General features: G+C 70.7%; 57 protein-coding genes and 2 pseudogenes (2 of these 59 only partly in view). 31 read left to right on the top strand and 28 right to left on the bottom strand.

The annotated features are described in order from the left end of the window. Window positions 1-199: the 3' portion of an isocitrate lyase/phosphoenolpyruvate mutase family protein gene (locus OG448_RS28740; RefSeq protein WP_405558116.1), read on the top strand. It extends 563 nt beyond the left edge of the window; 199 of the gene's 762 nt are visible here — the last part of the coding sequence; its start codon lies off the left edge, out of view; its stop codon occupies window positions 197-199. Window positions 200-300: 101 nt separating this feature from the next. On the opposite strand, the gene OG448_RS28735 is transcribed toward OG448_RS28740, so the two are convergent. Then, on the bottom strand, window positions 301-2745 hold the full coding sequence (locus OG448_RS28735) for a hypothetical protein (protein ID WP_405558114.1): 2445 nt from the start codon (window positions 2743-2745) through the stop codon (window positions 301-303). Between the two features lie 184 nt (window positions 2746-2929). Here OG448_RS28735 and OG448_RS28730 point away from each other — a divergent pair, with 184 nt between their 5' ends. Further along, window positions 2930-3451, top strand: a complete 522-nt coding sequence (locus tag OG448_RS28730) for a hypothetical protein (RefSeq protein ID WP_405558112.1) — start codon at window positions 2930-2932, stop codon at window positions 3449-3451. Between the two features lie 117 nt (window positions 3452-3568). Here the strand turns inward: OG448_RS28730 and OG448_RS28725 are convergent, their stop codons facing one another. Continuing rightward, window positions 3569-4153 carry a GNAT family N-acetyltransferase gene (locus tag OG448_RS28725; RefSeq protein ID WP_405558110.1) on the bottom strand — a complete coding sequence of 195 codons (585 nt, stop codon included), beginning with the start codon at window positions 4151-4153 and terminating at the stop codon, window positions 3569-3571. Between the two features lie 184 nt (window positions 4154-4337). Between OG448_RS28725 and OG448_RS28720 the strand changes: the two genes are divergently transcribed. Further along, window positions 4338-5267, top strand: coding sequence for an ornithine cyclodeaminase family protein (locus tag OG448_RS28720; protein WP_405558108.1), 930 nt, complete (start codon window positions 4338-4340; stop codon window positions 5265-5267). Between the two features lie 10 nt (window positions 5268-5277). Then, window positions 5278-5658 carry a hypothetical protein gene (locus tag OG448_RS28715; protein ID WP_405558106.1) on the top strand — a complete coding sequence of 127 codons (381 nt, stop codon included), beginning with the start codon at window positions 5278-5280 and terminating at the stop codon, window positions 5656-5658. 219 nt (window positions 5659-5877) lie between these two features. Here OG448_RS28715 and OG448_RS28710 read toward each other — a convergent pair whose 3' ends face one another. Further along, complete coding sequence (locus OG448_RS28710) at window positions 5878-6633, bottom strand: helix-turn-helix domain-containing protein (RefSeq protein ID WP_405558104.1); 756 nt, start codon at window positions 6631-6633, stop codon at window positions 5878-5880. Between the two features lie 232 nt (window positions 6634-6865). Between OG448_RS28710 and OG448_RS28705 the strand changes: the two genes are divergently transcribed. From OG448_RS28705 to OG448_RS28695, 3 genes are all read left to right on the top strand, one after another. After that, window positions 6866-7531, top strand: coding sequence for a DUF4097 family beta strand repeat-containing protein (locus OG448_RS28705; RefSeq protein WP_405558102.1), 666 nt, complete (start codon window positions 6866-6868; stop codon window positions 7529-7531). 40 nt (window positions 7532-7571) lie between these two features. After that, a complete protein-coding gene (locus OG448_RS28700; RefSeq protein WP_405558100.1) occupies window positions 7572-8387 on the top strand; it encodes an alpha/beta fold hydrolase in 816 nt (271 codons plus the stop codon). A 196-nt stretch (window positions 8388-8583) separates the two neighbouring features. Continuing rightward, a complete protein-coding gene (locus OG448_RS28695; protein WP_405558099.1) occupies window positions 8584-9336 on the top strand; it encodes an MgtC/SapB family protein in 753 nt (250 codons plus the stop codon). 142 nt (window positions 9337-9478) lie between these two features. Here the strand turns inward: OG448_RS28695 and OG448_RS28690 are convergent, their stop codons facing one another. Together OG448_RS28690 and OG448_RS28685 are read right to left on the bottom strand one after the other, a co-directional pair. Further along, window positions 9479-10417 (bottom strand): SDR family oxidoreductase, encoded by a 939-nt coding sequence (locus OG448_RS28690; RefSeq protein ID WP_405558097.1) that lies wholly within the window; start codon window positions 10415-10417, stop codon window positions 9479-9481. Between the two features lie 92 nt (window positions 10418-10509). Beyond that, window positions 10510-11142 carry an NADPH-dependent F420 reductase gene (locus tag OG448_RS28685; RefSeq protein ID WP_405558095.1) on the bottom strand — a complete coding sequence of 211 codons (633 nt, stop codon included), beginning with the start codon at window positions 11140-11142 and terminating at the stop codon, window positions 10510-10512. Between the two features lie 269 nt (window positions 11143-11411). Between OG448_RS28685 and OG448_RS28680 the strand changes: the two genes are divergently transcribed. Further along, entirely contained in the window at window positions 11412-12323 is a 912-nt protein-coding gene (locus OG448_RS28680; protein ID WP_405558093.1) for a LysR family transcriptional regulator, read from the top strand. A 438-nt stretch (window positions 12324-12761) separates the two neighbouring features. Here the strand turns inward: OG448_RS28680 and OG448_RS28675 are convergent, their stop codons facing one another. Further along, on the bottom strand, window positions 12762-13373 hold the full coding sequence (locus OG448_RS28675) for a TetR/AcrR family transcriptional regulator (RefSeq protein ID WP_405558091.1): 612 nt from the start codon (window positions 13371-13373) through the stop codon (window positions 12762-12764). Between the two features lie 144 nt (window positions 13374-13517). Here OG448_RS28675 and OG448_RS28670 point away from each other — a divergent pair, with 144 nt between their 5' ends. Genes OG448_RS28670 through OG448_RS28660 form a run of 3 tightly spaced genes read left to right on the top strand, consistent with a single transcriptional unit; the run spans window position 13518 to window position 15833 of the window. After that, window positions 13518-14252, top strand: coding sequence for an SDR family NAD(P)-dependent oxidoreductase (locus OG448_RS28670; protein WP_037738440.1), 735 nt, complete (start codon window positions 13518-13520; stop codon window positions 14250-14252). A gap of 32 nt (window positions 14253-14284) precedes the next feature. After that, window positions 14285-14908 (top strand): NADPH-dependent F420 reductase, encoded by a 624-nt coding sequence (locus OG448_RS28665; protein WP_405558090.1) that lies wholly within the window; start codon window positions 14285-14287, stop codon window positions 14906-14908. Between the two features lie 34 nt (window positions 14909-14942). Further along, on the top strand, window positions 14943-15833 hold the full coding sequence (locus tag OG448_RS28660; protein WP_405558088.1) for a TIGR03619 family F420-dependent LLM class oxidoreductase: 891 nt from the start codon (window positions 14943-14945) through the stop codon (window positions 15831-15833). Window positions 15834-16044: 211 nt separating this feature from the next. Here the strand turns inward: OG448_RS28660 and OG448_RS28655 are convergent. The 3 genes and pseudogenes from OG448_RS28655 to OG448_RS28645 all read right to left on the bottom strand — a co-directional run. Continuing rightward, window positions 16045-16530: pseudogene (locus tag OG448_RS28655) on the bottom strand (amino acid permease); the annotation flags it as partial. Between the two features lie 122 nt (window positions 16531-16652). Continuing rightward, window positions 16653-17060 (bottom strand): (2Fe-2S) ferredoxin domain-containing protein, encoded by a 408-nt coding sequence (locus OG448_RS28650; protein ID WP_405558086.1) that lies wholly within the window; start codon window positions 17058-17060, stop codon window positions 16653-16655. Then, window positions 17057-19046 (bottom strand): annotated as a pseudogene (locus OG448_RS28645) (heavy metal translocating P-type ATPase). Before OG448_RS28645 ends, OG448_RS28650 begins: the two are co-directional and overlap by 4 nt. 94 nt (window positions 19047-19140) lie before the next feature. Between OG448_RS28645 and OG448_RS28640 the strand changes: the two are divergent. Both OG448_RS28640 and OG448_RS28635 read left to right on the top strand, forming a co-directional pair. Beyond that, window positions 19141-19521, top strand: a complete 381-nt coding sequence (locus tag OG448_RS28640) for an ArsR/SmtB family transcription factor (protein ID WP_405558085.1) — start codon at window positions 19141-19143, stop codon at window positions 19519-19521. 52 nt (window positions 19522-19573) lie between these two features. Then, window positions 19574-19975, top strand: coding sequence for a phytanoyl-CoA dioxygenase family protein (locus tag OG448_RS28635; RefSeq protein ID WP_405558083.1), 402 nt, complete (start codon window positions 19574-19576; stop codon window positions 19973-19975). On the opposite strand, the gene OG448_RS28630 is transcribed toward OG448_RS28635, so the two are convergent. Next, window positions 19880-20911 carry a sodium-dependent transporter gene (locus OG448_RS28630; protein WP_405558081.1) on the bottom strand — a complete coding sequence of 344 codons (1032 nt, stop codon included), beginning with the start codon at window positions 20909-20911 and terminating at the stop codon, window positions 19880-19882. The two genes, OG448_RS28635 and OG448_RS28630, sit on opposite strands and share 96 nt — an antisense overlap. Before the next feature lie 158 nt (window positions 20912-21069). Here OG448_RS28630 and OG448_RS28625 point away from each other — a divergent pair, with 158 nt between their 5' ends. Continuing rightward, window positions 21070-21909, top strand: a complete 840-nt coding sequence (locus tag OG448_RS28625; protein WP_405558079.1) for a hypothetical protein — start codon at window positions 21070-21072, stop codon at window positions 21907-21909. A 103-nt stretch (window positions 21910-22012) separates the two neighbouring features. Beyond that, entirely contained in the window at window positions 22013-22249 is a 237-nt protein-coding gene (locus OG448_RS28620; RefSeq protein WP_405558077.1) for a hypothetical protein, read from the top strand. Here OG448_RS28620 and OG448_RS28615 read toward each other — a convergent pair. From OG448_RS28615 to OG448_RS28590, 6 genes are all read right to left on the bottom strand, one after another. Further along, window positions 22230-23594, bottom strand: coding sequence for a sensor histidine kinase (locus OG448_RS28615; protein WP_405558075.1), 1365 nt, complete (start codon window positions 23592-23594; stop codon window positions 22230-22232). The genes OG448_RS28620 and OG448_RS28615 overlap by 20 nt on opposite strands. After that, window positions 23591-24253 (bottom strand): response regulator transcription factor, encoded by a 663-nt coding sequence (locus OG448_RS28610; protein ID WP_405558073.1) that lies wholly within the window; start codon window positions 24251-24253, stop codon window positions 23591-23593. The genes OG448_RS28615 and OG448_RS28610 overlap by 4 nt, the downstream gene beginning before the upstream one ends. Then, complete coding sequence (locus OG448_RS28605; RefSeq protein ID WP_405558071.1) at window positions 24235-24936, bottom strand: phosphatase PAP2 family protein; 702 nt, start codon at window positions 24934-24936, stop codon at window positions 24235-24237. Before OG448_RS28605 ends, OG448_RS28610 begins: the two co-directional genes overlap by 19 nt. Before the next feature lie 112 nt (window positions 24937-25048). Continuing rightward, a complete protein-coding gene (locus tag OG448_RS28600; RefSeq protein ID WP_405558069.1) occupies window positions 25049-25717 on the bottom strand; it encodes a DedA family protein in 669 nt (222 codons plus the stop codon). A 260-nt stretch (window positions 25718-25977) separates the two neighbouring features. Beyond that, a complete protein-coding gene (locus tag OG448_RS28595) occupies window positions 25978-26595 on the bottom strand; it encodes a phosphatase PAP2 family protein (RefSeq protein WP_405558068.1) in 618 nt (205 codons plus the stop codon). After that, entirely contained in the window at window positions 26595-26810 is a 216-nt protein-coding gene (locus OG448_RS28590) for a hypothetical protein (protein WP_405558066.1), read from the bottom strand. The genes OG448_RS28595 and OG448_RS28590 overlap by 1 nt, the downstream gene beginning before the upstream one ends. 150 nt (window positions 26811-26960) lie before the next feature. Here OG448_RS28590 and OG448_RS28585 point away from each other — a divergent pair, with 150 nt between their 5' ends. The 5 genes from OG448_RS28585 to OG448_RS28565 all read left to right on the top strand — a co-directional run bounded on the left by OG448_RS28585 (window position 26961) and on the right by OG448_RS28565 (window position 31245). Then, entirely contained in the window at window positions 26961-27332 is a 372-nt protein-coding gene (locus OG448_RS28585) for a BlaI/MecI/CopY family transcriptional regulator (protein ID WP_405558064.1), read from the top strand. Beyond that, window positions 27329-28270, top strand: coding sequence for a M56 family metallopeptidase (locus OG448_RS28580; protein WP_405558062.1), 942 nt, complete (start codon window positions 27329-27331; stop codon window positions 28268-28270). The genes OG448_RS28585 and OG448_RS28580 overlap by 4 nt, the downstream gene beginning before the upstream one ends. Window positions 28271-28455: 185 nt before the next feature. Further along, window positions 28456-29397: an ATP-binding cassette domain-containing protein gene (locus OG448_RS28575; RefSeq protein ID WP_405558061.1), complete on the top strand. Its 942-nt coding sequence runs from the start codon at window positions 28456-28458 to the stop codon at window positions 29395-29397. Further along, a complete protein-coding gene (locus OG448_RS28570; protein ID WP_405558059.1) occupies window positions 29394-30233 on the top strand; it encodes an ABC transporter permease in 840 nt (279 codons plus the stop codon). The genes OG448_RS28575 and OG448_RS28570 overlap by 4 nt, the downstream gene beginning before the upstream one ends. A gap of 187 nt (window positions 30234-30420) precedes the next feature. Continuing rightward, window positions 30421-31245: a hypothetical protein gene (locus tag OG448_RS28565; protein ID WP_405558057.1), complete on the top strand. Its 825-nt coding sequence runs from the start codon at window positions 30421-30423 to the stop codon at window positions 31243-31245. 132 nt (window positions 31246-31377) lie between these two features. Here OG448_RS28565 and OG448_RS28560 read toward each other — a convergent pair whose 3' ends face one another. Continuing rightward, a complete protein-coding gene (locus OG448_RS28560; RefSeq protein WP_405558055.1) occupies window positions 31378-32661 on the bottom strand; it encodes a serine/threonine-protein kinase in 1284 nt (427 codons plus the stop codon). Between the two features lie 755 nt (window positions 32662-33416). On the opposite strand from OG448_RS28560, the gene dhaK reads away from it, so the two are divergent. Genes dhaK through OG448_RS28545 form a run of 3 tightly spaced genes read left to right on the top strand, consistent with a single transcriptional unit; the run spans window position 33417 to window position 35470 of the window. After that, on the top strand, window positions 33417-34409 hold the full coding sequence (dhaK, locus tag OG448_RS28555) for a dihydroxyacetone kinase subunit DhaK (protein WP_405558053.1): 993 nt from the start codon (window positions 33417-33419) through the stop codon (window positions 34407-34409). A 46-nt stretch (window positions 34410-34455) separates the two neighbouring features. Continuing rightward, complete coding sequence (dhaL, locus tag OG448_RS28550; protein WP_405558051.1) at window positions 34456-35067, top strand: dihydroxyacetone kinase subunit DhaL; 612 nt, start codon at window positions 34456-34458, stop codon at window positions 35065-35067. After that, complete coding sequence (locus OG448_RS28545) at window positions 35060-35470, top strand: PTS-dependent dihydroxyacetone kinase phosphotransferase subunit DhaM (protein ID WP_405558049.1); 411 nt, start codon at window positions 35060-35062, stop codon at window positions 35468-35470. Before dhaL ends, OG448_RS28545 begins: the two co-directional genes overlap by 8 nt. A 43-nt stretch (window positions 35471-35513) precedes the next feature. Here the strand turns inward: OG448_RS28545 and OG448_RS28540 are convergent, their stop codons facing one another. Next, on the bottom strand, window positions 35514-36200 hold the full coding sequence (locus OG448_RS28540) for a glycoside hydrolase family 75 protein (protein WP_405558047.1): 687 nt from the start codon (window positions 36198-36200) through the stop codon (window positions 35514-35516). Window positions 36201-36577: 377 nt separating this feature from the next. Here OG448_RS28540 and OG448_RS28535 point away from each other — a divergent pair, with 377 nt between their 5' ends. Then, window positions 36578-37552 carry a fibronectin type III domain-containing protein gene (locus tag OG448_RS28535; protein WP_405558045.1) on the top strand — a complete coding sequence of 325 codons (975 nt, stop codon included), beginning with the start codon at window positions 36578-36580 and terminating at the stop codon, window positions 37550-37552. A gap of 151 nt (window positions 37553-37703) precedes the next feature. Beyond that, entirely contained in the window at window positions 37704-38237 is a 534-nt protein-coding gene (locus OG448_RS28530; protein WP_405558044.1) for a hypothetical protein, read from the top strand. Between the two features lie 4 nt (window positions 38238-38241). On the opposite strand, the gene OG448_RS28525 is transcribed toward OG448_RS28530, so the two are convergent. The 4 genes from OG448_RS28525 to OG448_RS28510 all read right to left on the bottom strand — a co-directional run bounded on the left by OG448_RS28525 (window position 38242) and on the right by OG448_RS28510 (window position 42419). Then, window positions 38242-38796: a PadR family transcriptional regulator gene (locus tag OG448_RS28525; protein WP_405558042.1), complete on the bottom strand. Its 555-nt coding sequence runs from the start codon at window positions 38794-38796 to the stop codon at window positions 38242-38244. A 26-nt stretch (window positions 38797-38822) separates the two neighbouring features. After that, entirely contained in the window at window positions 38823-40838 is a 2016-nt protein-coding gene (locus OG448_RS28520) for an FAD-dependent oxidoreductase (RefSeq protein ID WP_405558040.1), read from the bottom strand. 239 nt (window positions 40839-41077) lie between these two features. Next, a complete protein-coding gene (locus OG448_RS28515; protein WP_405558038.1) occupies window positions 41078-41452 on the bottom strand; it encodes a hypothetical protein in 375 nt (124 codons plus the stop codon). Window positions 41453-41537: 85 nt separating this feature from the next. Beyond that, window positions 41538-42419 carry a hypothetical protein gene (locus OG448_RS28510; RefSeq protein WP_405558036.1) on the bottom strand — a complete coding sequence of 294 codons (882 nt, stop codon included), beginning with the start codon at window positions 42417-42419 and terminating at the stop codon, window positions 41538-41540. A gap of 307 nt (window positions 42420-42726) precedes the next feature. On the opposite strand from OG448_RS28510, the gene OG448_RS28505 reads away from it, so the two are divergent. Beyond that, window positions 42727-44808 (top strand): SpoIIE family protein phosphatase, encoded by a 2082-nt coding sequence (locus OG448_RS28505; RefSeq protein ID WP_405558034.1) that lies wholly within the window; start codon window positions 42727-42729, stop codon window positions 44806-44808. A 23-nt stretch (window positions 44809-44831) separates the two neighbouring features. Here OG448_RS28505 and OG448_RS28500 read toward each other — a convergent pair whose 3' ends face one another. Then, on the bottom strand, window positions 44832-45629 hold the full coding sequence (locus OG448_RS28500; protein ID WP_405558033.1) for a putative protein N(5)-glutamine methyltransferase: 798 nt from the start codon (window positions 45627-45629) through the stop codon (window positions 44832-44834). A 247-nt stretch (window positions 45630-45876) separates the two neighbouring features. Continuing rightward, window positions 45877-46941: a hypothetical protein gene (locus OG448_RS28495; protein WP_405558031.1), complete on the bottom strand. Its 1065-nt coding sequence runs from the start codon at window positions 46939-46941 to the stop codon at window positions 45877-45879. Window positions 46942-47073: 132 nt separating this feature from the next. On the opposite strand from OG448_RS28495, the gene OG448_RS28490 reads away from it, so the two are divergent. Continuing rightward, window positions 47074-47502, top strand: coding sequence for a MarR family winged helix-turn-helix transcriptional regulator (locus OG448_RS28490; RefSeq protein ID WP_135786775.1), 429 nt, complete (start codon window positions 47074-47076; stop codon window positions 47500-47502). An 8-nt stretch (window positions 47503-47510) separates the two neighbouring features. Here OG448_RS28490 and OG448_RS28485 read toward each other — a convergent pair whose 3' ends face one another. Then, the gene (locus OG448_RS28485) at window positions 47511-48281 is read right to left on the bottom strand and encodes a GNAT family N-acetyltransferase (RefSeq protein WP_405559017.1); all 771 of its coding nucleotides are present in this window, start codon (window positions 48279-48281) and stop codon (window positions 47511-47513) included. Between the two features lie 172 nt (window positions 48282-48453). On the opposite strand from OG448_RS28485, the gene OG448_RS28480 reads away from it, so the two are divergent. The 3 genes from OG448_RS28480 (at window position 48454) to OG448_RS28470 (ending at window position 50482) form a co-directional block, all read left to right on the top strand. Further along, window positions 48454-49059, top strand: coding sequence for a sulfite oxidase-like oxidoreductase (locus OG448_RS28480; RefSeq protein ID WP_405558029.1), 606 nt, complete (start codon window positions 48454-48456; stop codon window positions 49057-49059). A 52-nt stretch (window positions 49060-49111) separates the two neighbouring features. After that, window positions 49112-49831, top strand: a complete 720-nt coding sequence (locus OG448_RS28475; protein ID WP_405559015.1) for a ferredoxin reductase — start codon at window positions 49112-49114, stop codon at window positions 49829-49831. Window positions 49832-49900: 69 nt separating this feature from the next. After that, window positions 49901-50482, top strand: coding sequence for a hypothetical protein (locus OG448_RS28470; RefSeq protein ID WP_405558027.1), 582 nt, complete (start codon window positions 49901-49903; stop codon window positions 50480-50482). A 15-nt stretch (window positions 50483-50497) separates the two neighbouring features. Here the strand turns inward: OG448_RS28470 and OG448_RS28465 are convergent, their stop codons facing one another. From OG448_RS28465 to OG448_RS28455, 3 genes are read right to left on the bottom strand one after another with little or no spacing between them, the layout of a single operon-like run. After that, entirely contained in the window at window positions 50498-51211 is a 714-nt protein-coding gene (locus OG448_RS28465; protein ID WP_405558026.1) for a class I SAM-dependent DNA methyltransferase, read from the bottom strand. 30 nt (window positions 51212-51241) lie between these two features. Beyond that, window positions 51242-52081, bottom strand: a complete 840-nt coding sequence (locus tag OG448_RS28460) for an alpha/beta fold hydrolase (RefSeq protein ID WP_405558024.1) — start codon at window positions 52079-52081, stop codon at window positions 51242-51244. A gap of 49 nt (window positions 52082-52130) precedes the next feature. After that, window positions 52131-53018, bottom strand: coding sequence for a hypothetical protein (locus OG448_RS28455; RefSeq protein ID WP_405558022.1), 888 nt, complete (start codon window positions 53016-53018; stop codon window positions 52131-52133). A gap of 291 nt (window positions 53019-53309) precedes the next feature. Between OG448_RS28455 and OG448_RS28450 the strand changes: the two genes are divergently transcribed. Next, window positions 53310-54400, top strand: the 5' portion of a protein-coding gene (locus OG448_RS28450) for a D-alanyl-D-alanine carboxypeptidase family protein (RefSeq protein ID WP_405558020.1). 94 nt of this gene lie beyond the right edge of the window; 1091 of the gene's 1185 nt are visible here — the first part of the coding sequence; its start codon is at window positions 53310-53312; the stop codon falls past the right edge of the window.

The raw sequence follows: 54400 nt of genomic DNA, 5'->3' as shown, positions 1-54400 counted from the left end.
CCGCATCCAGGACGACGACGACCTGCTCACGGCGGTGACCAGCGCCGTCTCCATCCCCGTGAACTCCACCGCCCACCCCGTCAAGCACGATCTCGACCGCTTCCGCCGCCTCGGCGTCGGCCGTGTCACCTACGGCCCGCTGCTGCAACTCGCGCTGACGGACACGATGAAGGACATGCTCAAGCCCTGGGCACCGTAGGACAGTCCTGCCCGACGTGGCGGACTGGTTCACTGCGGCAGCACGTGTCCCGGCCCCGCATCCGAGGTGGATGCGGGGCCGGGGTTCTTGCCGTGTGCCGGTTACTCCCGGCCGGCCCTGCGGCGCTTGGCCCAGAGCAGGCCGAGTCCGGCCGCGAGGAGTGCGGCGGCGAGCCCGGCGACGGTGAGCACCTGGGTTCCGGTGGCGGCGAGACCGCCGCCACTGTTGCCGTCCGAGGGCGGGGTGGCCGGTGGCGTGAGACCGCCGGCCGGGGTGGAGGGACTCGGCGACGGGGTGTGGTTCGCCGGAGGCGTGCTGCTGTGGTCCGTCGGAGACGTGGTGGGCCGATGGGTCGGCTCGGACGAATGCGTCGGAGTGGGTGTCGACCCGCCTCCGCCACCGGCGGACGCGCTGCCGCCGCCGAGGAGGGCCAGCGCCGGGTTGTCGGCGCTTTCCGTCTGCCCCTCGGTGGCGATCTTCGTCGTCTTCTCCAGGTTCGGGTGCTGGGCCTTGAACTCCACCCGGCTGATGTTCTGCTTGGGCGCCTTGCCGAAGTCGACGCCTCCCATGACGCACATCTTCTGCTGGCCGCCCACCTCGCAGGGCAGGGAGTAGTCGCCCTTGGTGAAGGACTTCATGTAGTCGTCCCAGGTCTGCTTGGGCGTCCACGTCCGGTTGGGCGAACGTACGGGCCAGCGGGAGATGTCACCGCTGTTGATGACCGAGTGGTAGTCGCCGGCCTGCTCCGCGTCGCTCTGGCGGACGTACTCGGCGGCCACGCGGGCGCTGTAGACACGGCGCAGGTCGGCGTAGTCGGCGGAGGTGTTCACCTTCTTCTCGACGCCCGGGATGATGTACTGCTTGAGCAGGCCGTTGGCGGTGTCGCGCTGTGCCTCGGTCAGCTTGCAGTCGTTGCCGTTGGGGTCGGGGGTCTCACGGTCGATGTGGTCGACGTTGACCTTCAGCGGGGTGTCGAGGATGTAGAGGCCGCCGTCGTCGGCGCGGACCTTGGCCGTCTTCGGCGTGATCCACAGCCGGATGGTGTCGCCGCAGGGGATGTTGGCGGCGCGCATGGCCTCGGCGTACTGCTTGCCCGGGTCCTTGCGGTAGTCGACGTCCTTGGCGTAGTCGTGCTTCATCTGGAGGTCGGCCTGGAGCAGGACACGGCCGGCGTCGGTCCTGCCGAAGGTCTTGTCCATGATCTTGTCGGGCTGGTCGGGGTTCAGGTTGACCCAGAACTTGTCCGGCGTGAGCGCGAGCCAGGTGAAGAAGGAGTCGGAGATGAGCTGGGCCTTGGCCTTGCCGCCCCAGCCCTTGTCCTCGGTCTCGTCCCGCACCTTGTCGGCGGAGAAGGCGTACGGCAGTCCCTTGCCCTTGACCGGCTTGCCGACGTAGGCGAGGTCGAGGGTGGAGAAGTCCACGCCGCCGGGGCCGCGGACGCCGAAGCGCGCGGGGCCGCTGCCGCCGAGGCGGCGGATGCGGTCGGCCATCTCCTTCGGTGTCTCCGGGGACTGGCCGATGGTGCGTGAGGCCGCCCCGCCCAGACGGTTGTTGCCGTTCGCGGCGAAGTTCGGGTCCGGCCTGGTGGAGCCGGAGACGTTCTTGTAGCTGACGGACTTGTACTTGGGGACGTCCGTGGAGAGGTGCTCGTAGGCGCGTACCCGGGGCTGTCCGTCGGTCCCCTTGTACTGCTCGGCCATTCTGCCCAGGTACTTGGTGGTGGCCGAGTCCTTGGACTGGCCGTTGACGTAGGAGATGCGGCCGTTCCTGGCCAGCTCGCCGTTCTGGAAGCGCGGGTCCTCCAGGAATCTCCTGTTCGCCAGGTCCTGGCCGGTGTCGCGGCCGGGCCCGGCCTTGAACTCCAGGAACTGTCCGGTCTTGTAGTTCACGGCGTCGAACTTGCGCACGAGCGGCTTCTGGCCGCCCTTGCCATCACTGACCATGACGGGCTTGCCGTTCTTGTCCTTGATGGCGATCTCTTCCTGGCAGAGCCAGTCCTCGCCGACCAGGCCGAGATCGTTGATCACCTTCGTCTCGAAGGCCGCGCCACGCTTGTTGTTGTTGTGCGGCATGATGTAGCCGCCCTCGAGCCAGTCCGCGAACGTCTTGTACTTCGGGTTGCCGTTGTTCAGATAGCTCTTGTACCGGGCGAAGACACGCTCCTCACTGTTCTCCGGGTAGGAGGTGTAGGGCTTGTCGAACTTCGCGAGGAACTTGGCGCGTTGCGCCGCCTGCTCGTCGGTGGGGTTCTCGGCGTCTCCGGGCAGCGTGAGTCCGTCGAAGCTCTGCCGGGGCGCGTCGTAGGTGTAGGAGTCCCGGTCACTCGGGGCACGGACCTGGAGGCCGCGGTCCCACGGCAGGTTGTTGGTGCCCGGCCGGGTACTGGTGACGCCCGGGAGGCTGTCGCAGCGCTTCCCCTTGGCCGCGTACGCGAGGTCGTCGTGCAGACCCGGCAGGCCGGTCAGCGTCAGAACGCCTGCCGCGGTTAACGCGAGCGCGGCACGCGGCCACACCCGGCGGCGCGACACCGTTATCACTTGAGTCACGAGGGTTCTCCGAACGGGAGCCCTGCGAATACGGGTTCACGGTCGGCGCCAGGGCCCCCGTGACTGTGGCGCCGATTTCCTCACTCTAGCCACCGCGTCGCGTTGCATGTCTGCGTCAACTCCCGCCGCACACAGGATCGTTACATCCGGTCGTACGGGTCGTACGGGTCGTAGAGTCATGGTCATGCGCAGCATCGACGACCCCGCCTGGCACCACAACCCGCGCCTGAACGCATGGCTGGAAGCGGCGCGCACCGCCTTCGACTCCCTGGCCGCCGAGAGCGGCGGCGAGTGGGACTACTCCCCCGCGTCGCTCGACCGCCTCGAACGGCTCCTGCTCTCCCGCTACGGCACCTGGGAGGACATCTACCACCATCAGGACGACCCCGTCCTGATGGCCGCCGCCTGGTACCTGGGCGAGATCGCCGTCCGCCATCACGGTGCCCTCTGGGCCTGGTCCCCCGACGGCCCCCACCCGGGCGAGGACTGGCCCGGCTCCCCCCGCCTCACCTACCCGCGTGACGCCCTGACGGCTTCTGAGACGGACGCACTGGCCGCCGACGAGGAAGCGGGCGAAGACCCGTTGCCCACGGTCGTCCCCCTCTCCCACGTCGGTTCCCTGTACGCCGAGGGGGAGCACCATCTCTCCACCATGCTGGAGCACTTCACGGCGTTCGAACAGTGGCGGGACGGGGTGTCCGGCTGATCCCTCTCGGGCCGGCACACCGGGGCACCGCGTGATGGGGTCCGCAGGGCCGGTCCGTCCGGCAGAGCCCGCGACTCACCCGCGTCAGCCTGGACGCGGCCTCTGCCGGTGACGGACTCAGCGCCGCTCTTCGCGGGCTGGGGTCGGCACGGCCGCCGGCCGCCACTCTCGCCTGATCAACCCGAACACCCAGGAGTCGGATACCTCGCCGTTCACGACGCAGTCCTCCCGCAACGTCCCTTCACGCATGAATCCGATCTTCTCCAGGACCCGGGCGGATGCCACGTTGCGCGTATCGGTCTCGGCCTGGACTCGATTCAGGTCCAGGGTGTCGAATCCCCACCGCAACAAGGCGCGCGCGGCCTCCGTCGCGTAGCCATGTCCCCACATCGCTTCGGCGAGGACGTAGCCCAACGACGCGCTGCGGTAGTCCGGATTCCATCCCGACAGACCGCACCAGCCGACGAAGGCCCCGTCAGAAGCGCGTTCGACGGCCACCCGGGCCCCGGTGCCCTCGTCCGCCATCTTCCCGCACATGTCGATGAAGCGTTGGGCGCGGGCCCGGTCCCCCCACGGCGGGGAGTCCCAGTAGCGCATCACGAAGGTGCTGCTGTGAAGGGCGAAGAGCACGTCCGCGTCGGCGTCGGTGAAGGGGCGCAGCCGCAGGCGAGCGGTGTGCAGCATGGGGGTGGCCAAAGTCATGCGCCCCATCCTGTGTCCTCATGCGGCGGGCAGAACACCGAATATCCGGGCCAAGGTCGCTCGCCTCGGTCATCGGTCGTCGGTCACGCGACGGACCCGGCCTACGGCTGCGGACGGAGGTCTCGGCGGAGTCACCCTTGGCAGACTGACCTCTTCTGCCGTCCGAGGTGAACGGGGTACGCCTGTGCCTGTCCGACTGTTCGACGACAACGACGTCCGTGCCCGGCTCGATGCCAGGACGGCCGTCCGGGCCATGCGGACGGCAATCCTGGCGCACCACGAAGGCACCGTGCAGGCTCCCCCGCGTGTGCGCGCCGATCTTGGCGGCGGGCATCTGGTCTTCACGGCCGGGCATCTGCGCGAGCAGGGACTGTTCGGCTTCCGGGCGTACGACACCCTTGTCGGCGCGGAGCAGTTGGTGGCCGTATGGGATGCCCGGGACGGTGAGCTGGCCGCACTGGTGCATGGTGCGGAGCTCGGCGCACGGCGGACCGGCGCCATCGGCGCTGTCGCCATGGAGGTGGCGGCCAGACCCGGCCCCGTCCGCGTGGGCATCGTGGGCGCGGGTGCGCAGGCGTGGGCTCAGCTATGGGCCATGCTCGCGGTACGGGCAGTCGAGGAGGTCCTGGTCGCGGCTCGTCGTCCCGAACGTGCCAAAGCTTTCGCCCACAGAGCCGCCCATGAGCTGGGAGTCAGGACGCGCGCGGCAGAAACGGTCGAGGACGCCGTACGCGATCGGGATGTGGTAATCGTGGCCACGAACAGTGCGGTGCCGGTCCTCGACGCCGGCTGGATCGCCCCCGGGACGCATGTGAACACCATCGGCCCCAAGACTGTCTCCCGGCATGAAGTGCCCGCCGCCCTGGCCCACCACGCCTCGGTGGTCCTCACCGACTCCCACGCCCAAGCGGCTGGTTACCCCGAACCGCACATCTTCGCCGTCGACGCCATGGTCGACCTCGGTGCTGTCCTCGCCGGGGCGGTGGATGTCCGTACCGGCCCCGATCAGATCACGGTGTTCAGTTCCGTCGGTCTGGCCGGGACCGAAGTCGCCCTCGCCGCCGCACTAGTGTGTCGTCCGCCCCGCCCGTCCAGTGCTGTCGTGACTGCGTAGGTACGTCGAAATGATCACACGAACCGTCAAGCGAGCAGCCACCCTTGTCGTTGCCGCGGCCCTGATGAGCGGTTGTTCGTCGGACGATCCGGCGCAGGCCAAGGAGTGGCAACAGGATTACTGCGCCAAGCTGGGGTCCTGGCAGGACATGGCGCACGCCACGACCAGCGGCGAGAGCGCCGGGTCTCCCGACCTCGGCGACACCGAATCAGCAAGGCACGCGGTCATCGATGCGGCGAAAAGGCTTGACCGGGCCAGCCTGGAACACGGTGGCACCCACATCCTCGATGACACCGCCGACGCGGTCGGCGGCGACATCGGGGCCGAGGCTCGCGCGGTGTCCTACTGCGACGACTCAGGCTTCGAGACCTTGGTCAGGTCGGCCGGCTAGGCACGGTCGACGCTCCACTCGGTGCTACGACGCCGCCGGCGACCAGCGGAAGGGGCAGGCGGCCCCGCTCCGGGCCGGGCTTGCCGGAGCGAGGCGCCGGGAACTCACGGGCGGGACGCGATGGTCAGCCCGTGCACGCCTCCCGCTCGGACAACTGCGTAGGAGGCACAACCAGAGCCATCCCAGGGAGACTTGGCTGGTGGACCACCGGACGCCTCGCTACCCCTGGTCCGGATTCGGCCGGGTCGTGTCCCGCGTGGTCGCTTCGGGTTTGGTGTGGAGGACTTCGCGGGCCTGTTCGGCGGCGCGGGTGATGCTTTCGCTGATGAAGTCGAGGAAGCGGGCGATGTTCTCCAGGCGGGTGGCGGCGGGGGTGTGGGGGCCGAGGACGGCGACGCCCCGGCGTGCTGTCTCGACCAGCCGGTCGTTGGCCCGGGCGCTGGCGATCGTCGCCTGGTAGAAGAGTTCGTTGTCGACGACGTAGCGGTCGCGGCGGCGTTCGTCGCGTTCCCTGCGGACCAGGCTCTGGCTCTCCAGGAAGGCGATCGCCTTGGAGATGGACGCCGGGCTGACCTGGAGCCGCTGGGCGAGCTGCGACGCGGTCAGGCTGCCGGCGTCGGTGGTGAACAGGCACGTCAGTACGCGTGCCGACATCTTGGTGAGGCCCGAGGCCATGAGGACGGTGGCGAACGTCTCCTCGTACTCCGCCATGGCCTCGGCGTCACGTCCGTGCGGCTGCGGGGCCGACTCCGACCCCTGCGAGGCGGGAGACCTGCGCCGGTGGGCACGGCGTTCGGTGGCGCGGTGAGCCAGGTCGGCGCGGTAGGCGGTGGGGCCGCCGTTGCGCATCACCTCGCGCGTGACCGTCGAGGTCGGACGGTCGAGGCGGCGGGCGATCTCGGCGTAGGGGAGGCTGTCGGCCAGCCCCAGCGCGATCTGCTGGCGCTCCTGGTGGGTGAGCCTGCCTCCCGGCATCGCTGTCTCCTCAATGATCCCTCGTGCGGTCCCTGGCCCCACAGTAGCGTTCACTTGTGACTCATTGCAATGACGGCGAGCATCGCCGTTGCATTGTAATCAGAACCATTGCAACGAATTACCGGCCTCTACCTGCACTGACCCCTCGACTATGCAACAAGGATATTGCCCGATCCTTGAACGCAACGTAGCGTTTTCGATGTCAGAAACAACGAGCACTCGGGAGAAGACGATGCAGAAGTTCGACACCCCGGCCCCCGTCTCCGCCGTCCTGGAGATCCCCGCCGGACGCGTCCAGTTCATCGCGGCGGACCGCGCCGACACCACCGTCGAGGTCCTGCCCACCGACCCCGCCAAGAGCCGGGACATCAAGGCCGCCGAGCAGACCTCCGTCGCCTACGCCGACGGTGTCCTGCGGATCTCGGCCCCGGCGCCGGACAGCAAGCTCTTCGGTCCCTCCGGGTCCCTGGAGGTCACCGTCCGGCTCCCCGCCGGCTCCCGCGTCGAGGGCAGGGCCGCGGGCGCCGAACTCCGCGGCGTCGGACGCCTGGGCGACGTCGCCTTCGAAGGCGCGTACCGCCACATCAAGATCGACGAGGCCGCCGGCGTCCGCCTCACCGCGATCGACGGCGACGTCGAGGTCGGCCGCCTGGGCGGCCCCGCGGAGATCAGCACCACGCGAGGCGACATCCGCATCGCCGAGGCCCTGCGCGGCACGGTCGTGCTCCGTACCCAGTCGGGCGACATCGCGGTCGGCGCGGCCGCAGGCGTCTCGGCCGCCCTGGACGCCCGCACCGACCACGGGCGCGTCAGCAGCGCCCTCAAGAACGACGGCACCACCGCACTCGAGATCCGCGCCACCACCTCCCGGGGCGACATCACCGCCCGCAGCCTCTGACGGACCAGAGCCAGGACTTTCCAGCGACCAGGGGGAACACATGACGAAGAACGGCACTTCCGCGAACGGTTCGACGTGGACCGGCATGGTGCAGGTCGAGGACACGGCCCTGGCCGTCACCGACACCGGCGGCCCCGGCATCCCGGTGCTCTACCTCAACGGCCAGTTCGCCACGCAGGGGTACTGGCGACGGGTCATCGCCGGACTGGGTTCGGAATGGCGGCACATCACCTACGACGAGCGGGCCCGCGGCAGATCGAAGCGTTCGGCGGACTACTCCTTCGAGGCAGCCGTCCGGGACGTCGACGCCGTCCTCGCGGCCAGGGGGGTGGACCGGGCACTGGTGGTGGGCTGGTCCTACGGGGCGGTCGTCGGGGCGCACTGGGCCGGCCGCAATCCGGAGCGTGCCCTGGGCGCGGTCCTGGTCGACGGCGCCTTCCCCTACGACTGGCTCGACGAGGCCATGGAACAGCGGATCCGCAAGCTGTTCCGCCGACTGAGCTGGTTCCTGCCGCTGCTGCGCCCGACCGGCCTGGCCCCACGGATGACCGCCGCACAGCAGGCGGACAGCAACATCGAGCTCGGCAGGCTGTCCCGCGAGCGCGAGCTGGGCCCGGTGCTGGACGGCATCACCGTCCCGGTGCGGTACGTGGTCGCTTCGGGGACGTCGTTCGGAAGCCGCGGTGACGAGCAGGAACGCATCCGCGCCGGCCTCGACGCGGTGACCGCGCGCAACCCGAACATCCGGATCGGCGCGAAGGTCGCCAGCAACCACGGCGCGCTCCTCAAGAAGGACTTCCCGGCCATCGCCGAGGCCGTACTCGAGGTCGCCGCCTCCACGCGGGGAGAGCGCTGACCGGAGCCGACCACCAGGCATCCGCCGGGACCGGCATGCTGCTGTCCTTCCCGCAATCCCTATCAGGCTGGTCAAGAACATGCCCGCTCCGTGGAGGTGCGGCCCCAGGTGGATCTGCCGTGCCAGGGTGGCACGGGTGCGGCCTTTTCGAGGGCCGGGCGCGTCGGATGGCCGGACGGACTGTGATGGAGAGACCGTGCACTGGAGTGCGTCGCTTCTGTGGAACCCGAGCACCGGCCAAGGGCTGCGGCAGCTCGCCGAGCTCGGCCTGGCCCTGGTGCTGTCGACGGTGATCGGTCTGGAGCGGGCGTTTCAGCAGAAAAGCGCCGGCCTGCGCACCCACGCGCTGGTGGGGCTGGGGGCGGCGCTGTTCATGGAGGTCTCGCAGCACGGCTTCGACAACGTGCTCGGTCTGTCGCACGTCGACCTGGACCCGTCCCGGGTAGCGGCGCAGATCGTCTCGGGCATCGGTTTCATCGGAGGCGGGCTGATCTTCGTACGACGGGACATCGTGCGCGGGCTGACCACGGCCGCGACGGTCTGGCTGACGGCGGCCGTCGGCATGGCGTGCGGTGGCGGGCTCTGGCTCCTGGCCCTGGCCGTGACCGGGGCCTACCTCCTCATCGTGCGCGGCTACCCCCTGCTCACCCGTCGCGTCCCGGCCATTTCCACCGTAGAGGAGACCGATCTACGCCTGTCCTACCTGCCAGGACGCGGGGTTCTCTCCCGCGTCCTGGAACGCTGCACGGCGGAGGGCTTCCTCGTGGTGAATGTTCGGGTCGATCGCACGGAGCGGGACGGCGGCGGGGAAGCCGGGCTGGCGACAGGCAACACCCAGGTGGACCTGTCCATCGAGGGCACCGGCGACGTATACCAACTCATGGCGCAGCTGGCCGAACTCGACGGAGTCGTCGGCCTGTCGGGCCCCGACACCGAAGACACCTACTGAACGGTCATGCCTGGCGCCCGGCCCCGACGGCGCGTCGCGCGACGGTCCTGCCGATGAATCCCGCAGTCGTCATTGGCTCAACGTCCTCCAGATAAACCGAACTTGCCGGTTTCCGGACGCGTTTCGGTCCCGGTTCCCGCCGTCAGCCGGTGCGGAAATAGTGGCCGTTGTCCATATCGGCGAGCAAACCGGGCTGGGCGGGTTCCCAACCGAGGGTCCGGCGGGTGATGAGGTTGGAGGCGGGGTAGCTCTGCGTGACGATGTTCGTGAGGAAGCCGAAGTAGCCCGGCGTCATCAGGGCATCGTCGGGAACGCTCACGGCGGGCAGGCCCAGACGGCCGGCGAGGGCCTCGGCGATCTCGCGGAACGGGATGCCCTCGTCCGCAACCGCGTGCCAGTATCTGCCGGCTGACCCCTTTTCCAGCGCCAGGCGGAACAAGGTGGCGGCATCGCGGATGTGCACGGCGTTCCACAGGTTCGCGCCGTCGCCGTGGTAGCCGACGAACCCCTTTTCCTTCGCGAGCGCGATCAGTGTGGGGAGGAAGCCGGCACGATCGGTCGTGCTGTGCGCGATGGTGGCGATCCGCACGACCGAAGACCGCACCCCCTGCTCGGCGAGGTCGACTACGGCCCTTTCCACGACGTTACGGATTCGCAGGGTGCCTTTGTGCTCATCGCCGGCCGGTAGGGCCGGGTCCTCCTCGGTGGCCGGCCGTCCCAGGTGCTGCCCGGGTGAGCCAATGCTCCCCGCCGTGACCAGCGGCTTTCCGGTTCCTGCCAGTGCCTCGCCGTATGCGAGCATGATCGGGAGCTCCGCGGCGGCCACGGCGTTCATCCCACCGGAGGGCAACAGATCCTGCCTGTGGGCCACGTGGATGACGCCATCGGAACCCGAGGCTGCCTCCTTGAGCCCGTCGAGATCCTGAAGGTCGCCGCGACGCACCTTCGCGCCGAGCGCGGACAGGGCCGCCGCGGCCGCGTCCGACCGGGCCAGGCCGGTGACCTCGTGTCCGGCGGCAATGAGCTCGGGGATGATGTACGAACCGGAATGGCCGGTCCCCCCAGCGACGAATACGCGCATCTGATTGTCCTTATGAGGGTAGGTGCAGAGTCTTTTCGTGCCGCGAGTGAACTGGCGTAACGCGGCACTAAAGGTAGGGGTAAAGGGTGTGCTCAGCCGAGAAGGGTGATACCGAGGGAGAAATTGGTGTGATTGACGGAGTGGTTCATGAGGCCCAGCTCCAGCAGGCCGACATTCTCCAGTGCCCGCGCCATGACCAGTTCCCCGATGTCCCAGGGGCGCAGCCCCAGGCTCTCGACGAACGCCGACACGCGTGCCTTGGCCTGCGCGTCGTCACCGGCGACGAACACGTCCAGAGGACGATCCTCGGCCGGGTCGGCCGCGAGAACGTGCGAGAACACCGTGTTGAAGGCCTTGACGACATACGCGTCGTCAGGAGCCGCCTTGGCGATCTCCTGTGCGCCAGAACTGTCGTCGGGGACGACGAAACCCCGCAGGTCGGGGGCTACGGGGTTGGTGATGTCGACGATGGTCTTGCCGCGCAATGCGTCCCCGTACTCCCTCACCACCGCCGCCGCGCCGGCGTACGGCACGGCGAGGACAACGATGTCCCCGGTCGGGGCGGTGCCGGCCGTCCCGACCGTGGCACCACCGAGCGCGGCGGCCAATTCCATGGCCCTGGCCTGGTCGCGGCCGATGATCTCGACGGCGTCACCGCCGGCGAGCGCCCGGCCGGCCAAAGCACGGGCCATGTTCCCCAGGCCGACAATGCTGACGCTGCTCATGGAGTTCCTGCTTTCTGGAGCTGGACAGGACGTCATGCCCACCCCGTCGTTGTCAACGGTTGTGTCGTCGACGCCGCCGAATGACGCGATGGACGCGTTCAATTCCCGATGTGCTCATTCTGGGCCTGCGCCCTCCGATGCCGAATTCTTGTGCCGAATTCGCTCGGACCATTAGGTACCTATTCAGGTTGCCATTGGCCTGAGTGGGCGTCCAATACCTCTTTCAGCCCTGGTGATACCCTGGAGGCATCACCAGGGCTGGGGGCGCAATGGATCTGGACCTGCGCAAGCTGCGTTACTTCGTCACTGTGGCCGACCAATTGCACTTCGGCCGCGCCGCCGATGAGCTGCACATCGCTCAGCCGGTGCTCAGCCGGCAGATCCGTGCGCTCGAACAGGATCTCGGCGCCTCGCTGTTCACCAGGGACCGCCACGGCGTGGAGCTGACAGATGCGGGCCGGCAACTGCTGGCCGACGCCGGTCCGCTGCTCGCCTCAACCCACGCGGTCCGCCGCCGGGTGTCCGCGGCCGCCGGCGGCAAGCGGCGGCTGATGGTCGGTTTCCGGGCCGGCGTCGCCGTCACCCCGGCGGCCCGTGCGTTCGAGGACCGGCACCCGGACGTGGTCGTGGATGTGCAGCGGATCGAAGGGGACGACCAGGCTGCGATGCTGCTCGACGGCCGCATCGACGTCGGCTACGTGCGGCTGCCCATCGACGAGGCCGGCCTGCGCGTCACCCCCCTGTACACCGAGCCACGGGTAGCGGTACTGCCCGCCGGGCACCGGTTGGCCGGCAAGAAGGAGGTCACGGAGGCCGACCTGGCCGGCGAATCGCTGGTCTGGCACGGTGACCCGAGCACACAACCCACCGAGCGCCCGTTCCCCAATGCCGGGTACCCGGTGCGCGGGGTGGATGAGACGCTCGAGCACGTCGCGGCGGGCCGGGGCATCTCCTTCCTGGCCCGTTCGGCGTCGGTGTTCTACTCGCACCCGGACGTCGTCTATGTGCCCATCCCGGATCTGGCGCCCGACCAGGTGTGCCTCGCGGTGGCGGCATCGCGCACCTCACCCGTAGTGGATGACTTCGTCACTGCGGCCCAGTCGGCGGCCGAGATCACGGCAGAATGCGGGAACTACGAGATGTGGCGGCTCGGAGGCGACGCCGCCACAAGGCACGCTTGAGCAGTTCGACTGCCCCCTGCCGAGCGGGACAGAGTGGTGCTGTTGCGGCTGACCTCTGAGCCGGTTCCGTTCTTCGGCCGGCAGTTGCTCCGAGGGGCCCCGAAGCACCTGAGGGTGACTGGAAGTTCGCGCTGCGGACGCGGCTCAAGTCGGCTGATCTCCGCCTGTCGGCCTTCGTTTCGGGCTGGCGTTGCCCAGATGGGCCACCCGCATCCTCACAACCTCCCGGCCCCGCACGCGTTCTTCATGCGCCACAACTCCTGAAGCCCGCGCGGGTCGCCGGTCTCCCCGGCGACTTCTGCCGCGGCCTGCAACACGCGGGCGACCAGTTCGGTGAAGCCGGCAGGTCCGGGCCAGGTGCGGGGCGGCTGGTGTCGCGTACCAGCGGGTGCAGCCGCGCGACCGGCAGCGCGTCCAGCCCGGCCGCGGAGTGCCAGGTCAGCTCGACACTTGCTCCCGCCGCCGGTCATCGCCGGCTGTGGCGGGAATGGCGTTGTCGATGAGGACGGCGGCGATGGCGGCGGCGGTGGGGAAGGCGTCGGCGTCGAGGACACGGGTCCGGGCCGCGGCCCCGTCGATGAGCAGCGCGAGCTGCTCGCCGAGCTGTTCGGGGTCGGCGGCGCCGGCTTCGCGGGCGGTGTCGGCCAGTCGCGCGGCGACGGCCTTCTTGTAGTCGCGCGCGCACTGGGACGCGGGGTGCTCGGGGTCGTGGAGTTCGACGGCCGCGGCGATGTAGGGGCACAGGGGGGTGGTGGGGGGGATGTCGAAGGCGGCGAGGAGCCGTTCGCGGGGCGTGAGGTCGGTGCGGTCGAACACGCCGGACAGGACTGCGGGGTCGAACCGGCGCAGGTATTCGGCGACGAGTTCGTCCTTGCCGCTGAAGTGCTGGTAGGCCGTGCGTTTGGACACCTCGGCCACCGCGCAGAGCTGGTCCATGCCGGTGCGGTTGATGCCCTGCTCGCGGAACAGCTGCTGGGACGCGCTGAGGATGCGCTCGCGGGCGCCCCGGCCGCGGCGGCGGCCCGTGGGGCCCTTCTCCAACTCCGTCATGGGTCCATCGTACCGCAGCTAGGTAACGACCGGTGTACATAGTTTGCGTCCCGGCCACCCGCCCCGTAGCGTAAGAACACAGGGCGGTGTACATAACGCCGCTTCCCCAGGTGCACACGGCACCACCGACCCCAGGGAGCAACCATGGGAAAGCTCGATGGAAAGGTCGCGGTCATCACCGGCGGCACCACCGGCATGGCGCTGGCCGGCGCGAAGCTGTTCGTCGACGAGGGAGCGCACGTCTTCATCACCGGCCGCCGCCAGGACGCCCTGGACGAGGCCGTGAAGCAGATCGGCCGCAACGTCACCGGCGTCCAGGGCGACGCCGCCGACCTGGACGACCTGGACCGCCTGTACGACACCGTCAAGCGGGAGAAGGGAAGCCTCGACGTGCTGTGGGCCAGCGCCGGCGGCGGCGAGCCCGCCCCGCTCGGCGAGATCACCGAGGCCCAGTTCGACACCTGGTTCGGGCTCAATGCCCGCGGCACCCTGTTCACCGTCCAGAAGGCCCTCCCGCTCTTCAACGACGGCGGCTCCATCCTCATGACCGGGTCCAACGCCTCCCTCGGCGCCTTCCCCGGCTGGAGCGTCTACGCCGGCAGCAAGGCCGTCCAGCAGGCATGGGCCCGGATCTGGCTCAACGAACTCAAGGACCGCCGCATCCGCGTCAACGTCCTGACCCCCGGCCAGGTCGCCACCGCCAAGCAGGAAGAGCTCTTCGACGAGGCCACCAAGCGCCAGTTCGAATCCCTCATCCCCCGCGGCCAGATGGGCCGCCCCGACGAAATCGCCACCGCCGCACTCTTCCTCGCCTCCGACGACTCCAGCTACGTCAACGGCATGGAACTCGTCGCCGACGGCGGCACCACCGCCATCTGAACCGAACGACCACAACCAGGGCAGGACATCTCATGAGCAGCATCAGCATCATCGGTACCGGGAACATGGCCCGCACCATCGGCGCGCGGGCGGTAGCGGGCGGCAACACCGTCGAGGTCATGGGCCGCGACCGGTCCAAGGCCACTGACCTGGCCAAGGCTCTCGGCGACGGCGCCACGACGGGAGAATGGGGCACCGCCCCGGCCGGGGACATCGTCATCGTGGCCCTGCTGTACGACGGCGTCGTGCCGGCCATCGCCCAGTACGGAGACGCTCTCGCGGGCAAGGTCATCGTCGACATCAGCAACCCCTTCAACTCCACGTTCGACGGGCTGGCCCACCGCGAGGAGACCTCGATCGCGCAAGAAGTCGCCAAGGTCGCCCCGGCCGGCGCCGGCGTGGTGAAGGCGTTCAACACCGTCTTCCGCCAGGTCCTGGAGAAGGGCCGGCCCGACGTCTTCCTCGCCGGCGACGATGCGCAGGCCAAGGCACGTGTGGAGGCGTTCATCGAGACCCTGGGGATGCGCCCGCTGGACGTCGGCGGCCTGAAGATGGCCCACTGGCTGGAAGGAGCGGGCGTGGTCACGGTGGGCCTCGCCAACCACGGGGTCGGGAACTTGGACTTCGCCCTCAGCATCACCGAGCTTCCCGTCTGAGCAAACGGCCGGGGGATCGCCGAGAGGACTCCTCATGAAGCTTGGTTTCACACTTCCCATAATCGGGCCCGCCATCAGCAGCGCAGTTGGCCTGAGCGCGTTCTGCCGCGGGATCGAGGACCTTGGCTACGACACCCTGTGGGTCGGCGATCGCCTGGTCCAGCCGGTCGATATGCACAGCGTCTATCCGGGCAAAGAGCAGCCGTACCCGCCGCAGATGAAGCGTTACCTCGACCCGGTGCTGCTGTGGACCGTCGCCGCGACGGCGACCAGCCGGGTGCGGCTGAATGCCAGCACGCTCAGCACCTTCTACTACGAGCCGCCGCACCTGGCCCGGATGCTGACCACGCTCGACGTGCTCAGCGACGGCCGTCTCGAGGTCGGCGTGGGACTCGGATGGATGAAGGACGAGCACGACATCTCCCGCAGCGCGGACTGGCGCCGGCGCGGGCGGATGCTCGATGACCTGCTGGCGTTCCTCCACGAGTGGTGGACGGCCAACCCGGTGTCCTGGGACAGCGAGTTCTTCTCGCTGCCGCCGGTCCACGCCGACCTGCGCCCGGTGCAAGCGGGCGGGCCGCCCATCTGGATCGGCGGCGCCAGCGAGGCCGCCATGCGCCGGGTCGGCCGCAGCGCCACCGGCTGGCTCGGGGTCGATTTCCTGCCGGCCGAGGTCGCCGACCAATTGTGGTCGCTCGCGCGCCAGGCGGCGCAGGAGGCCGGCCGCGATCCCGACGCGCTGAAGAAGGCCATACGTATCAACCTCGAACCGGGCACGACCGTCGATTCGCTGGCCGACAAGCTCAAGCGCTTCGCCGAGTCCGGTGCGGACGAGGCGTTCGTGGACGCCTTCGCACTGTTCCCCGGCCTTGACCAGATGCTTGACTTCGCCGGCCAGGTGATCGCGCGCACCGGTCGGTTGTGACCACCCAGGAGTTCGAGGCCGTGACCGGGGCGTGTACCGGCGGTTCTTGATATCGGTGAGGCCTCTCCCAAGCGTTGGAGGGGCCTCACCGCGTTGTCCGAGCCCGTCATCTGCCCAGTGCTTCCGCCGACCCGTACTCCGTCCGCGGGATGATCGTCCGGCTCACGGAGGACGCGACGCCCGACGAGGTCGCGGGACTCGTTGAGAAGTGTCAGCGGCTGAAGCCGTGGGTCGCGCCTTTCCGAAGGCCGTAGATGGCGGCCCCCAGGGTGAGGACGGCGGTGCCGGAGATGACGGTGGTCAAGGGCAGGGCGAAGGCGAGGGCCGCGCAGCCGGCCATGCCGAGTACGGGGACGAGCCGGTTCGGCCGGCCCTCTGCCGGGGTGAGGGCCCAGGCGGAGGCGTTGGCGACGGCGTAGTAGGCCAGGACTCCGAAGGAGGAGAAGCCGATCGCGCCGCGGACATCGGTGGTCCCGGCGAGCACGGCGACCACCGCGCCGACGAGCAGTTCGGCGCGGTGCGGGACACCAAAGCGGGGGTGGACCGCGGCCAGCGGGTGCGGCAGGTGCCGGTCCCGGGCCATGGCAAGAGTGGTGCGGGAGACCCCGAGGATCAGCGCGAGCAGTGAGCCGAGCGCGGCGACGGCGGCACCCACGCGGACGACCGGCACCAACCAGTTCGCCCCCCCTGCCTCCAGACGGGGCAGCGAGAGCGTCAGCGCTCGCCAGCGATGACAGCCACGTCTGTCGTCTGCCACGGGAATGTCAGTCGTTCCGCCCTGAGCGGTGTCAGTGTGTCGGAGGCAGACGGGACGGTCGGTCAGTCGTCGAGTTCGTGACGGACGCGTCGAGACGGGCTGAACGTGTAGAGGTCGAGGATGTCGGGTGCCTCGGCGAGGCCGGGGCCGCCGTTCTTGACCCAGGCGGTGATGTCGGCGGCGGCACCGGGGCTGTTGACCTCGCCGAGCCAGACCGGGCGTCCGCCGGCCCTGCGGCCTTCGGCGGAGGGCTGGATGACGATGACGTTGGCGCGCTCGCACGCGTCCAGGCAGTCGGTTCGCCGGACCATCGCGACTCCGGCAAGTCGGGTGCGCAGGTCGTTGAGCTGGGCTTCGTGGTCCAGGTGCGGCACCTGGGCCGGGGTGCCGCAGCAACAGCCGCGGCAGACGGTGACGGTGGGCCGGGCAGCCCCCGAAGCGGAGGCTGCCTTCCTGGTACGGCGGCTCACCGCATGTCCTTCGCGGCGCGGTTCCAGGCCGCTTCGCGCAGCAGACGCAACCCGTTGAGGCCGACGATGACGGTCGAGCCCTCGTGGCCGAGAACACCGAGTGGCAGCGGCAGACGGCCCACCAGGTCCCAGACGACCAGGCCGGAGATGAACACTGCGGCGATCACCAGGTTCTGCACCACCAGACGCCGGGCCGCGCGCGAGAGGGCGATCACGGTGGGGACGGTGGCGAGTTCGTCGCGGACGATGACCGCGTCGGCGCTCTCCCGGGCGAGGTCGGACCCGGCGCGGCCCATCGCGATGCCGGTGTGGGCGGCGGCCAGGGCCGGGGCGTCGTTGACGCCGTCGCCGAGGACCAGCACCTTGCGCCCCCGGGCAGCCAAGCGCCGTACAGCTTCGACCTTGTCCTCGGGCAGGAGACCGGCGTGGACCTCGTCGCCGGTGATGCCGACCTCTGCGGCCAGGCGGGCGGAGGCGCGCGGGTTGTCGCCCGTCGCCAGCACCGGAGTGCTGCCGGTCAGCGTGGTCAGGGCGGCGACGGTCGCGGTGGCATCGGGACGCAGCCGGTCGGCGATGCCCAGCACCCCGACGGGAACGCTGTCGCGCAGGACCAGGACGGCCGTGCGGCCACCGTCCTCCAGGTCGGCCGCGACCTCGGCGGCGCGGGCCGCGCCGATGGTCTCGTTGCCGTCGAGGAGGCGGGCCGGTGCGCCGACCGCGACCGAGTGACCGCCGACGACGGCGGTGACCCCGAAGCCGGGAGCGGAAGTGAACTCGCGCATGTCGGCGATGGCCAGGTTGCGAGTGTGGGCGGCGTCGACCACGGCTCGGGCCAGGGGGTGTTCGCTGGGGTGCTCGGCGGCGGCCGCCAGCGCCAGCAGGGTGTCTTCCGTCAGCCCAGAGCCGTCCACGGGGCGGATGTCGGTGACGCGGGGGGTGCCCTCGGTGAGGGTGCCGGTCTTGTCGAGTGCGACCGCGTCGACCTGTCCGAGACGCTCCATCACCACGGCGGACTTCACCAGCACGCCGTGACGCCCGGCGTTGGCGATCGCCGACAGCAGCGGCGGCATCGTCGCCAGAACCACCGCGCACGGCGAGGCCACGATCATGAAGGTCATCGCCCGCAGCAGCGAGCCGGTCAGGTCTCCGCCGAACGCGAGGGGGACCAGGAACACCGCCAGGGTCGCGAAGACCATGCCCAGGCTGTAACGCTGCTCGACCTTCTCGATGAAGAGCTGGGTGGGCGCCTTGGTCTGACGCCTCCTCGACCATGGCCACGATCCGGGCGATCACCGAGTCCGAGGCGTCCCGCTCGACCTTCACCCGCAAGGCGCCGGTGCCGTTGAGGGTGCCGGCGAAGACCTCGTCCCCGGCCTCCTTCGCGACCGGCAGCGGCTCGCCGGTGATGGTGGCCTGGTCCACCTCGCTGACCCCGGAAAGGATGCGGCCGTCCGCGCCGACCCGCTCACCGGGGCGGACCAGGATGGTGTCCCCGACCACGAGATCCTCCGTCGGGACCGTCGCCTCGCTCCCGTCGTCGGCCAGGCGGTCGGCAACGGTCGGCGCGAGGTCGAGCAGACCGCGCACCGCGTCCCGGGTACGCGCGGTGGCCAGGGCCTCCAGCGCGCCGGAAGTGGCGAAGATGACGATCAGCAGCGCGCCGTCCATCACCTGCCCGATCGAGGCCGCGCCGATCGCGGCCACGATCATCAGCAGGTCCACATCCAGGGCCTTCTCCTGCAGCGCCGCCAGCCCCGCCCAGGCCGGCTCCCACCCGCCGGCGACGTAGGCGGCGGCGTACAGCGGGCCCCACGCCCAGGCGGGAGCGCCGGTCAACTGGAGCGGCAGCGCGATCAGGAACAGCACCAGCGCCGCGGCGGCCCAGCGCGCCTCGGCCAGGGCGAACACCCGCGTACGGCGCTTCGGCGCCGTACGCGGGGCGGCCGGAGTGTCCCGTCCGGACCGCTGGCGCAGGTCAGAAGGCATGACAAAAGAACCCTTCAGGGCGAAGCAGGGCGACACATCCACCGTACAGGAACATCTGAACAGGTCTTCATATGTGCCCGGTAGGATGGACGCCATGGGTCACGGAGCCGACAAGAACCACGCCACCCCCCGCGAGCGCCTGGACACGGCGGGGGCCACCGACGTCGCCGCCACCCTCCAGGCCCTGGCCACCCCCTCGCGGCTGTACATCCTGGCCCGCCTCCAAGAAGGCCCCTGCGCGGTCGGCGACCTCGCCGAAGCCGTGGGCATGGAAGCCTCCGCCTGCTCCCACCAGCTCCGCCTGCTGCGCAACCTCGGCCTCGTCACCGGAGAACGCCGGGGCCGCTCCATCGTCTACGCCCTCTACGACAACCACGTCGCCGAACTCCTTGAGCAGGCCCTCTTCCACGTCGAGCACCTTCGTCTGGGCCTGCACGACACATCCACCGAGACGGGCAAGTCCCTGGTCCCGTAGCAGGCCAGTGTCACCTGCTGCCCGCTGACTGCCGCTGACCGCTTTCGAGCTGATGCGGAACGCGGGATGTCCGCAGTTCCTCGAGATCGGGCATGTGGTTGTAGAGGGTCCCCACCGTCACTGGCCGTGTCATCGAAGGCACCCTCCCCTCGCCATCAAGGCCGCGTACTTCCTGACCGATCCCGGTCCGGATGCCGGCTTCACCATGTTCGTCCCCGGCAGCCACCCCCACCCCGGCCCCGCACGGCCCATCTCGCCCCATGCGCTGTACACCCATGCCGGCGTCCTCAACAGCCTGTCGATCGAGGCGAGTACGGCGCTGCGACCACGATCGCCTGCCGCGGTGGCTGCGCGGGCTTCAGACCCTTCGATGTCGGACGAGTCGGTTCGCGGCTGTCTTCTGCAGCAGCCCGTAGGCGAGGACAGGCAGCAGAAGTTGGGGCTTGTGGGGTAGGGCCGTGGTGATCAGGACCGCCCCGGCGCTGCTGTTGTTCATGCCGCAGGCGAGAGTCAGCGACGCGGCGGAGGAAGGGGCGAGTCGCAGCAGTTGGGCAAGTACGCGCCCGATACCGAAGGACAGAAGGCAGACCGTTCCCGCCGTCAACACTGCGGCCACAAGCAGCAGGGGGCGTGGGTGGGTCAAGAAGGAGCCCAGCGCCCCGCTGGCGTTGAGATAGGTCAGCACCAGGGAGCCGCTCATGGCTGTGGGGAGGGCGACGACCACGCTGCGGGAAAGCCACGGAGCGGGCAGAAGCAGTCGAGACAGGATGCCGGCCGCGCACGGCATGACGACCGTGGTGAGAGTCGATCCGCCGGCATGGATGCTTCCGGTGAGCGCGTTCACGTGAGCGCCGGTGAGAAGCGGGCTGAGGCCGTTGATGACAAGAGGCACGGTGAGTGGGCTCAGGAGCGTGGAGACGAGTACGAGGCCCACCATGGTCGGCTGATCTCCCATGCCTTTGCCGGCCCACACCGTGGCTCCGGCAGCGACCGGCATGGCCACGATCACGATCATCGCGGTGACCAGGCCACCGCCCCCGTCCGTGTCCGGGGTCTGGCGCAGCAGGAATGCGATGACCGGGATGGTCAGAGCGGGGACGGCAAGGCGCAGGAGAAGTCCGGCGAGCAGAGCACGCGGGCGCCGCACCAGCTCGCCCAAGGCCTCGACGGGTACTTGCAGCCCGGCGGTGAAGAGGACAAGGCCGAGGAGGATCTGGGTGCTGGAGAGGGTGAAGCCGCCGGTGAACGGCAGCCGGTGGGGGTGGCGCAGCCACAGACCGGGGGCAGGCAGCAGCGCGGCCGCCGTGTAGGACACCGAGACAGCCCAACCGAGGCGCTGTTGCAGCCACATCGTCGCACGCGATAACGGGCCGAGTACGAGGTTGGGCATTCGTGGATTCAGGGGGAGATCCTTTTCCGTCCAGCGATGCGGAGTTGGGGCGGAGAAGGAAGCATGGCTGCCACGCGGCGCCGGAGCGGAGCGGCGCGAGGACGGTGGCGCGCGCCAGTCAGGATGTGTTCAGGAGCCCGCTGGCACGGTAGGGCGGCATGACGTACGAAAAGTTCGGGCCTTCGCTGCCCGATGCCGCTGGAAACGAGGCGTACCCGTCTGGTTTCCGGCCGCGCTGGAACAAGGTCCCAGAGGTCACCGCCTACTTCTGGATCATCAAAGTGCTGTGCACGACAGTCGGCGAGACGGCTGCCGACCTGCTGAACGAAAAGGCCGGACTGGGCCTGACCGGTGTGTCGTTCCTGATGAGTGCTCTACTGGCCGTCGCACTCGTGGTCCAGTTCCGCACCCGGTCCTACCAGGTGGGCGTTTATTGGCTCGCGGTCGCTCTCATCAGCGTTGTGGGGACTCTGATCAGTGACAATCTCACGGACAACAGAGGCGTGCCGCTGGAGACCAGCACCACGGTGTTCGCCATCGTTCTGGCGATCGTCTTCGCGGTCTGGTATCGGCGCGAGCGGACGCTGTCGATCCATCACATCGACAGTGTCGGCCGAGAGTCGTTCTACTGGCTCGCCGTGTTGTTCACCTTCGCCCTCGGCACGGCGGCCGGGGACTTGCTCTCCGAGCGCATGAGCCTGGGCTACTGGCTGTCCGCCGTCCTCTTCGCCTTGGCCATCGCGGCGGTCGCCATCGCGCGCTTCGCGCTCGGCGCGAACGCCGTCTGGAGCTTCTGGATCGCCTACATCCTGACCCGGCCGCTCGGCGCGTCCGTCGGCGATTATCTCTGCCAGCCGACCGGTGACGGCGGACTGGGGCTCGGCACCGTGATGACCAGCGTCCTGTTCCTCGTCGTCATCCTCGGGCTCGTGGTTTATCTGACCGTGACACGCAAGGACGTCACCCCGAAAGAGCCTGCCGCTTTCCACTCGGACTGAGCCACAGGACGAGCGTTCGGCCGTTCGGGCGAACTACGCCGGCGCCGCTCTGCTGGTGGTCGGACCACTCATGGTCCTCGTCGCCTTGATGAAGGTGCCCACGGTGCCGAATGTGGCGCAGTTCTGGATCGCCTTCGTCCTCACGCGTCCACTGGGTGCCACCGCGGGCGACTTCCTCACCAAGCCCGTCGCCAAGGGCGGTCTCGACCTCGGCACCCTGGGCTCTTCCCTCGTCCTGCTCGTGGTCCTCTTCGGCATGATGATCTACGCCCACCGGCAGGAGCGCAGAGGTGAAGCCACCAAGGCACAGCCCGAGGAGGTCAGCCGGCGGGCAGAGTGACCGTGAAGCGGGCCCCGGACACGTTCCCCGCATCGAACGTCACGTCGCCTCCCACGGAGAGGGCCAGACGCCTGGCGAGCGGCAGCCCGAGGCCCGCTCCGTCGTGCCCGTCACCCGGCTCCGCCCGCCGCCCCGGGACGAAGAGGTACCTGACGAACGCCTCGGGTACCCCGGGGCCGTCGTCGGTGACATCGATACGGACGGCGTCGGCCGTGCGCCGCACGGCCACCGTCACGGTCGTGCGTGCATAGCGGACCGCGTTGGCCAGCAGTGGACTCAGAATCCGTTCGAGCAGGGCGGGTGCGGTGGCCGCTTGGATGACCGGGGCACCCGTCTCCAGGGTCGTCCTGATCCGGTCCGGCGTGCTGGACTGCAGCAGGCGCTCGAGGCTCGGCACGACGTCCGTGGTACCGGGAACGGCCGTGTGGTCCAGCGCCCGGTCGCGAGCGTCGTTGAGCAGCGTGTCGCAGATGGCGCGCATCGACTGGGCCGCTTCGGTCAGCACCCGATGGGTATCCCGCGTCTCCTGCACGGAACGCGGGCGGATCTGCCACCAGTCGAGTTCGACGATCATGCGCGTGAGCGGCGTACGCAACTCATGGGACAGCTCGCCGGTCAGTTGCCGCTCGTGTCTGAGTACGGTCCGTATCCGGTCCAGCAGTACATCCAGTGAACCTCCCAGCCTGGCGAGTTCAACCGGCTGGTGCTCGGCTCCGAAACGGGCCTCGGACCCGACCGCGCTCCACTGAGCGGCCCTGTCGGTCATGGACTGCATGGGGCGCAGTGCGCGACCGAGCGACAAACGGGTGAGGATGTACGTGCAGGCGAGCATCGCCGCGTCCAAGGCGAGAGATGCCAGGAGCAACGTGTCGGCGGAGCTGCGGTACGGACCCAGGCTCATGGCCGTGACGACGCCGGCGGCGTGGTTACCCGGCAACGGCAACGCGCACTCGCGCATGGGCGGTTGGCCCGCGTCAGTGGTGCACGTCTGCCTTCTCTGGTCGGCCAGATCGTCGGCCGCGTCGGACAGCGGGCTGTGGATTGGTGCCGAGGGGGGCCTTTCCAGCAGGCGCCCGTCGGCGTAGATCCATACGTTGGTGTCCAGCAGATGGTCGTTGGCGGTCTCGAGCACGCGCGCCCGGGAGCCGCTGGTGTCGATGGTGGTGGCGACCGCCTCCGCCCGGTTGCGCAGCTCCGCGTCCACCTGATGCTGCAGGTGACGGGTGATGGCGAGATTGAAGACGAAGGTCAGGAGCGTCATGATCAGCGCCGCCGTGGTCAGCGCCACCAGGGACAGGCGGCCTCGCAGTGTCCGGGGAACGAGGCGCTGGGCAAGGCGTTTCATGACAGACGGTGCCCGACTCCGCGCGTTGTGGTGATCGTCAGGCTGCTGCCCGCGTCACGCAGCTTGCGCCGCATCCGGGTGAGGTACTGGTCCAGAGTGTTGTCGCTGACCTGCGCGCCCTCGGGCCAGCCGGCCCGGATGAGGTCGCGGCGGCGCACGATACTGCCGGCCGCGGCGACGAGTGGGGCCAGTAGCCGGAACTCCGTGGGCGACAGGGCGACGGGGGCACCGCCTTCGACGGCCATGCTGTGATTGACAGCGTCCAGCACAAGATCGGCGTAGGAGGCGGCCGGACGGGATGCGGAGCGCTTCAGCATGGCTTTCAGACGTGCGGTGAGTTCAGTGAGGTGGAAGGGCTTGGGCAGGTAGTCGTCCCCGCCGGCAGAAAACCCGGACAGGCGGTCCGTGATCCGATGCCGGGCGGTCAGGAAGATCACGGGAGCGCGGACCCCGTTGGCCCTCATGGCCTGGCACACATCCCGTCCGTCCGCGTCCGGAAGGCCGATGTCGAGGACGACGGCCTCGACGCCGTCCCCGGCCAGCCGCAGCGCCGTGGCGCCGTCGGCGGCCAGGACGACTTCGAAGTCCTCCGACAGTCCGCGGCGCAGAGCGTCCCGCAGCGCGTGGTCGTCCTCCACGATCAGGATCTTGGGTCGCATGATCCTTCCTGGTTGTTCAGGGAGGCGTCTGAAGCCGGGAAGAAGGCGCCCGGGCACCATCGGGCAGCGCCCCACAGGCATGCGGTCAGCCATGCTGTCGCGAACAGCCAGCCCCCGGCTACGTCGGTGAACCAGTGGACGCCGAGGTAGGCACGACTCAGTCCCACCGCCGCACCCCAGCAGCCGATGAGCAGCCGTAGCGCCGTGGCCCCTCGTGGAGCCCGCAAGGACACCGCGACGATCAGCAGACCGGCTATGAGCGCGCTCGTCGTGCTGTGTCCGGACGGGAAGGCCCAGCCGGATGCGTGTGTCGCCCAATCCGCAAGCGGTGGACGGGGGCGATGAGCCAGTTCCATCACCGCGTAGCGGAGAGCCTGGCCCCCGCCAAGACAGGCCAGGCCGAACGCGACTGCGGCCAGCCTCTGCCGCGGTGTGCGCCCGGCCACCGCGGCTGCCAGCGCCACCAGGGCGTAGGGAAGTGCACCCGTGCCGGTGGATGTGACACCGCGGGCCAGCGCCAGCGCCATAGGCGGTCGGTGATCGACGGCCCAGGCCAGAACGTCATGATCCAGCTCCCGTGGCGCGCCTCCCCTGCCCAAGGCCACGGCGGCCAGCACCCCGAGCGCGGCCCAGACGCCGAGGCTCACGCTGCCGGCGAGCTCCGCGACTTCCTGGCGCTTCATGCGGCGAGCAGCGGAGCGTCAGGCCTCCGCGAATCGAACAGCGGCATCATGGCCGCGGCAGTGCAGGTGCGCGTGACTCGCGGCCAGTCACGTGAACCGTCGAAAGCGAAAGTCACCGCGGCTCCCCTTTCGCCTTCGCTTCCCTGCGGCTGCGGAGGGCCTCCGCCAGGAGGGGAGTCAGGGACACCACCACGATCAGGGCGACGAGCGGCAGCAGGTAGCGGTCGACGTTCGGGATCGATGAGCCCAGCGCGTACCCCGCCAGGATCACGCCTGCGGACCACACCAGACCGCCGACGACCTGCCAGAGCGTGAAGGTCCGTACGGGCACCTCCAGGACCCCGGCCAGCGGATTGAGCACCGTCCGCACCACCGGAACGAACCGGGCCAGCACGATCGCCTTCGCGAACCCGTAGCGCTCCAGCAGCTCTTCCGCTCGCTTCGCGCCGTCATGCAGCCGCTGTGATCGGCTGCGAGCCAGCAGTGATCCGCCCGCTCGGCGGCCGATCAGGTAGCCGCACTGCGCTCCGGCCAGCGCGCCGACCGCGGCGGAGATCAGCAGCGGGGCCAGCGAGAGGTGCACCGCCCCCTCCGCCGATCCGGTGGCCAGCAGACCGGCCGTGAAAAGCAGCGAATCGCCTGGAAGGAAGAAGCCAAGGAGCAGACCCGTCTCGGCGAACAGGACCACGCCCACACCGAGCACCCCGAACGCGGTCAGCAGCGATCTGGCATCCAGCACGTTCACAGCGAGCTGAGAAGCCAGATGCATCGATGTCGTCATGAATTCGGAGCCTCTCCCCTTGCGGATCACCGAGTGAGTACGCGATCCGCCATCGGCGACTACATCACAGTAGACGGTCTACAGCACAGTAGACGATAGGCGTCGCAGAGACGTTCCCGAGCACGTCCGGGGCATGCAGTCGTCGGACGGTCACGCCTACCGACTCGAATCCACCGGACTACCCCGATCAGCGTACTTGCGGCCACACGCCTGAGCCTCTGACGGGTCCGCTCCGGAGGCTCGGGCGCCGGCGGCATCGCTCAGGAAACGATCAGCGGGCGCAGACGTCCCCGGCCGAGCAGTTCGGCCACGGCCACGGCGTATCGCGCCAGCAGCATGGCCAGCGAGGCAGCGACCAGGGCTCCGACGACGAGACCGGCGATGATGTCGTGCGGATAGTGGGCGCCGACCCAGACGCGCGAGGCCGCCATTGCCAGGGCACCGAGGGCGGCGAGCACCCCGAGGCGGACCGAGACGAACCACAGGGCGACCGCCGCCGCCGCGGCCAGCGCGGAATGGTTGCTGGGGAACGACCAGTCGCCGACCGCGGGACACGCCTCCAGCGTCATCACGTGCAAGGACTGGCACGGCCGGTTCTCATGCACCGCCTGCTTGAGCACGGCGCTGACCGCGAAGGCCACCATGGTCAGCACCGGGGCGGCCAGGGCCTTCACCGCCCGGGCAGCGTCCTGGCGGCGGGCCCGCCACCAGCCGATCAGCATCAGAACGGCGAACAGTGCGAGCCCGTATGTGGAGTAGCCGGAGACAAGGTTGTCCAGCCAGGCGGGCGCGTGGTGCGCGGCGTCGACCACGTCGAGGTAGGCGGCCCCGTCGAGGCCGGAGCCGTCGTACGACTGTGCGGTGGTCATGGTGTGCATCACGCCCCTCCGTTCGCACCGTGCGGGCGCCGGGACCACACGAGCTCCAGCCCGACCGGAACGAGCGACACGAGGAAGAACCCGATCAGCAGGCCGGTCTCGGCGAACATGACGGCGGCGGTGCCGAGCGTACCGAAGGTGGTCGGCAGTGACTGCGCGTCGAGAGGGTCCGCGGCTGGTTGAAGCGGGGGTGCTGCTTGGTGCGCGAGCGTCATCGGCGCTGGCCCCTTCGATAATGGCTGTCGGGTATACCGGATGCGGACGGGCCTGGAGCGCTGCGGAGACACGACAGCGGGCCACGAGTTGCGTCTACAAGACAGTAGTCGGTCTACTTCACTGTAGACGATCAGTGGGAGGGCAGTTCCATGACTGATGCAGCGGGCGAGCGCAGGCCCGCCGGCGAGCTGGAGGCGAGCGTGCTGGCGGCACTGTGGGCCGCGAGTGAACCACAGACGGCGGCCGAGGTGAGAGCGGCGATACCCCAAGAGCTGGCCCGCACCACGGTGGCGACCCTTCTCGCGCGACTACAGGAGAAGGGGGCGGTGGGGCGCACCCCGGGCCGGCGCGGCTTCCTGTACTACGCGGTGGAGGACTCCCACAGCCTGACCGCACAGCGCATGCACCGCGAGCTGGACCAGGACGACGACCGCAGCACGGTATTGGCCCGCTTCGTCAAAGGCCTCAGCCCGAGCGACGAGGCGGAGCTCAAGCGCCTGCTGGAGGGAGGTGGCCGGTGATCACGCTGCTACTGATCCCCCTCGTCCTGCCCTGGGCGCTGCCGCCGCTGGCCCGGCACACCGTGGAGCGGATCCGGCCCGAGATCGCCCTGTGGACGGTCACCTGCGCCACGGCCACCCTGGCCGTCGGGGTGGTGGCGAGTCTCGGCGTCCTGCTGCTGCCATTGGCCCTCTCGTTCCCCCCTGCGGCCACGGTGGCGGAACTGATCCAGCCGCTCGCGGCGGGGCCGCGGCTGCTGGTCCTGGGCGTCTCGGCGCTTTCCGCCGGGTGTCTTGCGCTGGCCGGCTACCAGGTGCTGCGCAAGGCCGCTTCGGAGGTGGCGCGCCTGCGTGCCGCGCACGACAGCGTCGCCGGCCTCCCGGACGCCGGAGGACTGTGCGTCCTCAGCGACCCCCGTCCGGACGCGTTCGCACTGCCGGGCGGTCTGCGCAGGGCCGACCGGATCGTGGTCACCACGGGCATGCTGCGCGCGCTGGACCCGGTCCAACGGGAGGTCCTGCTCGCGCACGAGCGGGCCCATCTCGCCGCGAGGCACCACCTCTTCCTGACCGCCGCTCAGCTCGCCGGATGGTGCCACCCCGCTCTGGCCGCTGTCGCCGCTCACGTTTCGCTCGCCGCCGAGCGGGCGGCGGACGAAGCCGCCGCCCGCGGCTGCGGCGACCGCGCCGTCACAGCTCACGCGGTAGGGCGCGCCGCGCTGGCCGTGGGTCGTGGGCGCGGTGCCATGGAGGCTCCCGCGCTGGCCCCCGGCGCCACCACCGGCCCCGTGCCGGCTCGAGTCAAAGCCCTGCTGGCTCCGGCACCCGTCCGGCGCGTGGCTCCGGCCCTGTGGGCCATGGCCCTACTCTGCTCGACGGCCGGGGCTTCGTCGCTGGCTGGAGCACTCTGGCTGCACCACGGCGTCGAGATCGCCCAAGGCGAAGGATCCTCCGACTGACCTGCCGGCTCATGCAACGCGACGACACATAGAGAGGCAACCCGATCAGACGGACAACCTGACTGCAAACTGAACACATCGACGACACTCCTCTCACTTCGAGTCGATTCACCGATGTGCGGCGATTCTTGAGGAAGCTCCAAGTGGTGAGGGACGCATCGCGCGACCCGAGAGGAGAAGCCCCGATGATCGACGCACGGCAACTGACCAAACGATACGGAGAGAAAATCGCCGTAGACGGCCTGGACTTCGTCGTGAAGCCGGGCTCGGTGACAGGATTCCTGGGTCCCAACGGTGCGGGCAAGTCGACGACCATGCGCATGATCGTGGGTCTGGACGCCCCGACGAGCGGCTCCGTCACGGTGAACGAGCGCCGGTACGCCCGGCACCGGGCACCGCTGCAGGAAGTCGGCACCCTGCTGGAGGCCAGATCGGTCCATCCGGGCCGCTCGGCCTACCACCACCTGAGGGCGTTGGCTCTGACCCACGGGATTCCGCGCCGGCGTGTGGGTGAGGTCATCGACCTCACCGGGCTGGGCAGCGTCGCCAGGAAACGGGCCGGCGCCTTCTCGCTGGGGATGGGGCAGCGGCTCGGCATCGCCGCCGCGCTGCTGGGCGACCCGCAGACGGTGATGCTGGACGAGCCTGTGAACGGACTGGACCCCGAGGGGGTGCTCTGGATTCGCAACCTGCTGGCCTCGCTCGCCGCACAGGGGCGCACGGTGTTCGTGTCCTCGCACCTGATGAGCGAAGTGGCTTTGGTGGCGGACCACTTGATCGTCGTCGGACGTGGCCGCCTGCTGGCCGACACGACCGTCGAGGAGCTGGTTCGCACGGCGGGCGGGGACACCGTGCGGGTGGCAACGCAGGACCGCGCACGACTGCGGGAGGTCCTCGCTGGGCCGGGCGTGGACATCTGCGCCGGCGTCGGCCCGGAGGATCTGGAGGTGACCGGGCTGTCCGCACGGGAGATCGGCCTGAGGGCGGCCGAGCACGGGATCGCCCTCTTCGAACTCAGCACGCGTCAGGTCTCGCTGGAAGAGGCGTTCATGGAGTTGACCAGGGACGCCGTCGAGTATCACGGGTCGGCCGCCGGTGCCGGCGAAGCCGCCGAGAGGCAGGCATGAGTACCCTCACCGCGCCCCCAGAGGCGGCACCAGCAGCGGGCGGCCGCCCTTCCTACCGGGTTACCGGACGAGGCGTTCTCGCGTCGGAATGGGCCAAACTCTGGTCGCTGAGGTCTTCCTGGATCACGCTCGGGCTGAGCCTGCTGCTCCTCCCGGCCTTCGGACTGATCGCCGCGACCCGCTACAGGTCCGAGATCGGTTCCGGGCACATGAACCCGGACTTCGCCCGGCAGACCGCTGTCGGCCTGTCGCTCTTCGGTACGAATGTCGCCCAGCTCACCCTGGGCGTCCTCGGGGTTCTGGTGACGGCCGGGGAGTACTCGACGGGCATGATCCGCTCGACGCTGGTCGCCGTACCGCGCCGGCTCCCGGTGCTGTGGTCCAAGGTGGCCGTGATCGGGCTGGTCTCGCTGGCCGCCGCGACGGCCGGGGTGTCCGTGGCCTTCCTGTTCGGCAGTCACCTCGTCTCCGGTACGCCGGGGGCCATGGGGTTCTCACATCCCGGTGTCGTACGAAGTCTGCTGGGCGCGGGGCTCTATCTGAGCCTCGTCTCCGTGATCGGTGCCGCCGTCGGTGCTCTGCTGCGCTCCGTGGCCGGCGGCATCTCGGTGCTTGTCGTCACACTGATGCTGATTCCGGGGCTGGCCACCCTGCTGCCCAGCTCCTGGCGCGACAGCATCAGCCCTTACCTGCCCAGTAACGCGGGCGATTCGATGTTCGCCCTGACCCACGACGCCACCACCCTTGCGCCCGGCACCGGTCTGCTGGTCTTCATCGGCTGGAGCGCACTGGCACTGGCCGGGGCCGCGTACCGGCTGATGCGCAGTGACGCTTGACTTCCGCGGGAGGAGGAGAAAGGAACCTCTATATCAACATCGCGTCAGTGCCGACCAGCGTTTCTCGGGTGCCTTTCAGGTTGCGGTCAGCTTCGCCTGAGCCCATGGAAACACCTGTACCGCAAGATCCAAAACAATTGCAAAGGGGCCTGTGTGGACAGCAGTTGAGCATGCGATGGTGAAGATCATGAGCACAGAGCAAGTTCTCGGTCAGCGGCCCCCTTTCCCGACCCACGCCCGAATAGGTGAGGGCGCGAACAAGGTGCCCGAAGTGACCGTCTACTTCTGGATCATCAAGGTCCTCACCACAGGTATGGGCGAGACCGCTTCTGATTTCCTGGCCCATCTACTGGGCCCGATTCCGGCGGTGGCCCTCGGCGGCATCGCCTTCGTGGCGTCGCTTGTCCTGCAGTTCGCCGTGCGCCGTTATGTGCCCTGGGTCTACTGGACGGCGATCGTCATGGTCAGCGTGTTCGGCACAATGGTCGCCGACGTCCTGCACGTCGCCCTCGGTGTCTCCTACACCCTGTCCACGCCGCTGTTCGTGATCGCCCTCGCGGCCGTCTTCGCCATCTGGTACGCCAGCGAGCGGACCCTGTCGATCCACAGCATCCGCACCCGCCGCCGTGAGGTCTTCTACTGGGCGGCCGTCCTCGCCACCTTCGCCCTCGGCACCGCGGCCGGTGACCTCACCGCATCCACCGGTCTGGCATATCTGGGTTCGATCGTGCTGTTCGCCGGGGCCATCGGACTCCCGGCCATCGCCCATCGGACGGGCGCACTCGGCGCGGTGGCCGCGTTCTGGAGCGCCTACGTGCTGACCCGCCCGCTCGGTGCCTCGCTCGCCGACTGGATGGCCTTGTCGCAGACCCGCGGAGGACTCGGGTGGGGCCTCGGCCCGGTCACCGTGTCCTGGGCGGCGGCGATTCTCGGCTTCGTGGCCTACCTGACCGTGACCCACCGCGACGCCGGAACACGGCAGACGGACCCACTCCCCCGGCAATCGGCCTGACAGGAAGAGCAGCCTGCGCGGAGTGTGCGGGGCAGCCCATCGCGTGACTCGCACCTCAGGGGAAAGGCCCTTGTTGTCGAGCTCGGGCATGTCCACCCGTGTACCGCACATCTGTGCTTGGACTGACTCTCGTCAGTGTTTTCCCTTGCCGCCGTGCTCTTCGCGCTTGTCGTGCTTGCCCTGCTTGTCGGGCGACGGCTTGGTGTCGTCGACCGGCTTCTGTGCCTCAGCCGCGGCGGGCTGTGACGAGGAGCCGGCGGGTGCCACCACGGAGGGCGAGGAGGAGGCGGGTGAGGACGGATCGGCTTGCGGTTTCTTCGCCGAGTTGCTGTCAGGAGAGAACCAGCTCATGCCGATGAGGAGCGCCACGACGAACAGGGCGACGGTGCCCAGCGCGGCCACAAGTCTGGAACGGCGCAGCCGTGACGCACGAGGACGGCGGGGCACCGCTCGGTGGACGCTCGTCGTCCACTCGGTGTCCGTCGAGGGAGGCAAGGCGCCCCCGACGGGCGCGGTGCGCGAGGGTGTCGTAGAACCGGTGAGTGCCGGGCCGGAGATGGGTCGCTCGTCGTGGCGGGCGTGTTCACGCGGGAGAGGTGCCGGGGCTCCGCGCCAGTGGCCGTGTGCGAACCAGTTCGCGGCTTCTTCGGCCGTGGGCCGGTCCTGGGGCTCCTTGGCCAACAGGCCGAGCAGGTAGTTCTCGAAAGCGGGCGAGAGATCGGCGCCGAGTTGTCTGGGCGGTACGGGGACGGCGTCCAGGTGCTGGTGCAGCACTGCCAGTGCGGAGTCAGCTTGGAACGGCGGTCGTCCGGTGAGGAGTTGGTAGAGCACGCAGCCCAGGGAGTACACGTCGGAGGCCGCGCCGGCAGGGCGGCCCAGGGCGCGTTCGGGCGCGAGGTAGAGGCTGGTGCCGACGATCTGGCCGGTTGCGGTGAGGGCGTTGCCGGGGTCGTCCAGGAAGCGGGCGATGCCGAAGTCGCCTATCTTCAGGGTGCCGTCGGCGTCCAGCAGGAGGTTGGCGGGCTTGATGTCACGGTGGACGATGCCCTGCCGGTGGGCGGCGGCGAGCCCGTCCGCGGCCTCGGCGGCGACACGGGCGACACGTTCGGCGGGGAGGGTTCCCTGACTGGTGAGCGCTCCGGCGAGGCTGTCGCCCTCGATCAGGTCCATCACCAGGAAGAGCCGGTTGTCGTACTCGCCGAAGTCACGGACACCGACCACGTAAGGGTGGTTGAGGCGTCCGGCGGTCTGCGCCTCCAGCCGGAAGCGGGAGACCGCGGTGGGGTCGGCATGCTGGGTGAGCATCAGTTTCACGGCGACCGGTCTGCCCAGTATCTCGTCGACGGCGCGCCAGACCTCGCCCATCGCTCCGCGCCCGATGACGTCCCGCAGCCGGTATCGGCCCGCTATCAGCACCGTGTCTCTTCCTCATGCCCGAAGACGCCTTGATCGCCGCAGGCCATGACTCACCGCGAGAACACGGATGGAGGGGGGAGGCCACTGCAACTGCCTTAGCGTACCTGCCCCGTGAGAACCGCATCGGCAGCCGGCGTCCCAGGAGACACCCCAGGCAAATTTGACCGGCTCAGTCCCGGCGAGACGACGAGGCTCCGTACAGGGGCGCCGAGACGTCTACCGTCAGCTCGTGCGACCGCAGCCGGTGGGAGCAGCGCCGGCAGCGCCGGCGGAATGTGATGCTTCGGGTCGATGCGCTCACTCGCCCCTCAACGTAAAGATCACCCCAATGGCCGATACGGATTTTCCCGAGCCGCGAGGCAATTCTGCTGGACTGCCGCACCCCCTGTACGACCCGCGCTCACCAGGGCCCCTACAGGTCGAGCGCAGAAGCAGACATCCCGCGATGCTTGAGCTGACCCTGACCCACGCGTGACCGAGGCACGCGAAACGAATGCGAGCACCTGTCCCACTCCACGTGACCTTCGCGGCCGCAAGGTCGATACTGCCGACAGTAGTACTGCGATCCCAACATCACAGACCTCCCATCGACACCTGACACCCCATCACGAACCTCAGCATCCGGTCAGCATCAGGACCGCCGGAGCCCGCGCCGAACCGCCGAGGACCGCCAAGATCGAATTTGCGCTCACCCAGCCTGACCAGCGAAGACGTTGCCCAGGGCCCCGTCTGCTAGCTCTCACCAGGAGACTCCGATGAAGATGTTGATCAACGTCCCCGAGACCGTGGTGGCCGACGCGCTGCGGGGGATGGCGGCCGCGTATCCGGACCTGAACGTGGATGTGGAGAACCGGGTGATCGTCCGGCGGGACGCGCCGGTGGCCGGGCAGGTGGGGCTCGTGTCGGGGGGCGGGTCGGGGCATGAGCCGCTGCACGGCGGGTTCGTCGGGCCCGGCATGCTGGCGGCGGCCTGTCCGGGTGAGGTGTTCACCTCGCCGGTGCCGGACCAGATGGCGCGGGCCGCGGCGGCCGTGGACAGCGGGGCCGGGGTGCTGTTCATCGTGAAGAACTACACCGGCGACGTGCTCAACTTCGACATGGCCGCCGAGCTGGCCGAGGACGAGGGCATCCGGGTCGGCAAGGTCCTGGTCAACGACGACGTCGCCGTGACCGACAGCCTCTACACGGCCGGCCGGCGCGGCACCGGGGCGACCCTGTTCGTGGAGAAGATCGCGGGCGCGGCGGCGGCCGAGGGGCAGCCGTTGGAGCGGGTTGAGGCGATCGGCCGCCAGGTCAACGACAGCTCGCGCAGCTTCGGCGTGGCCCTGAGCGCCGTCACCACCCCGGCCAAGGGCTCCCCCACCTTCGATCTGCCGCCCGGCGAGCTGGAGTTGGGCATCGGCATCCACGGTGAGCCGGGCCGCGAGCGGCGCCCGATGATGACCTCCGGGGAGATCGCCGACTTCGCGGTGAACGCCATCCTGGACGACATGACGCCGCGCGGCCCGGTGCTGGTGCTGGTCAACGGCATGGGCGCCACCCCGCTGCTGGAGCTGTTCGGTTTCAACGCCGAGGTGCGGCGGGTGCTGGCGGAGCGGGGCGTGGCCGTCGCCCGCACGCTCGTCGGCAACTACGTCACGTCGCTCGACATGGCGGGCGCCTCGGTCACCCTGTGCCAGGTCGACGAGGAACTGCTGCGGCTGTGGGACGCGCCGGTCCGGACCCCGGCGCTGCGCTGGGGGATGTGATACGTCGGAGTCAGTGGTCAACATCCCTACCAGCCAAGGAGATCCAGTGCTCGACGCCGACTTCTTCCGCCGTTGGATAACGGCGACCGCCGCGTCCGTCGACCGGGAGGCGCAGCGGCTCACCGCGCTCGACTCGGCCATCGGCGACGCGGACCACGGCAGCAATCTCCAGCGCGGTTTCACGGCCGTGCTGGTCACCCTGGAGAAGGAGGCGCCGGACACGCCCGGTGCCGTGCTCTCGCTCGCCGGGCGCCAGCTCATCTCCACGGTCGGCGGTGCCTCCGGCCCGCTGTACGGGACGCTGCTGCGCCGGGCCGGGAAGGTGCTCGGGGACGCGCCCGAGGTCAGCGAGGCGCAGTTGGCGGAGGCGTTGCGGGCCGGAGTGGACGGGGTCAAGGCGCTCGGCGGGGCGGCGCCGGGCGACAAGACGATGCTGGACGCGCTGATCCCGGCCGTCGACGCGCTCGGCGACGGTTTCGACGCGGCGCGCCGGGCCGCCGAGTCCGGAGCGGTGGAGACGACCCCGATGCAGGCCCGTAAGGGCCGGGCGAGCTATCTCGGGGAGCGCAGCATCGGTCATCAGGACCCCGGCGCCACCTCGTCGAGCCTGCTGATCGCGGCGCTCGTGACCGCGACGGAGGGAGGCTCCGATGAGTGACGAACGGCATGTCGGGATCGTGCTGGTGTCGCACAGCGCCGAGGTCGCCGAGTCGGTGGCCGGGCTGGCGAAGGCCCTGGCGGGCGGTGCCACGGCGGTACCGGTCGCCGCGGCGGGCGGTACGGAGGGCGGCGGCTTCGGCACCAGCGCGGAGCTGATATCCGCGGCGGCCGCCGCCGTGGACCAGGGCACGGGGGTCGCCGTCCTCACCGACCTGGGCAGCGCGGTGCTCACGGTGAAGGCGCTGCTCGCCGAGGGCGACGAACTCCCGGAGGACACCCGCCTGGTGGACGCCCCGTTCGTGGAGGGCGCGGTGGCCGCCGTGGTGACGGCCGCGACGGGTGCCGATCTGGACGCGGTGGTGGCCGCCGCGAGCGAGGCGTACGCCTACCGCAAGGTGTGAGCGCCGGGCCGGTCCCTGACATCGGGGGCCGGCCCGCACACCGTCAGCCCGTCCGCCCGACGAACTTCCGGGCCAGCTCCTCCCCTTGGGCCACCGCGTCCTCGTGGTCCGCGATCGGCCGTACCCGCGTGTCGCGGAAGACGATGTACGTGACACCGGACGGGGCTCCGCCCACGCGCGGGTCCGGATCGATGCCGAGGGCGCGGGCGGTGGCGTAGGACGCCTCGCCGATGATGTCGCGGGGGCCGGTGTCGCCGACGACGGCGTACCGCACCCGGTCCCGGTAGAGCACGGCGGCCACGGAGCCGCCCCGGACGCCGTGGGCGCGGTGGTCCCAGAGGGCGCTGGCGGGCGGGATCACGATGTACGGCAGCCGTTCGGCGTCGAGGGGGCGGCCGTCGGACTGGGGGAAGGCGGTGGCCGGGGAGAAGTACGGGTCGGTGCGGCGGTTGCAGCGGGCGCCGGGCCAGCCGTCGCAGTCGGTGTCCAGGTCCGCCTTCCAGAACACCGCGTCCCGGGTGCCGCACACCCGGACCTTGGCGGGGCCTTCCGCGTCCTCGCGGTAGCGGCCGTGGGAGACCTGTGCGCAGTGCCGTGTCCTGGCCCGGAGTTCGGCGGCGGTCACCGACGCCCCGCGCGGGACGCCGTGGGGTACGGCGGCGGCGGGTGGCGACGTCGGGGCGAGCAGGGCGGCACCGGCCAGGACCGGTACCAACGACGGAAAACGCACGCTGGGGAACCTCCCGTAGGGGATATTCCGGACACCATCACCCACGCGGGTGGCGAGAGGCACGTACGGCTGCCGTTTTGCGGCCGGACAGGGCACGTTCTGCGGCCGGATGGAGCAGTTCACGGGGGCCCGGAGGGCCGGACCGAGGAGGGCCCGCCCTCCGGCCGCCCGCGTCGGCGCGGTTTCGGCGACGACAGCGTGTCCGCGCCACGGGCGCGAACTGGGCTCCGCGTAACGGCAGTTCACGCCTCAGGGAGACCACAGCATACGTAGCACCCGGCCGCCCTCACCAGCACGGCCCCCTTGCCGGGACCGACTCGCAGGCGCCATATTGGTCCGGACCTTTGCCGTGATGCGGGCCTCCGGGAGGCAGCGCCGTGCGACGTGTTCCCCTCCGCCCCGGCCGCTGGGTGCCGGTCTGCGTGGCCCTCCTGCTGGCCGTCTCCTGCGGCACGGCCGACGGCGAGTCCGGCGAAAGCCCGGCCCCCGGTGCCCCGACCGGCGTCACCGCCCAGGCGGGAAGCGCCACCAGCGTCCATGTGATGTGGAACGCGGCCGGTTCCGGGGTCCATACCTACGAGGTGTATCGCGGCCCCGTAAAAGTCGGCGAAGTACCGGCCACACAGCACATGGTGGATGTCACCAGGCTCAAGCCGTCCACCCCGTACGTCTTCACCGTGCGGGCCCGGAGCGCGGACGGGCGCCTCGGGCCGCCGAGCCGGGAGGTGCGGGCCCGGACCCCCGCCCATGTGGCCGCGGACCACTCGGCGCCGAGCCGTCCTGGGCGTGTCAGCGGCAAGGTGGTGGACGGGCGTGCGGTCCAGTTGTCCTGGGCGGCCGCGCACGACGACCGGGGCGTGCGGTCGTACGCGATCCAGCAGGGCGGCGTGAAGATACACGCCGTGGGCGGGGGCCAGACCGCGACCGTGGTCACCGGGCTGCGCCCCGGCACCCGCTACCTCTTCACCGTCCGGGCCCAGGACGCGGCGGGCAACCTCTCCCCCGCGAGCTCCCCGGTCCGGCTGACCACGCCAGGCGCCGACGACCGCCGGGGCACCGCGCCGACCGGGTTCGACGTGACCTCGCGCCACACAGCCGGGTCGTACTACCTCGATCTCGCCTGGGACCCGCCGAAGGTGGACGGAGTGATCACCGAGTACCAGATCCGGCTGGACGGGGGCACGGACAGCTCGCTGGTATGGGGCGGCACCCCGCCGTCCGGCCGGGCGCACCACAGCCTGTACGCCGGGCGGAAGGCCGGGGAGGTCCACCGGGTGCGGCTGCGGGCCCGACTGCCGGACGGCACCTGGGGCGGCTTCTCGGCGGAACGAACCGTCACCACGGGCCGCTGACCGCCCGGACGGCGGAGCGCGTCACCTGGGCGGACGCCCTGCGCATGCGGCGACCCGCCGGGCAGCGTTGGCTGCTTCCGGGGTGGCACGGATGTTCCCTACCCCGGCGGCGCACGGGACGTACCGCCACCGTGCCGCCGGAGGCGAGCCCATGCGCTACTCCCGACTTCTCTCCCGTTCCGCCGCTCCCCTGGCCGCCTTCGCGCTGCCGCTCGCGCTCGCCGGGCCGTCCGCCGCGGCTTCCGGGATCTCCGTCAGTACGTCGGGTACCAATGTGTCGGTGGTGACCAGCGCCTGCGCCCAGAACAACGGCAGTTGGGGCACGGCCTCGCTGCTGGGCGCCCAGCAGACGAGCTTCGCCCAGGGGCGGCAGGTGGCGCTGTCCGGTACGACGGTCAGCCAGTCGGCCTCCTGGGCCGCGGTGGCACCGGGGACGTACACGGTCATGGTGCGATGCTCCAACGGCGTCTCGGCGGGCAGCCAGGTCGTCATCGTGTCGGCGCCCACCACGCCGACCCGCGCGGCCACGCCCGCACCGTCGCGTGGCGTGGCCGGTGGCCTCGGCGGCGCCACCCGCGACTACGGCACGCTCACCCTCGGGCTGGGCGCGGCACTGGTGGGGTCGACGGTCATCGCGGGCGCCTGGTTCCTGCGCCGTCGGCCCAGGTCGTACCGGCGGTACTGACGGATCACTGCTCGGGGACGTCCGGCTCGAATTCCGGGATCTCCTTCAGCGCCTCGGCGAGCCACTGGGCCCAGAAGGTCTCCAGGTCGATCCCGGCCCGCAGGACCAGGTGCCGGAGCCGGTCCTGCGGGGTGTCCCGGCCGGGCGGGAAGTCGCGCTTCTCGATCTCCTGGTAGACGGCCAACTGGCTCTGGTGCAGCTCCAGATGGCGCCGCATGTCGGCCGCGAGGCCCGCCGTGCCGACCACCGCCGCCGCCCGCATCCGGAGCAGCGTCGCGTCCCGCAGCGGCTTGGGGTCCTGGGGCGCGGCGGTCCAGCGGGCCAGCTCCGCGCGGCCCGCGGGCAGCACCTCGTAACTCTTCTTCTGCCCACGGGCCGGCTGCGCGGAGGGCAGCGCGCGGATGAACCCCTCGGCCTCCAGTTTCCCCAGCTCGCGGTAGATCTGCTGGTGGGTCGACGGCCAGAAGTAGGCGATCGACTTGTCGAACCGCCGGGTCAGCTCCAGACCCGAGGACGGCTTCTCCAGCAGGGCGGTGAGGATGGCGTGCGGGAGTGACATGGGCTCATCCTAGGGACGCGCGGTCCCTACAGCGCCGCCGCCAGCTCGGTGCCCTGTTTGATGGCCCGCTTGGCGTCGAGTTCGGCCGCCACGTCGGCGCCCCCGATCAGATGGGCGCTGACTCCGGCCGCGATCAGCTCCTCGTACAGGTCGCGGCGCGGGTCCTGGCCGGTGCACAGGACGACGGTGTCGACCTCGAGGACGTGGCTCTCCTCGCCGACGGTGATGTGCAGTCCGGCGTCGTCGATCCGGTCGTAGCGGACGCCGGGGACCATGGTGACGCCCCGGTGCTTCAGCTCGGTGCGGTGAATCCAGCCAGTGGTCTTGCCGAGTCCGGCGCCGACCTTGGTGGCCTTGCGCTGGAGCAGGTGGACGGTGCGCGGGGACGCGGGGCGGCTGGGCGCGGCGAGGCCGCCGGGCGCGGCGTAGTCGGTGTCGACGCCCCAGGTGCGGAAGTACGTCTCGGGGTCCTCGCTCGCCTTGTCGCCGGCGTCGGTGAGGAACTCGGCCACGTCGAAGCCGATGCCGCCCGCGCCGAGCACGGCGACGCGGTCGCCGACGTGGGCGCCGTCCCGCAGCACGTCGAGGTAGCCGACGACGCGCGGGTGGTCGATGCCGGGGATGTCGGGGGTGCGCGGCGTGACGCCGGTCGCGACCACGACCTCGTCGTACCCGTCGAGGTCGCCGGGGGTGATCCAGGTGCCGAGGCGTACGTCGACGCCATGGGTGTCGAGCTGGTGACGGAAGTAGCGCAGGGTCTCGTCGAACTCCTGCTTGCCGGGGACCTTGCGGGCCACGTTGAGCTGGCCGCCGATCTCGCTCGCGGCGTCGAACAGGGTGACGTGGTGGCCGCGTTCGGCGGCGGAGACGGCGCAGGCCAGGCCCGCGGGCCCGGCGCCGACGACGGCGACGCGCTTGCGCAGCCGGGTCGGGGTGAGCACCAGCTCGGTCTCGTGGCAGGCGCGGGGGTTGACCAGGCAGGAGGTGATCTTGCCGCCGAAGGTGTGGTCCAGGCACGCCTGGTTGCAGCCGATGCAGGTGTTGATGGCCTCGGGACGGCCTTCGGCGGCCTTGGCGACGAAGTCCGGGTCGGCGAGCATCGGGCGGGCCACGGACACCATGTCGGCGCGCCCGTCCGCGAGCAACTCCTCGGCGAGTTCCGGGGTGTTGATGCGGTTGGTGGTGACCAGCGGTACGGACACCTCGCCCATGAGCTTCTTGGTGACCCAGGTGTACGCGCCGCGCGGCACGGAGGTGGCGATGGTGGGGATACGGGCCTCGTGCCAGCCGATGCCGGTGTTGATGATGGTGGCGCCGGCCGCCTCGACCGCCTTGGCGAGGGTGACGACCTCGGGCAGGGTGGAACCGCCGGGGACCAGGTCCAGCATCGAGAGGCGGTAGATGATGATGAAGTCCTCGCCGACGGCCTCGCGGACCCGGCGCACGATCTCGACCGGGAAGCGCATGCGGTTCTCGTACGAGCCGCCCCAGCGGTCGGTGCGGTGGTTGGTGCCCGCGGCGATGAACTCGTTGACGAGGTAGCCCTCGGAGCCCATGATCTCGACGCCGTCGTATCCGGCCTGCTGAGCCAGGCGGGCGGTACAGGCGTAGTCCTCGATGGTCCGTTCGATTTCGGCGTCGGTCAGCTCGCGGGGGACGTGGGGGCTGATCGGGGCCTGGAGCGGGCTCGGGGCGACCAGGTCGGCGTGGTAGGCGTAGCGGCCGAAGTGCAGGATCTGGAGGGCGATGCGGCCGCCCTCGTGGTGGACGGCGTCGGTGACGACGCGGTGTTCCTCCGCCTCGGCGTCGGTGGTGAGCTTGGCGCCGCCCTCGTAAGGGCGCCCCTCCTCGTTGGGGGCTATGCCGCCGGTGACGATGAGGCCCACTCCGCCGCGTGCGCGGGCCGCGTAGAAGGCCGCCATCCGCTCGAAGCCGTGCTCGGCCTCCTCCAGGCCCACGTGCATGGAGCCCATGAGGACGCGGTTGGGCAGGGTGGTGAATCCCAGGTCGAGCGGGGACAACAGGTGCGGGTAACGGCTCATCGGGCCCTCCGTGGGGATGCGGTCGCCTCTTGTTGTAGAGCAACCGCCCACCTTTTTGCAACTAGTTGCATAAGGGTGCGACAGAGGGCACATGGGCGTGGGGCCCGTGTGGGGAGTCCGCATGGGCGCAGCTCACATGGGTGCAGCCCACGTAGGTGGAGCCCCCATAGGTGCAGCCCACACAGCAGAGTGCCCCGGCCGACGGGGGTCGGCCGGGGCACCTCGTACGAGGGAGTCGGTCAGCGGCTGCCCAGCAGCAGGTGGAGTTCCCGCTCCTGGTCGCCGGAGGCCGTGGCGGTCTCCTGGACCGTGAACATCTCGTCCAGCGCCTGACGGAACCGGTCCACCGCCCAGTACCCGCCCTGCACATCCGCCTGGACGGACGCGCTGAGCTTGGCCGGCGGGCAGTTCCCGGTGTGGGACTCCGCGATGTCGTACGTACCGAGCCACACCATCGGGCGCGCCTCGTCCTGCTGCTGCGGGGTCTCGCCCGCCTCACGGTCCGATGCGAAGCAGGCGCTCAGCACGTCGAAGACCACGCGCGCGTCGTCCGGCGAACACCCGCTGATCTCCACCGAGACGGTTTCCGGGTGCGATGCCTCCGTGTTCGTCATGTCCGCTCCTTTCCTGGCCGTGCGCATGGCTCGGGTACCCCGGCCGGCGCCGGTCATCCCCCGGGAAACGAGCGGTCTCGCGGGATCAGCTCCGGGTGAACTTGTACGTCTTGCTGTCCGTGACCACGCAGAACCCCGGCGAGACCACGATCACGCGCAGGACGCCGCTGCGCCGGTCGTAGTCGATGCCCTCGGTCTCGAAGCTGCCCGAGCAGGAGCTGCGGAGGGGCAACTGGCGCAGGGCGGTGACATGGCCGGACACGTTCGAAGTGCCGTTGGGCGCCGCCGAGAGGTCGATCTGGAGGAGCGGCTTGGTCATGCCGAACAGCGTGCCCTCGGGGTCGTCGGAGGAGCAGAGCAGCGTGGTGGGCCCGGAGAAGTCGCAGCCCTGCACGTCGCGCACCGGGTGGTCCAGGGTGACGTTGGAGGCCAGCTTCAGGTCGGCCGAGGGCGAGGTGGCGGGGTTGACACCGGGGGTGGGGAAGACCAGCAGGCGGTTCATGGTGCCCCATTCGCCGGAGAGCATCCACTGTCCGTCGGGCGAGATGGCGGACCAGGAGTTGTTCATGGCCTCGCCGGGGGCGAGCGTGTGCACGTACTCCGACCAGGCACCGCCGGGCGCCTGCACCCGGTACATCTTCGAGTTGCCCGAGTCCCGCTGGTAGGGCTCGATGTAGTAGCCGTTGTACGAGGCGTCGGGGTCGCCGACATGGTTCCAGCCCCGGCTGGAGACGCCGACCGGGATGGTGCCGATGCCGGTGTAGCGGTTGGGGCTGTTCGCCGGGACCTCCACGGAGGTCAGCCCCTGGCTCTCGGTCAGCGGGTCGGCGCGGTCGGAGCCGGTCTCGGTCCAGGTGTCCGCCGCCGAGGCGGGCGCGGCGGCACCCAGGGAGACGGCGGCGGCGGTGGCCAGGGTGACGAGTCCGGCGGATAAGGCGCGGCGGCGCTTTCGGGCAGGCGCGGGCATGGGCCGACTCCTCGGTGAGGGGGGTGGGGACACTCGGTCGGCGGACAGTCTGGCCCGGCCGCGTAGGCATGTACAGACCAATAAAGGAAGATGGCGGTGAACTCTGCCGCCTCACTGGGTGACGGCCGCCCCACGCGCCACGGGGCCGCTGGGTCCCGGCAGTACGTCCGAGGCCGAAGTGAGGGATGGTGGATGCGGACGTATGCGGGACCACAGCCCTCGGCACGCCGGGTGTGAGCGCGGTACAACAAGGGGAGTCGGCACGGGGGACGGCGTGCCGTGCGGACGGGCGAAGGCGGTGCGTGGCATGAGTGCAGCCGAGACTCAGGCGGCCGGGAACGGCGGGCCCGAGCGCGGCCCGGTGCGGCCCGGCGGGCTGCTCGACATGCTGAACGTGGCCTCCGTGGTGCTGGACGGCCGGGGCCGCATCGTGCTGTGGAGCCCGCAGGCCGAGGAGCTGTTCGGATACACCGCCGACGAGGCGCTCGGCCGGTACGCGGCCCGGCTGATGGTGCACGAACGGCACATCGGGCTGGTCGGTGAGCTGTTCGAGGACGTGATGCGCACCGGGCAGAGCTGGGCGGGCGGCTTCCCCATCCGCCGCAAGGACGGCACCACCCGACTGGTGGAGTTCCGCAACATGCGTCTGCTCGACGAGCGGGGCGACGTGTACGCGCTGGGCCTGGCCGCCGACCAGTCGACGGTACGGCGGCTGGAGCACGACGTGGCGCTGTCCGAGCGGATGGTGCACCAGTCCCCCATCGGGCTGGCGGTCCTGGACACCGGGCTGCGGTTCGTCTCGGTGAACCCCGCGCTGGAGCGGCTCAGCGGGGTCCCCGCCGAGCGGCACGAGGGGCGCATGCTGCGCGAGGTGCTGCCGCTGCTGGACCCCGACACGGCGGAGGAGGCGCTGCGGGACGTGCTGACGAGCGGGGACCCGGTGATCGACCGGACCGTGGTGGGCCGTACCCCGGCCGATCCGGACGCCGAGCACACGTGGTCGCTGTCCCTGTACCGCCTGGACGACTCGCTCGGCAATGTGCTCGGCATCGCGCTGTCGCTGACCGACATCACCGAGCAGCACCGGGCGGCGGTGGAGGCGGAGAACGCGCGGCGCCGTCTCGCCCTGATCGCGGACGCCTCCGCCCGGATCGGTACGACGCTGGAGCTGGAGCTCACCGCCTGCGAACTGGCCGAGGTCGCCGTACCGGCGCTGGCGGACGTGGCGGCCGTCGACCTGCTGGACGCGGTGGTGGAGGGCAGACGCAGCACGCTCGGGCCGTCCGAGGCCGCGGTGATCCGGGCGCTCGCGGTCCGTCCGGACGACGGCGGAGACGCCGTGCAGGCGGCCGACCGGCCCGGCGGGATCGCCTGGTACGGCGCCGAGCGGATGGTCACCGAGTGCGTGCGGACCGGCGAGGCGGTGCTGGTGCCCCGGGTGAAGGACGACGACCTGCCGCGCATCGCCCGCTCCCCCGAGGCCGCCGTCATGCTCAGCCGGGCGGGGCTGCACTCCTACCTGGCGGTGCCGTTGATCGCGCGCGGCGAGATCCTGGGTGCGCTGGACCTGAAGCGGACCCGCAATCCGGAGCCCTTCGACGAGGACGACGTGCTGCTGGCGCGGGAGCTGGCGGCGCGGGCGGCGGTGCAGATCGACAACGCCCGCTGGTACCAGAACGCCCGCAGCACCGCGCTGACCCTTCAGCGCAGCCTGCTGCCGAGCCATCCGCCGGTGACGGCGGGGCTGGAGGTGGCGTCCCACTACCAGCCGGCCGGGTCCACCAGCGAGGTCGGCGGTGACTGGTTCGACGTCATACCGCTGGAGGGCGACAAGACGGCGCTGGTGGTCGGCGACGTGATGGGCAGCGGCATCAGCGCGGCCGCCACCATGGGCCTGCTGCGCACCGCCACCACCACGCTCGCCTCCCTCGACCTCGATCCGTCACTGCTGCTGGAGCAGCTCGACAAGGCCACGGCGGCGACCGAGCACTCCATCGCCACCTGTGTGTACGCCGTACACGACCCTCAGCAGCGCCGGTGTCTGATCGCCAACGCCGGGCATCTGCCGCCGGTGCGGGTCCGGCCGGGTCGGCCGCCGGAGCTGCTGGACCTGCCCACCGGGGTGCCACTGGGGGTGGGCGGGGTGGAGTTCGCCACCGTGACCGTCGACTTCGAGCCCGGTGACGAGCTGGTGCTGTACACCGACGGTCTGGTGGAGACCCGCAGTCACTCGCTGGACGAGCGGCTGGAGCGGCTGTTGTCCCTGCTGGACGGTGCCTCGGAGCGCCCGCTGGAGGAGGTCTGCCAGCAGCTCCTGGAGACGCTGTACGAGCCCGACAATCACGACGACGTGGCGGTGCTCATCGCGCGGGCCCGTGACCTGTCGTAGGCACACCCTGGCGCAGGCCCAGGTCACCGCACGCCGATCACCACATGTGCGTCCCACTCATGTGAGACCGCCACATGTGCGGCCAGACCGGCCTGGGTGAAGGCCGCCGTGGCGGCGGACGCCTGGCGTGCGCTGGTCTCGGAGAGCAGGCAACCGCCGGGGGCCAGCCACTCGGCCGCTCCGGCGGCGACCCGGCGCAGGACGTCGAGTCCGTCAGGGCCGCCGTCGAGCGCGACCGCGGGTTCGTGGTCGCGGGCCTCGGCGGGGAGCAGGGGGACCTCGGCGGTGGGCACGTAGGGCACGTTGGCGGTCAGGATGTCGATCCGGCCGCGCAGTCCGGCCGGGAGCGCCGCGTAGAGGTCGCCGGTGTGGCCGCGGCCCCCGTGGGGGGCGAGGTTGCAGCGGGCGCAGCGTACGGCGGCCGGGTCGATGTCGGCGGCGTGCACCTCGGCGCCGTCGAGCGAGACGGCGAGGGCCGCGCCGAGCGCGCCGGAGCCGCAGCACAGGTCCACGACCACGCGGGCTTCGGGCGCCCGGGCGAGGGCCTGGTCGACGAGGAACTCGGTGCGGCGGCGGGGTACGAAGACGCCGGGCTCGACGGCGATGCGCAGTCCGTGGAACTCGGCCCAGCCGAGGACGTGTTCGAGCGGGAGCCCGGAGGCGCGGGCTTCGGCCATCGCGGTGGCCTGGTCGGCGGTGCGGGCGGTGGCGAGGATCAGCCGGGCCTCGTCCTCGGCGAAGACACAGCCGGCGGCGCGCAGGGCGGCGGCGAGGGACGAGGGGTCGGCGAGCGGAGAGGGTGATGCGGGCACGGCGGCCATAAGAGCCTGGAGCCTTTCGGGGACCTGGGGCCTCAGGGCGCTCCCGCGGTCACCGTCGCGCTGGTCCGTGCCGTCACACGGAACGGGAGCGAGGAGAGAGCGCCCTGGCTGACACAGCGTTGATGGGTCTCACCTCCTCGGTCGCACCGGCCGCGCACTCCGCGCGACCGGACGGCCACCATACCGTGCCGGGTCCCCGGGCGGGCCGGGTCCCTGGCGCGGCCGGTGGCCGTACCTCCGTCGCGGCTCAGACGGCCACGCTCTCTTCGGTCTCCTCCTCGGCCTCGCGCTCGGCCTCTCGTTCGGCCTCGGCGGCGGCGGTTTCCTGAGCGGCCGGCGCCTCCGCAAGCGCGCGGCGGCCGGGGCGCTCCCAGAGGGCGGCGATCCCGGTGACGGCGATGCCGACGACCAGCCAGACGACGAGCGTCCACACGTTCCGGGCGATGCCGTCGTTGCCGAAGTACAGCAGCGAGCGGGTGCCCTCGACGAACCCGGCGCCGTTCCAGAAGGCGTGCAGGGTGCCGAAGAAGCCGTTCTGCAGCTCGGGCCGGAACAACCCGCCGGAGCTGGTGAAGTTCAGCATCACGAACAGCACCATCATGGCCAGCGTGGTCCAGCGCTTGAGGAAGGTGTGCAGGCCGACGCCGATGAGCAGGATGCCGGCCGAGTACAGCCACGCCATCGCCCACAGGGTGCCCAGGTCGTGGTGGGCCAGGTGGAAGACCGGCCCGGCGAGCAGGGCGCCGATGCCGCCGACCACGGCGGCCGTGCCGACCGCGATGAGCGCCCGCACCCGCACGGCGAGCGCGGCACCGGCCGCGCCGATGGCGGCGACGGAGGCGTAGGAGCCGATGCTGACGGCGATCAGCAGGAAGAACAGGCCCTGTCCGGTGGGGTCGTCGGACACCGGCTCGGCGATGTCGGTGACCTTCAGCGGGGTGCCCTGCTGCGCGGCGACCGGTGTGAAGACCTTCTCCACGGCGGTGGCGCCCATGTCGGACGCGGCGCTCGCCACGATCAGCTCGGGCTTATGTGCGCTGGGCACATAGGCGCCGGTGACATCCCGGTGCTCGACCAGTTCGACGGCGTCGGACCGGGAGGAGACGGTACGGACGTCGAGCTTGTCCCCCGCCGTGTCCTTCACCGTCTGCGCGAAGACCTTCGCCTCGGGTCCGGCGCCGACCACGGCCACCGGCATGTGGTGGGGCTCCGGGGTGACGAAGGCACCCATATAGGCGAGCCCCATACCTATGCACATCAGCAGGGGGGTGATCAGGTGCGTGAGCACGTGACGCAGTGCCGGTGACTTCATCGACCGGAACCTCCAATGGTTGTCTTATACAACTCACGTTCAAGTTGTACTATACAACCAGAATCGTTGGAACGGGTCGAAGAACGGGTCGGAGGAGTTCCGTGAAGGGGTTCTCATGGCGAAGGTGATCTCATGACGGCGGCGGACGCGGCCGTCGAGACGATCCAGCGGGAGATGACGTCGTTCGCGCGCCGGGCCCGCGCCTCCGCGGGGCGCATGCATCCCGAGCTGTCGCTGGTGTCGTACACGCTGCTGGGGCATCTGGAGGAGCGCGGGGGCTGCCGGGCGACCGACCTGGCCTCGCACTACGCGCTGGACAAGTCGACGGTGAGCCGTCAGGTGGGCGCGCTGGAGCGGGCCGGGCTGATCGAGCGGCGACTCGCCCCGGAGGACGCCCGCGTGCAGGTGCTCCATCTCACCGAGGCGGGCGAGGAGATCCTGGCCCAGGTCACCCGGAGCCGCCGGGCCGCCTTCCGGGAACGGCTCGCCGACTGGCCGGAGGACGACCTGGTCCGCTTCGCGGCCTACCTGGAGCGGTACAACGCGGGGTCCGCCGAATAAACGGCCGGCTACGACCCGAGGGGTACGCGGACCCCGAAGAACCGAGTGTCCAGCCGGTGCCGGAAGCCGAGGGACTCGTAGAGGCGGATGGCGCCGGTGTTGCCGGCGCCGGTGTGCAGGAACGGGCGCTCGCCGCGCTCGCGGATGCCGTGCGCGACGGCGAGGATCAGCCGGGTGGCCAGGCCCTCGCCCCGGAAGGCGGGGTCGGTGCAGACGGCGCTGATCTCGGTCCAGCCCGGCAGGTGCAGCCGCTCCCCCGCCATGGCGATCAGCGCGCCGTCGCGCCGGATGCCGAGGTAGGTGCCCATCTCGATGGTCCGCGGCAAGAAGGGGCCGGGCTGGGTGCGTGCGACGAGGTCCAGCATCTCGGGCACGTCGGCCGGGCCGAGCGGCATCGCCTCCGGGTCCGGCGCGCCGGCCACGCTCTCGTCCGCCATCTGTACGCCGGCCACGTCGAAGGTGATCTCCCAGCCCTCCGGCACCGTGCCCCGGTAACCGAGCAGCGGCACCTCGCCGCCGGGTCCCGCGAGGGCGGCGAGTTCGGCCCAGTCGGCGGGCTCGGGGTCGTCGGGCAGGGCCAGCCAGGGTGAGACCTCGACCGGGTACCGGAGCACCCGGCCGTGCCGCTCGGCGAAGTGGGCGTGCGGGCCGGTGAGGGAGGCGCGGGCGGCGTTGTCGAGCGGGTGCGGGACCGTCGTCCCGGCGGGGCCGGGGTCGGCGCCGGCCGGGGTGTCGGCCTCCCGGCCGTCGTACCGCGTGGAGACGTACGCCTCGGGCATCCTCAAGTCCTCGTTTCCCTCGTCCTGCACCGGCGCGGCGGCGCGGCGGCACTTGTCCCCAAGTACGGCGGTGCGGCGGCTATTCCCGCAGGCGACCGGAGTGTGGCCCAGGTCGCGCGTCGGGGCACTGACCAGGGGCGGGGCGCCCGTGGCGGGAGCGTACGGTTGAGCCATGAACGTCACCCGAGGCTTCACGGGCCGTCGGCGCGTCTCCCGTCCCGGACTGCCTCCCGGGCAGTACGACGCGGGCGACGACTGGCCCGTCCTGTCCGCCGAGGTCACCCCCGACCTGGCGCCCGCCGGCTGGTCCTTCCGCGTCGACGGCCTGGTGGAGCGGCCGCACACCTGGAACTGGGACGAGGCACACGCCCTGGCCGGCTCGCAGTACGAGGGCGACATCCACTGTGTGACCGGCTGGTCAAAGTTCGGTGTGCGCTTCGGCGGGGTCTCGCTGGACACGTTCCTCGCTGTGGTGCGGCCATATGTGTCCGCCACCCATGTGCTGGCCCGCTCGCACACCGGCTACACCGCGAACCTGCCGCTGGCCGACCTCACGGGTGGCCGCGCCTGGATAGCCTGGGATCAGGCCGGTGTGCCGCTCGCCCCGGAGCACGGCGGCCCGGCCCGGCTGGTCGTGCCGCATCTGTACTTCTGGAAGAGCGTGAAGTGGATCGCCGGCCTCACCCTCCTCGACCACGACGAGCCGGGCTTCTGGGAGGGCAACGGCTATCACGAACGGGGCAACCCGTGGGAGGAACAGCGGTACCGAGGTGACTGAGCAGGTGTACGAGACACCCGGGACGTCTTCCGCTCCCCCGGCCCGCTTCGCGGTGCCCGGCCGTATCGCGGTGAGCGAGCAGGTGGCAGCCGCCTGGCAGACGGCCACGCTGACCGAGGTCCGGCGGGAGACGCCGTACACGTCGACGTTCCGGCTGGCGGTGCCTCAGTGGGCGGGCCATCTGCCGGGCCAGCATCTGATGCTGCGCCTGACCGCCGAAGACGGTTATGTGGCCCAGCGCCACTACTCCATCGCCTCCGCGCCGGACGACTCCGGGCACATCGAGCTGACCCTGGACCGGGTGCCGGACGGCGAGGTCTCGGGCTGGTTCCACACGGTGGCGCGGCCCGGTGACGCGATCGAGGTGCGCGGCCCGCTGAGCGGCTTCTTCGCCTGGCCGGGCGACCGTCCGGCGCTGCTGCTGGGGGCCGGTTCCGGGATCGTCCCGCTGATGTCGATGGTCCGGCACCATCGTGCCCGGGGCCTGTCGGTGCCGCTGCGGATGCTGGTGTCGGCGCGCGGCCCCGAGGAGCTGATCTACGCCGGGGAACTGGGCGCGGAGACGACGGCCGTGTTCACCCGCAGCGCTCCGGCAGGTGTGCCGGTGGGCCGTATGTCGGCCGCACATGTGGCGCCGCTCCTGGCCGAGCAGCCGCCGGGTGGGTGGGAAGCCTATGTGTGCGGCTCCAACGGCTTCGCCGAGCACGCCTCCCGTCTTCTCGTCGCGGCCGGTCAGCCGGTGGACCGTATCCGCATCGAGCGCTTCGGCTGAGCGGCTGGGAGCTTGTGGCGCGCGGGATGCGCGAGGGGGCGTCGGGCTGGGTACCTGACGGGTGTGGACATGCGTACTCGGTCGCACCGCCCGCGGCGGCGGCACAATCCGCTGCGGCGGCGGTCGGACGTGGTGGAGGCGTGGGTGACGGTGGTCGTCGCCATCCTGCTCTGCGTGGTCGCGCCGTTGGCGGGGACGGCGGCCGGGCTGTTCACCTACGACCGGGCGCGGACGCACGCCGAGGAGCAGCGGGCCGACCGGCAACCGGTACGGGCCGTGGTGGCCGGCCGCCCCGCGTCGAGGCCCACGGTGCACGGCGACCGCGGCCACGGCTACCGGGCCGAGGTCCGCTGGACGGAGCCGGGCCGGCAGACGCGTACCGCCGTCGCCGACGTGCCGGCCGGGACGCGCGCCGGTGACACGGTCACCGTGTGGTTCGACAGCCGAGGGCGCGCGGTGGCGCCGCCGCCGAACGACGTGGCGGTCTGGCAGCACACCGTCGCGGTCGGCCTGGGCGGGGCGGGCGGCACGGCCGCGATCGTGCTCCTGGCCCGCGCGATGGAGCGCCGGGTCGCGCAGCGGCACCGGCTGGCCGAGTGGGAGCGGGCCTGGGCGCGCACCGGCCCGACGTGGACGCGACGGCGCGCATGATCACCGACGTGGCGGCTACCCGCGCCGCGCCGTCACCAGCCGGGCTCGGGGGCTGCCGTCGGCGCGCAGACCGAACTCGGGCAGCGGCTGCAGTTCCACGGCGAACCCGGTCCGCTCCAGTTCCCGGCGTACGTCGCCGAGGCGGAACGCGCGGTAGTACATGACGAACGGCGGCCGCCACACGGCGTTGCGCACCCGCATCACCGCGTCGAAGCCGAGCAGCATCCAGTACGCGGGGCTGGACGGCCGGGGCGGTGCCGGCACCGGGAAGGCGAACCGTCCGCCCGGCCGCAGTGCCGAGTGGACCTGGGTGAAGAGGCCGGGCAGTTCGCGGGGCAGGAAGTGCCCGAACGCGCCGAAGCTGACGACCAGGTCGAAGGCGGCCGTGAAGGGCAGCGCGCGGGCGTCGGCACGTACCAGGGCGACCTCCGAGCCCTGTCCGCGCCGGGCCACGTCGAGCATGCCCGCGCTGAAGTCGACCCCGGTGACGCTGCGGCGGCACAGCCCGCCCAGCACCGCGAGGCCGGCACCGGTGCCGCAGCACAGGTCGAGCCCGTCCTCGAAGGGACCGAGCGGCCCGAGCGCCTTCGCCACCGCGTCCAGCACCGAGGCGGGCGTCCGGAACGGCGTGTGGTCGAACTTGGGCGCCAGCAGGTCGTAGCCCCGCTCGACGGACGACAGCGCCTGCACGGCCAGTTCACGCGTGGTGGGACCCTCGGGGCTGAACATGGCTCCAGCGTAGGCCGTAGGGGCGCCGGGTCAGGGACGGGCGAGGAAGTCGGCGGCGACCGCCGTGAACCGCTCCGGGTCGTCGAGCCAGGGGTAGTGCCCCGCTCCGGGCTGCACGGCGAGCCGTGCGTCGGGGAAGAGTTCCGCGAATGCGGCGATGACCTCGGGCGGACTGTTGAGGTCGAACTCGCCGGTGAGCAGCAGCACGGGCACGGTCAGCTCGGCCAGCGCGGTGCGCGTGGCGGGCGGGTCGAAGGCGCCCTCCATGCCGAAGCGGGTGACGGCCTCCCTGTTGGCCGGTTGGCTGTCCTCGTGATGTTGCCGGGACATGGCGTCCCAACGGCCGTAGAAGAAGGGGCTGATGGCGTCCCAGTCCGTGCCGGTGCCCTCGATGATCGCCTCCAGCGCGGCGAAGGCCGCCGGGAACCAGGGTTCGTCCTTGCGGAGCCGGGCGGCCTGGCGCCGGGACTCACCCGTGACGTCCAGGCCGACCGCACGGGTGCTCGGTCCGATCAGGGCGAGGCGGCGCAGGCGGTGCGGGTGGCGGGCCGCGTACTGCGTGGCGATGTTGGCGCTCGCGGAGTGGCCGAGCAGGTCGATCCGGTCCAGGCCGAGGTGGACGCGGAGTGCCTCGACGTCGTCGACGAGCCGGTCGCAGCGATAGGTGGCGGGGTCGTCCGGGGTGGCGGACCGTCCGGTGCCGCGCAGGTCGGGGACGGCCAGCCGCCGGTGCCCGGACAGGCCGCCGAGGTCACCCAGGTAGCGGGAGTCGGTGGGCCCGCCGGGCACGCAGATCACCGGGTCGCCGTCCCCGTCGCCGAGGTAGCGATAGGCCAGCCGGGTGCCGTCGGGCGCGGAGTAGGTGGGCATGACGGGAAGTCTGCCCCGGCGTCCGGTGCCGCGTAAGCCCTTCAGTCCTTCAGTCCTTCAGCCGGTCCAGCGTGTTGCGGGTGTCCGTCTTCAGCCAGTCCGAGATCTCGTCGATCTTCGGTGGGTCCTTGTCGGGATCGTACGAGGAGAGGTAGGCGCTGTAGCTCATCGTGTAGGTGACCCAGCCGTCGCGGACGGCGAGGGTGGCGTAGCGGGAGCCGGCGGAGGTGCCGCTGGTGGTGTCCTGGGTGACCAGGTACGCCTCGTCACCGATGTCCTCGACCGCGCCGACGTCGTAACCGGTGTGGTTCGCCTCGTAGTTCTTCCAGGTGGCGGTGAACTCAGGCGCCGGGTCGGTCTTCTTGTGGAGGTCGACCTGGATGGAGAGGTAGGCGTCGGTGTAGGAGGAGCCGGATTTCTTCAGGCTCGCGCTGCAGTAACTCTCGTCCAGCGCAGCGTCCTTGAGAGAGCTGTGGGTCGGGGTGGAGTCGCTCGCGGTGTACTCGTCCTTGAAGGAACCGTACTCCGCGCGGGAGCAGAGGTCGGAGGGGGCCGCGTAGCCGCGCAGGTCCGCCGCGTTCGCCGCGGCGCCGATCAGGAAGACTCCGGCTGCCCAGGCGGCGGAGGCCACGACCGCTCCGACGACGGCCCAGAGCACCGCCCGTCCGGCGGCACCGTTTCCGCCGGCCGTGGGCGGGACCGGCGGGGGTGCGTACTGCGGGGGCTGGGCGTAGGGGTTCCCCGGGTGGGGGCCGGCGGGCATCGTCGGCGCCTGGAACGGGCCCGGCGGAGGCGACTGCGGCACCGGCGGCGCGGACTGCGGGCTCGGATAGGGGTACGCGGTCGGCTGGGGCGGGACCGAGGGCGGCTGCGCGGGCGGTCCGGGCTGCGGCGGCCGGTCAGCGGGCTGCGCGGGCTGCTGCGGTGGCGTGGACATGTCGTGACGATAGGGCACAGTTGGCGCGCAAGTACCCCGCTCGACCGGGATCGTTACGGCATCCGGACACAGGTCATGGGGGCGAGGCACATATGGCGCCACACCATGTCGCGCCGCACCATGTCGTCCCGTCAGACATCAGAGCACGTCGGGGTGTGTTCACAGCACACGCACAGCGGCCGCCCAGGGAGCACCGCCACATGGACCCCGAGTGTGGCATCCGGGTTGCTCGGTTCAGCCGTCCGGCGCGGGCAGCTCGCCGCACCCCGCCGACCTTCCTACGTTGATCATATGAGCACCGGATTCTCACGTCGGGCGACCGTTTCCGTCTGTTCCCTGTGCATGGTGGGAGCGTTGGCCCTGGCGCCCGCGGCCGCCGCCACCGGAAGCGGCGGGGAACCCGCACCGCCCGCACCACGGGCGGCCGTCCCGCAGCCGTCCCTGCTCTACGGCTCCGGCGTCCAGGTGCGCCCGCGCGCCGGCGCCCCCGAGACCCCACAGCTCTCGGCGCTGTCCTGGCTGGTGGCCGACGCCGACAGCGGGGACGTCCTCGCCGCCGAAGGGGCGCACCGCAAGCTGCCGCCCGCGAGCACCCTGAAGACCCTGTTCGCCCTCACCGTCCTGCCTACGCTGCCCGCGACGCAGCAGCACAAGGTGAGTTACCAGGAGTTGGCGGACGTCGGCGAGGGCAGCAGCCTGGTCGGTGTGGAGGAGGGCCACACCTATCAGGTGGCGGACCTGTGGCGCGGAGTGTTCCTCAGCTCGGGCAACGACGCCGTGCACGTACTGGCGGCCCTGGACGGCGGTGTGGACACGACCGTCGCCAAGATGCAGACCAAGGCCCGCACGCTGGGCGCGATGGACACCCATGTGATCTCCCCGGACGGCTACGACTCCCCCGGCCAGGTGTCCTCGGCGTTCGACCTGGCGGTGTTCGGCCGGGCCGGGCTGCACAACCCCGACTTCGCCCGGTACTGCTCCACCGCGCAGGCCGAGTTCCCCGGTGACGGCTGGCCGTTCGCCATCGAGAACACCAACCGCCTGCTGACCGGCGAGGACGGCGTCGCCCCGTATCCGGGGATCATCGGGATCAAGAACGGCTACACCAGCAACGCGGGCAACACCCTGGTCGCCGCCGCCCGCCGGGGCGGCCGCACGCTGGTGGTCACGGTGATGAACCCGCAGGAGGGCGGCGGACTCGCCGTGTACGAGGAGGCGCGCCAACTGCTGGACTGGGGCTTCGCCGCCACCGGACGGGTGGACCCGGTGGGCTCGCTGGACGGGCTGCGCGCCACCCCGGAGCCCACGCACTCCGCGATCCCCGTCGCGGCCGCCACCTCCCCGGCCCCGGACGACGACACCGACTGGACGCGGACCGCGAC

Source organism: Streptomyces sp. NBC_01171, assembly GCF_045039805.1.
Classification (GTDB): domain Bacteria; phylum Actinomycetota; class Actinomycetes; order Streptomycetales; family Streptomycetaceae; genus Streptomyces.
The sequence above is the reverse complement of the archived record's forward strand: the minus strand, read 5'-3'. Positions and strand labels throughout refer to the sequence as shown.

Excerpts from the sequence above, each read along its gene's own strand:
- OG448_RS28730 (WP_405558112.1), top strand. The coding sequence starts at position 2,930 with ATGCGCAGCATCGACGACCCCGCCTGGCACCACAACCCGCGCCTGAAC.
- OG448_RS28725 (WP_405558110.1), bottom strand. The coding sequence starts at position 4,153 with ATGACTTTGGCCACCCCCATGCTGCACACCGCTCGCCTGCGGCTGCGC.
- OG448_RS28715 (WP_405558106.1), top strand. The coding sequence starts at position 5,278 with ATGATCACACGAACCGTCAAGCGAGCAGCCACCCTTGTCGTTGCCGCG.
- OG448_RS28710 (WP_405558104.1), bottom strand. The coding sequence starts at position 6,633 with ATGCCGGGAGGCAGGCTCACCCACCAGGAGCGCCAGCAGATCGCGCTG.
- OG448_RS28705 (WP_405558102.1), top strand. The coding sequence starts at position 6,866 with ATGCAGAAGTTCGACACCCCGGCCCCCGTCTCCGCCGTCCTGGAGATC.
- OG448_RS28700 (WP_405558100.1), top strand. The coding sequence starts at position 7,572 with ATGACGAAGAACGGCACTTCCGCGAACGGTTCGACGTGGACCGGCATG.
- OG448_RS28690 (WP_405558097.1), bottom strand. The coding sequence starts at position 10,417 with ATGCGCGTATTCGTCGCTGGGGGGACCGGCCATTCCGGTTCGTACATC.
- OG448_RS28685 (WP_405558095.1), bottom strand. The coding sequence starts at position 11,142 with ATGAGCAGCGTCAGCATTGTCGGCCTGGGGAACATGGCCCGTGCTTTG.
- OG448_RS28680 (WP_405558093.1), top strand. The coding sequence starts at position 11,412 with ATGGATCTGGACCTGCGCAAGCTGCGTTACTTCGTCACTGTGGCCGAC.
- OG448_RS28675 (WP_405558091.1), bottom strand. The coding sequence starts at position 13,373 with ATGACGGAGTTGGAGAAGGGCCCCACGGGCCGCCGCCGCGGCCGGGGC.
- OG448_RS28670 (WP_037738440.1), top strand. The coding sequence starts at position 13,518 with ATGGGAAAGCTCGATGGAAAGGTCGCGGTCATCACCGGCGGCACCACC.
- OG448_RS28665 (WP_405558090.1), top strand. The coding sequence starts at position 14,285 with ATGAGCAGCATCAGCATCATCGGTACCGGGAACATGGCCCGCACCATC.
- OG448_RS28660 (WP_405558088.1), top strand. The coding sequence starts at position 14,943 with ATGAAGCTTGGTTTCACACTTCCCATAATCGGGCCCGCCATCAGCAGC.
- OG448_RS28640 (WP_405558085.1), top strand. The coding sequence starts at position 19,141 with ATGGGTCACGGAGCCGACAAGAACCACGCCACCCCCCGCGAGCGCCTG.
- OG448_RS28635 (WP_405558083.1), top strand. The coding sequence starts at position 19,574 with ATGCGGAACGCGGGATGTCCGCAGTTCCTCGAGATCGGGCATGTGGTT.
- OG448_RS28630 (WP_405558081.1), bottom strand. The coding sequence starts at position 20,911 with ATGCCCAACCTCGTACTCGGCCCGTTATCGCGTGCGACGATGTGGCTG.
- OG448_RS28625 (WP_405558079.1), top strand. The coding sequence starts at position 21,070 with ATGACGTACGAAAAGTTCGGGCCTTCGCTGCCCGATGCCGCTGGAAAC.
- OG448_RS28615 (WP_405558075.1), bottom strand. The coding sequence starts at position 23,594 with ATGAAACGCCTTGCCCAGCGCCTCGTTCCCCGGACACTGCGAGGCCGC.
- OG448_RS28610 (WP_405558073.1), bottom strand. The coding sequence starts at position 24,253 with ATGCGACCCAAGATCCTGATCGTGGAGGACGACCACGCGCTGCGGGAC.
- OG448_RS28605 (WP_405558071.1), bottom strand. The coding sequence starts at position 24,936 with ATGAAGCGCCAGGAAGTCGCGGAGCTCGCCGGCAGCGTGAGCCTCGGC.
- OG448_RS28600 (WP_405558069.1), bottom strand. The coding sequence starts at position 25,717 with ATGACGACATCGATGCATCTGGCTTCTCAGCTCGCTGTGAACGTGCTG.
- OG448_RS28595 (WP_405558068.1), bottom strand. The coding sequence starts at position 26,595 with ATGCACACCATGACCACCGCACAGTCGTACGACGGCTCCGGCCTCGAC.
- OG448_RS28590 (WP_405558066.1), bottom strand. The coding sequence starts at position 26,810 with ATGACGCTCGCGCACCAAGCAGCACCCCCGCTTCAACCAGCCGCGGAC.
- OG448_RS28585 (WP_405558064.1), top strand. The coding sequence starts at position 26,961 with ATGACTGATGCAGCGGGCGAGCGCAGGCCCGCCGGCGAGCTGGAGGCG.
- OG448_RS28575 (WP_405558061.1), top strand. The coding sequence starts at position 28,456 with ATGATCGACGCACGGCAACTGACCAAACGATACGGAGAGAAAATCGCC.
- OG448_RS28570 (WP_405558059.1), top strand. The coding sequence starts at position 29,394 with ATGAGTACCCTCACCGCGCCCCCAGAGGCGGCACCAGCAGCGGGCGGC.
- OG448_RS28565 (WP_405558057.1), top strand. The coding sequence starts at position 30,421 with ATGAGCACAGAGCAAGTTCTCGGTCAGCGGCCCCCTTTCCCGACCCAC.
- dhaK (WP_405558053.1), top strand. The coding sequence starts at position 33,417 with ATGAAGATGTTGATCAACGTCCCCGAGACCGTGGTGGCCGACGCGCTG.
- OG448_RS28545 (WP_405558049.1), top strand. The coding sequence starts at position 35,060 with ATGAGTGACGAACGGCATGTCGGGATCGTGCTGGTGTCGCACAGCGCC.
- OG448_RS28530 (WP_405558044.1), top strand. The coding sequence starts at position 37,704 with ATGCGCTACTCCCGACTTCTCTCCCGTTCCGCCGCTCCCCTGGCCGCC.
- OG448_RS28525 (WP_405558042.1), bottom strand. The coding sequence starts at position 38,796 with ATGTCACTCCCGCACGCCATCCTCACCGCCCTGCTGGAGAAGCCGTCC.
- OG448_RS28520 (WP_405558040.1), bottom strand. The coding sequence starts at position 40,838 with ATGAGCCGTTACCCGCACCTGTTGTCCCCGCTCGACCTGGGATTCACC.
- OG448_RS28515 (WP_405558038.1), bottom strand. The coding sequence starts at position 41,452 with ATGACGAACACGGAGGCATCGCACCCGGAAACCGTCTCGGTGGAGATC.
- OG448_RS28510 (WP_405558036.1), bottom strand. The coding sequence starts at position 42,419 with ATGCCCGCGCCTGCCCGAAAGCGCCGCCGCGCCTTATCCGCCGGACTC.
- OG448_RS28505 (WP_405558034.1), top strand. The coding sequence starts at position 42,727 with ATGAGTGCAGCCGAGACTCAGGCGGCCGGGAACGGCGGGCCCGAGCGC.
- OG448_RS28500 (WP_405558033.1), bottom strand. The coding sequence starts at position 45,629 with ATGGCCGCCGTGCCCGCATCACCCTCTCCGCTCGCCGACCCCTCGTCC.
- OG448_RS28495 (WP_405558031.1), bottom strand. The coding sequence starts at position 46,941 with ATGAAGTCACCGGCACTGCGTCACGTGCTCACGCACCTGATCACCCCC.
- OG448_RS28490 (WP_135786775.1), top strand. The coding sequence starts at position 47,074 with ATGACGGCGGCGGACGCGGCCGTCGAGACGATCCAGCGGGAGATGACG.
- OG448_RS28485 (WP_405559017.1), bottom strand. The coding sequence starts at position 48,281 with ATGCCCGAGGCGTACGTCTCCACGCGGTACGACGGCCGGGAGGCCGAC.
- OG448_RS28480 (WP_405558029.1), top strand. The coding sequence starts at position 48,454 with ATGAACGTCACCCGAGGCTTCACGGGCCGTCGGCGCGTCTCCCGTCCC.
- OG448_RS28470 (WP_405558027.1), top strand. The coding sequence starts at position 49,901 with ATGCGTACTCGGTCGCACCGCCCGCGGCGGCGGCACAATCCGCTGCGG.
- OG448_RS28465 (WP_405558026.1), bottom strand. The coding sequence starts at position 51,211 with ATGTTCAGCCCCGAGGGTCCCACCACGCGTGAACTGGCCGTGCAGGCG.
- OG448_RS28460 (WP_405558024.1), bottom strand. The coding sequence starts at position 52,081 with ATGCCCACCTACTCCGCGCCCGACGGCACCCGGCTGGCCTATCGCTAC.
- OG448_RS28455 (WP_405558022.1), bottom strand. The coding sequence starts at position 53,018 with ATGTCCACGCCACCGCAGCAGCCCGCGCAGCCCGCTGACCGGCCGCCG.